Annotated in this window: 54 protein-coding genes (1 of these 54 only partly in view); 19 read left to right on the forward strand and 35 right to left on the reverse strand. The window is 67.4% G+C overall.

All coding sequences use genetic code 11. The features are described 5' to 3' along the window. The 5 genes from ACPXB3_RS15630 to ACPXB3_RS15650 all read right to left on the reverse strand — a co-directional run. Positions 1 to 172: the 5' portion of a HAMP domain-containing sensor histidine kinase gene (locus ACPXB3_RS15630; protein ID WP_425728323.1), read on the reverse strand. 1268 nt of this gene lie to the left of the window's left edge; only the first 172 of its 1440 coding nucleotides appear in the window; it begins with the start codon at positions 170 to 172; the stop codon falls past the left edge of the window. A gap of 55 nt (positions 173 to 227) precedes the next feature. Beyond that, complete coding sequence (locus tag ACPXB3_RS15635) at positions 228 to 932, reverse strand: response regulator transcription factor (protein ID WP_425705934.1); 705 nt, start codon at positions 930 to 932, stop codon at positions 228 to 230. Positions 933 to 1015: 83 nt separating this feature from the next. After that, positions 1016 to 1729: a DUF899 family protein gene (locus ACPXB3_RS15640; protein ID WP_425705933.1), complete on the reverse strand. Its 714-nt coding sequence runs from the start codon at positions 1727 to 1729 to the stop codon at positions 1016 to 1018. Between the two features lie 66 nt (positions 1730 to 1795). Beyond that, entirely contained in the window at positions 1796 to 3013 is a 1218-nt protein-coding gene (locus ACPXB3_RS15645; protein WP_425705932.1) for a winged helix DNA-binding domain-containing protein, read from the reverse strand. A gap of 4 nt (positions 3014 to 3017) precedes the next feature. Beyond that, positions 3018 to 4214, reverse strand: coding sequence for a benzoate/H(+) symporter BenE family transporter (locus ACPXB3_RS15650; RefSeq protein WP_425705931.1), 1197 nt, complete (start codon positions 4212 to 4214; stop codon positions 3018 to 3020). Positions 4215 to 4277: 63 nt separating this feature from the next. Here ACPXB3_RS15650 and ACPXB3_RS15655 point away from each other — a divergent pair, with 63 nt between their 5' ends. Continuing rightward, the gene (locus ACPXB3_RS15655; RefSeq protein WP_425705930.1) at positions 4278 to 4880 is read left to right on the forward strand and encodes a helix-turn-helix domain-containing protein; all 603 of its coding nucleotides are present in this window, start codon (positions 4278 to 4280) and stop codon (positions 4878 to 4880) included. Positions 4881 to 4910: 30 nt separating this feature from the next. Here ACPXB3_RS15655 and ACPXB3_RS15660 read toward each other — a convergent pair whose 3' ends face one another. The 4 genes from ACPXB3_RS15660 to ACPXB3_RS15675 all read right to left on the reverse strand — a co-directional run bounded on the left by ACPXB3_RS15660 (position 4911) and on the right by ACPXB3_RS15675 (position 9409). Further along, positions 4911 to 5672: a heparin-binding hemagglutinin gene (locus ACPXB3_RS15660; RefSeq protein ID WP_425705929.1), complete on the reverse strand. Its 762-nt coding sequence runs from the start codon at positions 5670 to 5672 to the stop codon at positions 4911 to 4913. 172 nt (positions 5673 to 5844) lie between these two features. Next, a complete protein-coding gene (locus ACPXB3_RS15665; RefSeq protein WP_425705928.1) occupies positions 5845 to 6729 on the reverse strand; it encodes a 3-hydroxybutyryl-CoA dehydrogenase in 885 nt (294 codons plus the stop codon). Between the two features lie 124 nt (positions 6730 to 6853). After that, on the reverse strand, positions 6854 to 8140 hold the full coding sequence (aceA, locus tag ACPXB3_RS15670) for an isocitrate lyase (protein WP_425705927.1): 1287 nt from the start codon (positions 8138 to 8140) through the stop codon (positions 6854 to 6856). Between the two features lie 453 nt (positions 8141 to 8593). Further along, the gene (locus ACPXB3_RS15675) at positions 8594 to 9409 is read right to left on the reverse strand and encodes a hypothetical protein (RefSeq protein ID WP_425728324.1); all 816 of its coding nucleotides are present in this window, start codon (positions 9407 to 9409) and stop codon (positions 8594 to 8596) included. Between the two features lie 101 nt (positions 9410 to 9510). Here ACPXB3_RS15675 and ramB point away from each other — a divergent pair, with 101 nt between their 5' ends. Beyond that, positions 9511 to 10947: an acetate metabolism transcriptional regulator RamB gene (ramB, locus tag ACPXB3_RS15680; RefSeq protein WP_425705925.1), complete on the forward strand. Its 1437-nt coding sequence runs from the start codon at positions 9511 to 9513 to the stop codon at positions 10945 to 10947. A 57-nt stretch (positions 10948 to 11004) separates the two neighbouring features. Beyond that, a complete protein-coding gene (locus ACPXB3_RS15685; RefSeq protein WP_425728326.1) occupies positions 11005 to 12399 on the forward strand; it encodes a lipase family protein in 1395 nt (464 codons plus the stop codon). A 79-nt stretch (positions 12400 to 12478) separates the two neighbouring features. On the opposite strand, the gene ACPXB3_RS15690 is transcribed toward ACPXB3_RS15685, so the two are convergent. Next, positions 12479 to 12946, reverse strand: a complete 468-nt coding sequence (locus tag ACPXB3_RS15690; protein ID WP_425728328.1) for a MaoC family dehydratase — start codon at positions 12944 to 12946, stop codon at positions 12479 to 12481. A gap of 25 nt (positions 12947 to 12971) precedes the next feature. On the opposite strand from ACPXB3_RS15690, the gene ACPXB3_RS15695 reads away from it, so the two are divergent. Together ACPXB3_RS15695 and ACPXB3_RS15700 are read left to right on the forward strand one after the other, a co-directional pair. Continuing rightward, positions 12972 to 13508: a carboxymuconolactone decarboxylase family protein gene (locus ACPXB3_RS15695; RefSeq protein WP_425705922.1), complete on the forward strand. Its 537-nt coding sequence runs from the start codon at positions 12972 to 12974 to the stop codon at positions 13506 to 13508. Between the two features lie 7 nt (positions 13509 to 13515). Continuing rightward, on the forward strand, positions 13516 to 14154 hold the full coding sequence (locus ACPXB3_RS15700; RefSeq protein ID WP_425705921.1) for a class I SAM-dependent methyltransferase: 639 nt from the start codon (positions 13516 to 13518) through the stop codon (positions 14152 to 14154). On the opposite strand, the gene ACPXB3_RS15705 is transcribed toward ACPXB3_RS15700, so the two are convergent. Then, complete coding sequence (locus tag ACPXB3_RS15705) at positions 14151 to 15032, reverse strand: DNA-3-methyladenine glycosylase family protein (RefSeq protein WP_425728330.1); 882 nt, start codon at positions 15030 to 15032, stop codon at positions 14151 to 14153. The genes ACPXB3_RS15700 and ACPXB3_RS15705 overlap by 4 nt on opposite strands. A gap of 216 nt (positions 15033 to 15248) precedes the next feature. Between ACPXB3_RS15705 and ACPXB3_RS15710 the strand changes: the two genes are divergently transcribed. Beyond that, on the forward strand, positions 15249 to 16007 hold the full coding sequence (locus tag ACPXB3_RS15710) for a DUF5642 family protein (RefSeq protein ID WP_425728332.1): 759 nt from the start codon (positions 15249 to 15251) through the stop codon (positions 16005 to 16007). Between the two features lie 15 nt (positions 16008 to 16022). Here the strand turns inward: ACPXB3_RS15710 and lpdA are convergent, their stop codons facing one another. After that, the gene (gene lpdA, locus ACPXB3_RS15715; protein WP_425728334.1) at positions 16023 to 17423 is read right to left on the reverse strand and encodes a dihydrolipoyl dehydrogenase; all 1401 of its coding nucleotides are present in this window, start codon (positions 17421 to 17423) and stop codon (positions 16023 to 16025) included. A 120-nt stretch (positions 17424 to 17543) separates the two neighbouring features. Between lpdA and ACPXB3_RS15720 the strand changes: the two genes are divergently transcribed. Both ACPXB3_RS15720 and ACPXB3_RS15725 read left to right on the forward strand, forming a co-directional pair. After that, the gene (locus ACPXB3_RS15720) at positions 17544 to 18125 is read left to right on the forward strand and encodes a TetR/AcrR family transcriptional regulator (protein WP_425728336.1); all 582 of its coding nucleotides are present in this window, start codon (positions 17544 to 17546) and stop codon (positions 18123 to 18125) included. Beyond that, on the forward strand, positions 18122 to 19384 hold the full coding sequence (locus ACPXB3_RS15725; RefSeq protein ID WP_425728338.1) for an NADH:flavin oxidoreductase: 1263 nt from the start codon (positions 18122 to 18124) through the stop codon (positions 19382 to 19384). Before ACPXB3_RS15720 ends, ACPXB3_RS15725 begins: the two co-directional genes overlap by 4 nt. Positions 19385 to 19418: 34 nt before the next feature. Here ACPXB3_RS15725 and ACPXB3_RS15730 read toward each other — a convergent pair whose 3' ends face one another. After that, entirely contained in the window at positions 19419 to 19772 is a 354-nt protein-coding gene (locus ACPXB3_RS15730; RefSeq protein ID WP_425728340.1) for a winged helix-turn-helix transcriptional regulator, read from the reverse strand. 104 nt (positions 19773 to 19876) lie between these two features. Between ACPXB3_RS15730 and ACPXB3_RS15735 the strand changes: the two genes are divergently transcribed. After that, positions 19877 to 20854 (forward strand): zinc-dependent alcohol dehydrogenase family protein, encoded by a 978-nt coding sequence (locus ACPXB3_RS15735; RefSeq protein WP_425705914.1) that lies wholly within the window; start codon positions 19877 to 19879, stop codon positions 20852 to 20854. A gap of 10 nt (positions 20855 to 20864) precedes the next feature. Here ACPXB3_RS15735 and ACPXB3_RS15740 read toward each other — a convergent pair whose 3' ends face one another. Further along, entirely contained in the window at positions 20865 to 23384 is a 2520-nt protein-coding gene (locus tag ACPXB3_RS15740; protein ID WP_425728342.1) for an excinuclease ABC subunit UvrA, read from the reverse strand. A gap of 69 nt (positions 23385 to 23453) precedes the next feature. On the opposite strand from ACPXB3_RS15740, the gene ACPXB3_RS15745 reads away from it, so the two are divergent. After that, positions 23454 to 25535 carry a prolyl oligopeptidase family serine peptidase gene (locus tag ACPXB3_RS15745; protein ID WP_425705912.1) on the forward strand — a complete coding sequence of 694 codons (2082 nt, stop codon included), beginning with the start codon at positions 23454 to 23456 and terminating at the stop codon, positions 25533 to 25535. Here the strand turns inward: ACPXB3_RS15745 and grpE are convergent. Beyond that, on the reverse strand, positions 25526 to 25993 hold the full coding sequence (gene grpE / locus ACPXB3_RS15750) for a nucleotide exchange factor GrpE (RefSeq protein ID WP_425728343.1): 468 nt from the start codon (positions 25991 to 25993) through the stop codon (positions 25526 to 25528). The two genes, ACPXB3_RS15745 and grpE, sit on opposite strands and share 10 nt — an antisense overlap. 77 nt (positions 25994 to 26070) lie before the next feature. Between grpE and ACPXB3_RS15755 the strand changes: the two genes are divergently transcribed. The 3 genes from ACPXB3_RS15755 (at position 26071) to ACPXB3_RS15765 (ending at position 30471) form a co-directional block, all read left to right on the forward strand. Further along, positions 26071 to 27747 (forward strand): Hsp70 family protein, encoded by a 1677-nt coding sequence (locus ACPXB3_RS15755; protein ID WP_425728345.1) that lies wholly within the window; start codon positions 26071 to 26073, stop codon positions 27745 to 27747. 6 nt (positions 27748 to 27753) lie between these two features. Next, positions 27754 to 29619 carry a hypothetical protein gene (locus tag ACPXB3_RS15760; RefSeq protein WP_425728347.1) on the forward strand — a complete coding sequence of 622 codons (1866 nt, stop codon included), beginning with the start codon at positions 27754 to 27756 and terminating at the stop codon, positions 29617 to 29619. 123 nt (positions 29620 to 29742) lie between these two features. Further along, entirely contained in the window at positions 29743 to 30471 is a 729-nt protein-coding gene (locus tag ACPXB3_RS15765; protein ID WP_425705908.1) for a TerD family protein, read from the forward strand. A gap of 33 nt (positions 30472 to 30504) precedes the next feature. On the opposite strand, the gene ACPXB3_RS15770 is transcribed toward ACPXB3_RS15765, so the two are convergent. From ACPXB3_RS15770 to ACPXB3_RS15800, 7 genes are all read right to left on the reverse strand, one after another. After that, complete coding sequence (locus ACPXB3_RS15770; RefSeq protein ID WP_425728349.1) at positions 30505 to 31176, reverse strand: rhomboid-like protein; 672 nt, start codon at positions 31174 to 31176, stop codon at positions 30505 to 30507. Positions 31177 to 31224: 48 nt separating this feature from the next. Further along, positions 31225 to 32034 carry a hypothetical protein gene (locus ACPXB3_RS15775; protein ID WP_425705906.1) on the reverse strand — a complete coding sequence of 270 codons (810 nt, stop codon included), beginning with the start codon at positions 32032 to 32034 and terminating at the stop codon, positions 31225 to 31227. A gap of 60 nt (positions 32035 to 32094) precedes the next feature. Continuing rightward, complete coding sequence (gene ppk2 / locus ACPXB3_RS15780; protein WP_425705905.1) at positions 32095 to 33042, reverse strand: polyphosphate kinase 2; 948 nt, start codon at positions 33040 to 33042, stop codon at positions 32095 to 32097. 64 nt (positions 33043 to 33106) lie between these two features. Then, positions 33107 to 33619, reverse strand: coding sequence for a DUF6764 family protein (locus tag ACPXB3_RS15785; RefSeq protein WP_425705904.1), 513 nt, complete (start codon positions 33617 to 33619; stop codon positions 33107 to 33109). Positions 33620 to 33704: 85 nt separating this feature from the next. Beyond that, positions 33705 to 34145 (reverse strand): SRPBCC family protein, encoded by a 441-nt coding sequence (locus ACPXB3_RS15790; protein ID WP_425705903.1) that lies wholly within the window; start codon positions 34143 to 34145, stop codon positions 33705 to 33707. 76 nt (positions 34146 to 34221) lie between these two features. Beyond that, positions 34222 to 34899, reverse strand: coding sequence for a DUF4166 domain-containing protein (locus ACPXB3_RS15795; protein ID WP_425705902.1), 678 nt, complete (start codon positions 34897 to 34899; stop codon positions 34222 to 34224). A gap of 145 nt (positions 34900 to 35044) precedes the next feature. After that, a complete protein-coding gene (locus ACPXB3_RS15800) occupies positions 35045 to 35650 on the reverse strand; it encodes a TetR/AcrR family transcriptional regulator (protein ID WP_425705901.1) in 606 nt (201 codons plus the stop codon). A 58-nt stretch (positions 35651 to 35708) separates the two neighbouring features. Between ACPXB3_RS15800 and ACPXB3_RS15805 the strand changes: the two genes are divergently transcribed. Beyond that, positions 35709 to 36194 (forward strand): PaaI family thioesterase, encoded by a 486-nt coding sequence (locus ACPXB3_RS15805; RefSeq protein WP_425705900.1) that lies wholly within the window; start codon positions 35709 to 35711, stop codon positions 36192 to 36194. A 9-nt stretch (positions 36195 to 36203) separates the two neighbouring features. Here the strand turns inward: ACPXB3_RS15805 and ACPXB3_RS15810 are convergent, their stop codons facing one another. From ACPXB3_RS15810 to ACPXB3_RS15850, 9 genes are all read right to left on the reverse strand, one after another. Then, positions 36204 to 37682, reverse strand: a complete 1479-nt coding sequence (locus ACPXB3_RS15810) for a DUF1266 domain-containing protein (protein WP_425705899.1) — start codon at positions 37680 to 37682, stop codon at positions 36204 to 36206. Further along, positions 37679 to 38485, reverse strand: a complete 807-nt coding sequence (locus ACPXB3_RS15815) for a tyrosine-protein phosphatase (RefSeq protein ID WP_425728351.1) — start codon at positions 38483 to 38485, stop codon at positions 37679 to 37681. The genes ACPXB3_RS15810 and ACPXB3_RS15815 overlap by 4 nt, the downstream gene beginning before the upstream one ends. 57 nt (positions 38486 to 38542) lie before the next feature. Further along, positions 38543 to 39199 carry a DsbA family oxidoreductase gene (locus ACPXB3_RS15820; RefSeq protein ID WP_425705897.1) on the reverse strand — a complete coding sequence of 219 codons (657 nt, stop codon included), beginning with the start codon at positions 39197 to 39199 and terminating at the stop codon, positions 38543 to 38545. 122 nt (positions 39200 to 39321) lie between these two features. Then, positions 39322 to 40947 carry a chaperonin GroEL gene (gene groL, locus ACPXB3_RS15825; RefSeq protein WP_425705896.1) on the reverse strand — a complete coding sequence of 542 codons (1626 nt, stop codon included), beginning with the start codon at positions 40945 to 40947 and terminating at the stop codon, positions 39322 to 39324. Between the two features lie 241 nt (positions 40948 to 41188). Then, positions 41189 to 42679, reverse strand: coding sequence for an NCS1 family nucleobase:cation symporter-1 (locus ACPXB3_RS15830; RefSeq protein ID WP_425728353.1), 1491 nt, complete (start codon positions 42677 to 42679; stop codon positions 41189 to 41191). Beyond that, positions 42679 to 44007, reverse strand: coding sequence for an aspartate aminotransferase family protein (locus ACPXB3_RS15835; protein WP_425728355.1), 1329 nt, complete (start codon positions 44005 to 44007; stop codon positions 42679 to 42681). Before ACPXB3_RS15835 ends, ACPXB3_RS15830 begins: the two co-directional genes overlap by 1 nt. A gap of 4 nt (positions 44008 to 44011) precedes the next feature. After that, positions 44012 to 45034: a TIGR03842 family LLM class F420-dependent oxidoreductase gene (locus ACPXB3_RS15840; RefSeq protein WP_425728356.1), complete on the reverse strand. Its 1023-nt coding sequence runs from the start codon at positions 45032 to 45034 to the stop codon at positions 44012 to 44014. A gap of 7 nt (positions 45035 to 45041) precedes the next feature. Then, on the reverse strand, positions 45042 to 46463 hold the full coding sequence (gene hydA, locus ACPXB3_RS15845; protein ID WP_425705892.1) for a dihydropyrimidinase: 1422 nt from the start codon (positions 46461 to 46463) through the stop codon (positions 45042 to 45044). Between the two features lie 24 nt (positions 46464 to 46487). Further along, positions 46488 to 47336, reverse strand: coding sequence for a nitrilase-related carbon-nitrogen hydrolase (locus ACPXB3_RS15850; protein WP_425705891.1), 849 nt, complete (start codon positions 47334 to 47336; stop codon positions 46488 to 46490). Between the two features lie 122 nt (positions 47337 to 47458). Here ACPXB3_RS15850 and ACPXB3_RS15855 point away from each other — a divergent pair, with 122 nt between their 5' ends. Then, on the forward strand, positions 47459 to 48838 hold the full coding sequence (locus ACPXB3_RS15855) for a PLP-dependent aminotransferase family protein (protein WP_425728358.1): 1380 nt from the start codon (positions 47459 to 47461) through the stop codon (positions 48836 to 48838). 25 nt (positions 48839 to 48863) lie between these two features. Here the strand turns inward: ACPXB3_RS15855 and ACPXB3_RS15860 are convergent, their stop codons facing one another. Continuing rightward, positions 48864 to 50594: an AMP-binding protein gene (locus tag ACPXB3_RS15860; RefSeq protein ID WP_425728360.1), complete on the reverse strand. Its 1731-nt coding sequence runs from the start codon at positions 50592 to 50594 to the stop codon at positions 48864 to 48866. Between the two features lie 64 nt (positions 50595 to 50658). Continuing rightward, entirely contained in the window at positions 50659 to 51576 is a 918-nt protein-coding gene (locus tag ACPXB3_RS15865; protein ID WP_425728362.1) for an SDR family NAD(P)-dependent oxidoreductase, read from the reverse strand. 91 nt (positions 51577 to 51667) lie between these two features. Here ACPXB3_RS15865 and ACPXB3_RS15870 point away from each other — a divergent pair, with 91 nt between their 5' ends. From ACPXB3_RS15870 to ACPXB3_RS15885, 4 genes are all read left to right on the forward strand, one after another. Then, positions 51668 to 52234 (forward strand): TetR/AcrR family transcriptional regulator, encoded by a 567-nt coding sequence (locus tag ACPXB3_RS15870; RefSeq protein ID WP_425705887.1) that lies wholly within the window; start codon positions 51668 to 51670, stop codon positions 52232 to 52234. 66 nt (positions 52235 to 52300) lie between these two features. After that, entirely contained in the window at positions 52301 to 53140 is an 840-nt protein-coding gene (locus tag ACPXB3_RS15875) for a TetR family transcriptional regulator (protein ID WP_425705886.1), read from the forward strand. A gap of 152 nt (positions 53141 to 53292) precedes the next feature. Further along, positions 53293 to 54258, forward strand: coding sequence for a cyclase family protein (locus tag ACPXB3_RS15880; protein WP_425705885.1), 966 nt, complete (start codon positions 53293 to 53295; stop codon positions 54256 to 54258). Next, positions 54255 to 55919: a class I adenylate-forming enzyme family protein gene (locus ACPXB3_RS15885; RefSeq protein WP_425705884.1), complete on the forward strand. Its 1665-nt coding sequence runs from the start codon at positions 54255 to 54257 to the stop codon at positions 55917 to 55919. The genes ACPXB3_RS15880 and ACPXB3_RS15885 overlap by 4 nt, the downstream gene beginning before the upstream one ends. A gap of 95 nt (positions 55920 to 56014) precedes the next feature. Here the strand turns inward: ACPXB3_RS15885 and lppU are convergent, their stop codons facing one another. Both lppU and ACPXB3_RS15895 read right to left on the reverse strand, forming a co-directional pair. Beyond that, positions 56015 to 56572, reverse strand: a complete 558-nt coding sequence (gene lppU, locus ACPXB3_RS15890; protein WP_425705883.1) for an LppU family putative lipoprotein — start codon at positions 56570 to 56572, stop codon at positions 56015 to 56017. Between the two features lie 127 nt (positions 56573 to 56699). Continuing rightward, positions 56700 to 56957 (reverse strand): HNH endonuclease signature motif containing protein (locus ACPXB3_RS15895; RefSeq protein WP_425728364.1); only part of this gene is annotated, 258 nt, incomplete at its 5' end.

The following is a 56957-nucleotide window of genomic DNA, read 5'->3' on the forward strand; positions in this document are numbered from 1 at the left end:
CCGAGTCCAGCCCTTGGTCGGTACGCGAGAGCAGATCGGAACGCATCGCCGAGGTCACCGAGATCCCGGAGACCAAAAGCCCGACCCCGACCAGTCCCATCGTCAGTACTACCAGCGAAATACGCAGCGGAACACCACGTTTGGCGATGGCAGTGCGGCCACGCAGAGTCATCGGCCGTGTCCGGTGGAGATACATCGTCCGGACCTCGCGCCGGCGTCGACTGGGCTCACCGCGGCTCCCGCATGACGTATCCGACGCCACGCAGCGTGTGGATCAGCGGGGCGACCCCATAGTCGAGCTTGCGCCGCAGGTAGGAGACGTAGGACTCGACGACGTTGACCTCACCACCGAAGTCGTAATTCCAGACGTGATCGAGGATGCGCGGTTTGGACAGCACCGTGCCCGCGTTGACCATGAAGTAGCGCAGCAATGTGAACTCGGTGGGCGAGAGCGAGATCGACTTGCCTGCCTTGCTCACCTCGTGCGACTCGTCGTCGAGTTCGAGGTCGGCGAAGGTGATACGCGTGTTCTCCTTGACCCGCTCACCGAACCCACCGCGCCGCAACAGAACCTGCAGTCGGGCGACCACCTCTTCGAGGCTGAACGGTTTGGTGACGTAGTCGTCGCCGCCCACGGTCAGACCGTTCACCTTGTCGGCAACCGAGTCCTTGGCCGACAGGAACAGTGCCGGCGCGCCGATACCGTCGGCCCGAAGTCGCCGCAGCAGACCGAAACCGTCCATCCCCGGCATCATCACGTCGAGGACGAGCACGTCGGGTTTGAGGTTGCGGCACCGGTCGATGGCCTCGGGTCCGCCGGCGGCCGTCGCGACGTCGTAGCCCTGGAATTTCAACGACACCGACAGCAATTCCCGGATGTTCGCCTCGTCGTCGACGACGAGAACCTTCGCACCATGACCCGCTCCACTCATGGTCTCCACCTCACAGACCCAGTCTGTCACGAACCTGGAATCTGCCTGGGAGGTTCCTGATAGCTCTGACCTGCAGAGATCCGTCAGACCTCGTCCGGTTCGCCGTAGCGGCGGGCGATGTCGGGTGACCCGGCCCACCCCGAATAGGTGGGATGCTGCGGCCACCCGGCCGGCGAGTCCTGCCATTGTTCCTGTCGTCCCCACGGCAGGAGGTCGACGAGACCCATGGTGTGCCCGAGTTGTTCGGTACCCCGACCGGTGGTGTGCCAGGTCCGGAACACGCGGTCACCGTCGCGCAGGAAGACGTTGACGGCGAATCCGGCGCCGGGCGCCGCGTCCATCTCGGTCCCGAAGGTGCTCTGCGACGCCGAATACCACTCCATCGGGTTGCCCACGCGCCGTTTGTAGGCGAGCGCCTCGTCGATGGGGCCGTTGGTGACGATGACGAACCGTGCGTCGTAGTCGTCGAGGAATTCCAGCCGGGTGAACTGTGAGGTGAAGCCGGTGCAACCGGGGCACTGGAATTGCGCGCCGTCGGTCCACATGTGGTGATAGGTGATCAGCTGGGACCGGCCGGCGAAGACGTCGGCGAGTCGGATCGGCCCGTCGGCGCCGATCAGGGTGGTCTCGTCGACCTCCACCATCGGCAGCCGTCGGCGGTCCGCGGCGATCGCATCGAGCTCGCGGGTCGCGGCCTTCTCACGTCGACGCAGGTCGGCGAGGGCGGTGCGCCAGGTCGCCTCGTCGACCACGGGCGGCAAGGCCGATGCGGTATCTGTCCGTGTCTGCTGGGTCATCGGGTCTCCTCGGGGGCTGTGGGATCGGAAGCCGGTACGAGGACAGACCGGGGGACGGCCGGGAAATCATCGGCGCGGCGTGAGTTCGCGAAGATACGGCGGCGGATAGCCGGGGCGGAAGGCGACGTCGCCGAGCCACGCGGTGAGCTCGTCGGCGCGCTCGGCGACTGCGCGCCGCGCCGCGCTCGACAGATCCTCGAACAGATGCACGTCGATACTGCGGCCGTCGCTTCCCTCGCCGCCGCGATACCAGCCGCCGACGATGCGCCCGTCCCACCAGACGGTTTGCCCGCCGTTGCCGTTGCGGTCGAAGATCTTGCCGGCATGTGGGCCGAGGTAGAAGTCGCGGGCCTTGTGGCCCATCGTGGTCGGGTCGAGTTCGGGTAGCAGGATCGCCGCAGGCGCCACCGGCTCGTCGTCGGGTCCGCCGGGTAGGTCGTCGGCGAGGACGTAACCCGTCGATCCGTCGTCGAGCTCGACCTCGGCGACGCCGAGCGTTGTGAGCGCCTGGCGCACATCGCGTTTGGTCGAGCCCAACCACCACACGAGATCGGCCTCGGTGCCCGGCCCGAACCGGGCGAGCCATCGGCGGATGAGAGCGGCATGCGCGGCGGCGACGTCGGGCACATCGAGTGGGTGCCGCAGCCATCGATCCATCGCCGACCACGACGGCCTCGACACGTGCCAGCCGCCGTTGTTCGGGCCACGCACCACCTCGCCGGCCGCGCTCATCATGTTGAGGACACGAGGTATCAACGGACTCGGTCCGCCATACGATTTGCCCGGGCTGATGATGACCTGCCGGTCCACCTCGGGCAGCCGGGCCCGCAGCTCGGCGGAGGTCAGTGTCGTCCCGTCGGCGAATTCGGCGCGGATCGCCGCCCGCGCGGTGTCGATCCACCCCTCCGGGTCCACGGCGTCCTCGCTGCGGCGCAGATCGCGGAGCATGTTCGTGCGTTCGGAGCCCGCAACACGCGATCCGATCGCGCCCACGGCCTCTCCGAGTACGGCACCGGAAAAGACGAAAAGCGTTCGGCGCATGGCCAACTGCTTGATCAGGGTGCGGTCGTCGTACAGCGCCGAATCCACGTCGGCGGCGCGGAGATCCTCGGTGCGCGCCCACGCCGACAGGTAGACCGTCGACGGTGTGGTCGCGTGCAGTCCCACCATTGCGTCGGCCACCTCGAGGACCGATGCGCCGCGATGGCCCGGTGCCAGACAATGCCTGCGCAGCAACCGATTACGTCGCTGCACATCAGTGATCCGCGGCCGATACGCACTCATGAACCTACCTCCGAACAATCGACCCCGAGCGTAGGACGCCGTGCGAGACGAGCCCGACGACGATGGCCCAGAAGGCGCCACTGATCCCCCAGAATGTCACACCCGCGGCCGCGGTGACGAAGGTCAGGGCAGAGGCGATGCGGAACTCGTCGTGGGTGAAGGCGCCGAGCAGCGCATTGCCCAGCGTCGCGAGCAATGCGAGACCGGCCACCGACTCGAGCAGCCCGGCCGGTGCAATCGCGGTGATGGTGACGAGTGCACCCGAGGCCACGGCCAGCACCAGATAGCTGATGCCGGCGGAGACGCCGGCGACCCAGCGCCGGGAGCGGTCGGCGCCGGCCTCGTCCCCGGCGGCCAGCGCGGCCGACAGAGCCGCCAGGTTGATCGCATGTCCGCCGAATGCGGCGCCGACGACGGTGCCCGCGCCGGTCACGAACATCGCCGGCCGCCACGGCGTCTCGTACCCGAAGGACTTCAGCACGGCGACGCCGGGGACGTTCTGTGAGGCCATTGTCACCACGTAGAGCGGAACGGCCAGACCGATGACGGCCGCGATGTCGAACGTCGGGGTGGTCCAGGTGATCTGCGGCCACCACTGCGTCGAGGTATGCGCATCGATGCCGTGCACGCCGACGTAGATCCCGATGACGACCAGCGCGGTCACCAGCGTCAGCGGCAAAGCCCACCGGGTCAGCCAGCGTGTCGTCAGCAGCCACACCGCCAGGATCGGCAATGTCAGCAACGGCTGCGCGGCAAGGGATTTCATCGGAGCAAGGCAGAGAGTCAGCAACACACCGGCAAGCATCGCCTGGGCGATGGGCGTCGGTATCCGGCCGATCAGGTCGCCGAGGGCGGGGACGAGTCCGGTGGCGAGAATCAGGATGCCCACCACGAGGAAGGCCCCGACGGCCGACGGCCACCCGGCGTGGTAGTTCGCCCCGGCGGCGACCAGCATCGCCGCACCGGGAGTCGACCACGCCAGCGTGACCGGGATACGTGTCGCCACACACAGGATGAGGATCCCGATCGCAAAGGTCACGGTGAGCGCGAGCAGTCCGGATGCGGCCTGCTCGGCATCGGCGCCGACCGCCCGCAGCCCGGCGACCACCACCACGAACGACGAGGTGAAGCCGACCAGTGCGGTGATGATCCCCGCGATGATCGGCTCATAGAGCGACGATGGGGCCCTCGAGGTGGTCACCCGGCCACCATAACGCTAGTGTTCTGTTTACGGAACACCGAATCCGGGATGAAGGGTCTGGCGATGAACGATACGGATCGACGGCGGGCGGCGGTCGGCGCCCGCATCTCCGAGATCCGGGCCCGGCGCGGAATCAGCCTGTCCGGCCTTGCGCGCGCCGCGGGCGTCGGTAAGGGCTCACTGTCGGAACTCGAGTCGGGTCAACGCAATCCGACGCTCGACACCCTCTACGCCATCGCCGGGCCACTCGGCGTGCCACTGACCGCCCTGCTCGGCGAGGAGGCCGGCACCGAGGGCTCGGGCCCGTATCTCGCGGCGCGGCTGCTGCACGTCGAACACCATCCCGACGGCGGCACGACCGAGGTGTTCTGGTTGCACGTGTCCCCCGGCGGCACGCGGGTCTCCCCGGCGCACGGCGCCGGCGTCGTCGAACACATCCGCGTGGTGCGCGGTCGCGTGTTCGCCGGACCCGTCGGCGGCGAGAAGTCTGCCGGACCGGGCGAATCCCTGCACTGGACCTCCGACACCGAACACACCTACCGCAGCGACGACGGTGCGCTGGCGGTGCTCACCATCGATTCACCGGCCGATGATCCGGCGCCGAAAACGCCACAGCGCGAACGCCAACCGCGTGAACAACAACGGCCCCCACCGCCGAAGCGGTAGGGGCCGTTGGGGTTTCGCAGAGAGACCGGCTCAGTTGGTGGTCTTGCCCGGGGACTTGCGAACCGGGGCGCGCTTGGCCGGCGCCTTCTTCGCGGCGGCGATCTTCTTGGCGGGCGACGACGACGCGGTACGGGCGCGGCCCTCCACGGTGCCGGCGGCGCCGTCGATCTTCGACGCGGCGGTCCCGGTCCGCGACTTCAGGGTCTCGCCGGCCTCGGTCACGGCTTCGCTTGCGTCGTCGAGCTTTTCGTTGACCTCGAGCGCAGCCTCGTCGACCCGGTCACCGATCGCATCGGCGGCGTCGTCGATGGCATCCCCGGCCTCGCCCACCCGGGCGCCGACCAGTCCGGCGATCTTGGCGGCCTGCTCGCCGACCGAACGTGTCTGCGACGACACGACACCGAGGGCGTCCTCGGTCAGATCGACGGCGTCGTTGTAGGTCTTCTCGGCGCGGGTCAGGCCTTCCTGGACCAGCGGCTGCCTGCGGAGGCGCTCGACGGTCTCCTCGCCACGCTCGGCGAGCGAGTTGTACAGGGTGGTGGCGAGCTCGACGTACGGCTCGGCGACCTTGCGCAGCTCTTCCGGGGTCAGCTTCGAGCGGAGCTCATCGATGCTGGGAACCTCTTCGGGAAGGCTGTTGAGCCGGGACTTGGTCTCCCCGAAGCGGGTGGATGCGGTCTCGGTGCGCTCACGCAGCTGCGCGAGCGTCTCGGTGACCTGGGTAACGGCCAGATCGCCGGCGCCGACGACGGCGTAGAAGGGGTTTGCCAGGGTTCGTTCGACGGTGCTCATAGCGGCCTCCTAGTGGGTGTGGAGAAGATTCAGCAGCGCTGATGATCTCGAACATGGCCGAAATCGGATGTCTTGCGCGCTTCCACCTACCAGTATCCACGCTTCGCTAGCAATTGCAAGCGCTCTGCTAGCGCAGTCTTCGGATCACCGGTCACACAGCGTGCCCGAGCACTCAGGCGTCGGCACCGGCCTCGGAATACGAGTAGAACCCGCGGCCGCTCTTCTTACCGGTGCGGCCGGCCTCGACCATCCGCAGCAGCAGCGGCGGCGGCGCGTACAGCGGCTCCTTGAACTCGAGATACATCGAATCCGCGATCGCCTTGATGGTGTCGAGGCCGACGAGGTCGGCCAGGCGCATGGGACCCATGGGGTGCGCGCAGCCGAGAACCATTCCCTTGTCGATGTCTTCGACAGTGGCAAAACCCCGCTCCACCATGCGAATTGCCGACAGCAGATACGGCACCAGCAAGGCATTGATGACGAAGCCGGAGCGGTCCGCCGAATGGATCACCTGCTTTCCCAGCACATCGTGGGCGAACGCCTGCGCGCGGGCGCAGACCGCCGGCGCGGTCTCCAGAGTCGTCACCAACTCGACCAGCGGCAGTACCGGAACCGGATTGAAGAAGTGCATACCGACCACCCGGCCGGTGTTCTGGGTCGCCATACCCAGCTTCATGATCGGAATCGACGAGGTGTTGGAGGCGAGCACCGCGTCGGCATCGGTGACGACCTTGTCGAGTTCGGCGAAGATCTGCGTCTTGACCAATTCGTCCTCGACGATGGCCTCGCACACGATCTGCCGATCGGCGAGGTCGCCGAGATCGGAGGTGAAATGCAGTCGCGCGGAAGCCTGTTCGCGTTCCCGCTCGGTCAGCTTGCCGCTGGACACGCCGCGGTCGAGCGAGCGCAGGATGCGGGCACGCCCGGCGCCGGTCAGCTCCCGCGTCGCCTCGTACACCAGCACGTCGGTGTCGACCCGGGCACATACCTCCGCGATCCCGGCACCCATCTGACCGGCACCGACCACACCTACGCGGGACACCTTCTCGGTTGCCACGAACCACTCCTTCACCAAAAAAATGAACCCCGGCACCAAAAGCGAAACCCGGGGCGAGCGGGAGTGATCCCACTCGCCCCGGGTTCTCGTCACATCGGGCTGTCGACTCTCGCCGGCCTGGTTCTCAGTGGAACTGGCCTTCCTCGGTCGAACCCTTCAGGGCTGCGGTCGAGGTGTTCGGGTCGACGGTGGTGGCGATGCGGTCGAAGTAACCGGCACCGACCTCACGCTGGTGCTTGGTGGCGGTGTAACCGCGCTCCTCGGCGGCGAACTCGCGCTCCTGCAGCTCGACGTAGGCGCTCATCTGGTTGCGGGCGTAGCCGTAGGCCAGATCGAACATCGAGTAGTTGAGGGCGTGGAAGCCGGCCAGGGTGATGAACTGGAACTTGAAGCCCATCGCGCCGAGCTCGTTCTGGAACTTCGCGATGGTCGCGTCGTCCAGGTGCTGCTTCCAGTTGAACGACGGCGAGCAGTTGTAGGCCAGCAGCTGGTCGGGGAACTCGCTCTTGACGGCCTCGGCGAACTTGCGGGCCAGCTCGAGATCGGGCTTGCCGGTCTCCATCCAGATCAGGTCGGAGTACGGGGCGTAGGCCTTGGCACGGGCGATGCAGGGCTCGATGCCCTTCTGCACGTGGTAGAAGCCCTCGGCGGTGCGCTCACCGGTGACGAACGGCTTGTCGCGGTCGTCGACATCGGCGGTGATCAGGGTGGCGGCCTCGGCGTCGGTGCGGGCCACGACGACGGTCGGGGTGTTCGCCACGTCGGCCGCGAGGCGCGCCGAGGACAGGGTGCGGATGTGCTGCTGGGTGGGGATGAGCACCTTGCCACCGAGGTGGCCGCACTTCTTCTCCGAGGCGAGCTGGTCCTCCCAGTGGGTACCCGCGGCGCCGGCCTTGATCATGGCCTTCTGCAGCTCGTACACGTTGAGGGCGCCACCGAATCCGGCCTCGCCGTCGGCGACGATCGGCACGACCCAGTTGTCGACCGACTTGTCGTCCTCGACGCGGGCGATCTCGTCGGCGCGAAGGAGTGCGTTGTTGATGCGCTGCACGACGGCCGGGACCGAGTTGGCCGGGTAGAGCGACTGGTCGGGGTAGGTGTGACCCGACAGGTTCGCGTCACCGGCGACCTGCCAGCCCGACAGGTAGATGGCCTTGAGGCCGGCACGGACCTGCTGCACGGCCTGGTTGCCGGTGAGGGCGCCGAGCGCGTTGATGTAGTTGTCGCCGTTCACACCCTCCCAGAGGATCTCCGCGCCACGGCGGGCCAGGGTGTGCTCCTCGATGACACTGCCCTGCAGTTCGGCGACCTGCTCGGCGGTGTACTCGCGCTTGATGCCCTTCCATCGCGGGTTGGTGTCCCAGTCCTGCTGGATCTCCGCGGCGGTGCGGGGCTTTCCGACGTTGCTCATTAGCCACTTCGCTTTCGTTGTGCTGCTCGGCCCGATGTGACCGATCGTGGTTTCGGACCGGCCGTGGAATCTGGCGGTCGAACCCTTGCTGGCAGACAGCCGTCGGACCGGGAGAGACGCTTTGCCAACTCTCCGGGACTGCCCGGTGGTGTCTGTCTTCAAGAGTGCCACATGACAAACCTGCAGGTCCAGTGAGGTTTGGGGTGTGAAGAGTGGCCACGATTCGCCAGCGCCCGGCAAACTTTGCAAATCCGCGCGTGTGAAGTCCTGGCGTCGACCGGCAAAAAAGTACGCGCGTACTGGGATTTTTGCGTCGAGTACTCCGCCGCGCCACTCCCCGGCCCGCCTGGCGGGGGTCGACCAACGGCCCGACAAGTCGGCAGCCACGTGTGACCACCTTCACAACAAGGCGCCGGTAAATCCGGCAGCCGCCCGGCACCGACGGCGGACGGGCTAGCTCTTGCGGCCCTGCACGGCGGTGGTGAGCGCGCTGCCGAACAGCGATACGAAGTCCTGTTCGGGCATTGCCGGACGGGCCATCGGGGCCGGCGCGGGGGGCGCCACCGCCTCGGTCGGGTCGCCGGAGACCGTCAGCCCGACGGTCACCGGTGTGGCGCGCGCAGAGTCCGCAGAGGCGTGGGAGCCGGCCACAACGGCGTAGCCGACGTAGTCGATCCTCGTCCGCACCGAATGATCGGCGAGGGTGGTGGTGGTCGCCGATTTGATCAGGAGCATCTGCTCGACCTGATCGGCAGCGTGGCCGAGATCGGGCTGGGCCATCTCGGTGTGCTGGGTGACGACCCGCGTTCCGGCGAGGTTGCCGTTGCTGATGGTCGTCTCCGTGCGCGCGCAGTCACCGGTCATGGTCGCGATGTCGGCGCCGATGTCACGCGACTGCGTGGTCACCAACTCGACGAGCCCGCCGAACGAGGCCTGCGCCCCGAGTACCGCCGAGTTCGCCTCGTTCAGGGTGGGATCGAGTCGTGCATCGGCGGTGGGCCGGCACTGCGGCGGGGAGACCTCAGTGGCGTCGGAGGCCTTGAGCTGCGACGCGTTGGCCTCGACGAGCTGCGCGACCGACAATTCGGTGGCGGTGAATCCGACCGGCAGCGCCGACGGGTCGAGCAGCAGATCGGCAGGTGCGAGCGCGGACTGCGCGACACCCGTCGGGCCGCCGCCACACGCCATCATCACCGCCGCGCACAAGGCCAGCACCACCGCCGGCCCCGCCGCTCTCCCCCTGCGCCCATGAGCGCGAAGCACACGCACGCGGGTCACCGTACCCTGAAGTGCGCTCTGCCCACGATCGCCGGTGATCTCCGGTCCGCGTCGGGGCGGCGCGGCCATCGGGAACGGCGGAGGTGTGTGCGGTGACCAAAAGTTATGCCGGAGCTCGGACATATGTCGGCTCACGGCTGCGTCAGCTGCGTTCGGAACGTGGTCTGTCTCAGGTGACACTGGCGCACACCCTGGAGATCTCGCCGTCCTACCTCAACCAGATCGAACATGATGCGCGGCCGCTGACCGCCACGGTGCTCGCCCGGATCACCGAGACCTTCGGAGTCGACGCCGGGTTCTTCGATTCCCAGGACGATGTGCGCCTCGTGGCGGAATTGCGGGAGGTGCTGCTCGACGACGACGTGGCGGCCGCGTCCACCTCGCTCGATCCCCAGGAGATCAGTGCGATGGTCGCCGTGCATCCCGAGATCGCCACCGCGATGGTCAATCTGTACCGGCGATACCGCAACTCCACCGATCAGCTCGCGGCGGCCACCGACGAACGTGGTGACCGGTCGATGCGCGGCGCGATCACCGCACCGCATGAAGAGGTGCGTGACTACTTCTATCAGCGCCGCAACTACATTCACGAACTCGACGTCGCCGCCGAAGAGATGACCACGCGTATGCGCATGCACACCGGAGACGTGCGCCGCGAGATCATCGACCGGCTGGAGAAACGCCACGGCGTCACCGTCGTCCGCCGCGTCGATCTCGGCGACTACGTCCTGCACCGCTTCGATACCGAGACCGGGCGCCTGGAGGTGTCGGCGGCGCTGTCCTCAGGGCAGCGGGCCTTCAAACTCGCCACCGAACTGGCGCTGCTCGAATTCGGCGATCTCATCGGCGAACTCGTCGAAGCCGGCACGTTCACCAGCGACGAGGCGCGCTCGCTGGCGCGGTACGGCCTGGCCAACTACTTCGCTGCGGCCGCCCTACTGCCCTACCGTCAATTCCATGGCGCCGCAGAGGATTTCCGCTACGACATCGAGCGACTGTCGGCGTTCTACGCGGTCTCCTACGAGACGATCTGTCATCGTCTCTCGACGCTGCAGCGACCCAACCTGCGCGGCATCCCATGGTCGTTCGTCCGTGTCGACCGGGCCGGAAACATGTCAAAACGGCAGTCGGCGACCGGGTTTCACTTCTCGTCGTCCGGCGGCACCTGCCCGTTGTGGAATGTGTACGAGACCTTCGGCTCGCCGGGCAAGATCCTGACCCAGATCGCCGAGATGCCCGACGGCCGCGAATACTTCTGGGTGGCGCGCACCGTCGAACGCCGCGCCGCGCGCTTCGGTCAGCCGGGCAAGACGTTTGCGATCGGGCTGGGTTGCGAACTGCGCCATGCGGCCCGCGTCATCTACTCCGATGGCCTCGAGATCGGGCCGCAGGCCCGCATCACCCCGATCGGCGCCGGCTGCCGCGTCTGCGAACGCCAGAATTGCGCGCAGCGCGCGTTCCCGTCGCTCGGCACCCCACTCCGATTCAACGAACACGGCAGCAGCATCTCGCCCTATATGGCACTCTGAGTTCGCCGAGCGGGTCTTTCCGAACCCGCATTCGGACAACGGCGTCGGGAGCCAGCCATGCGAACGGGAGTCAACCGTGCAAGCGGCGTGATCGTGGCGGTCACCGTCATGGCGCAACTCGCCGCCGGGATACTCGTGTGGTCCTCGGCGGGCGCCGAGCCGCCCGAGATGACGGCCGTCCCACCGCAGGTCCCGCAGGCGATCGATGGCGCGGTCCCGCCGCCGCCATTCCCGCATCTGACCCGGATTCCGCCGCGTGCGGTGGCCCCCGGACTTCCGCACCGGCTTCAGGAATTGCGTGCCGCCGCACTGCCCGATCCCACCGGTGACCCCTTCTTCGACCACTGGCCGGCCGATCTCGATCACCGCGCACCGGGAACGATCATCGCCACCCGCGACGTCACCGACCCCGCGGCGCTCCTGGTCACCGCACCCATCCGCTCGGCCCGACAGGTCAAGTTCGCCACCCGCGACGCCGTGGGACGGCCGGCGTTCGGCACGGCGACCATCCTTGTGCCGCGCCAGGACTGGCACGGCCGTGGTGCCCGCCCGATCCTGGTCAACAACCTCCCCATCGACGCGCTCGGTGCTGCATGCACGCCGGGAATGACACTGGCACACGGACTTTCCATCGCCACGGGGTTCACCGACTTCTTTCCGCCGAGCACCCAGCTCGCACTGGCTCGTGGCTACTCGGTGATCGTGCCCGATCATCAGGGTCCGCGCATGGCGTATGCCGAGCCGACCACGGCGGGACACATCATCCTCGATTCGGTGCGGGCCGCCGACGCGCTCGACCACCGGGCATTCGGGTCGAGCCGAATTGCGATGACCGGCTATTCCGGCGGCTCGATCGCCACCAACGGGGCCGCCAAACTGCTCGGCGAGTATGCGCCGGAACTGTCACCGCGATTCGTCGGCGCCGCCATGGGCGGCGTTCCCGCCGATTTCCAGATGCTCGTCGGCAGCATGAACGCCAACCTCGCCACCGGACTCTTCCACGCCGCGACCTTCGGTATCGCCCGGGAACGCCCGGAGGTCCTCGCCCTGGCCAACCATGCGGCACAGTGGATTGCGACGTCGCCGCTGAAGAACGTGTGCGTCGTCCCCGAGGCCGTCGCAGGTGCGACGTTCATGCCGATGCAGTTGATGTCCTCGGTCCCCGATCCGTTCCATTCGCCGGTGGCACAAGAGATCTACCGCGTCACCAAGATGGCCGATCGGCGTGCCGACGTGCCGCTCTACATCTACAACGGCACCCAGGAATGGTGGATCCCCGCGGCCGGCGCGCGCAACCTGTACCGCGAGCAATGCCGGTTGGGCGCGAACGCGACCTACCGGGAGGTGTTCGGTGAACACCTCAGCGCCGCGGTGCTCGGCTATCCCGACGCGCTCAGCTGGCTCGACCAACGGCTACAGGGGATCCCGGCCCACAACGACTGCCCGCGGTGACCGTACGCGCTCCCGCTCAACCATTTGCTTCCCGCTCGACGAGATCGTCGAGCGGGAAGCAAATGAGTGAGCGGGAAGGTCAGTAGACGAGTACGCGCACGTTCTCCGCCACACATGCCGGCTTGTCGACGCCCTCGATCTCGACGGTGTTGCGGACCACCATCGTCACGCCTTTCGGGCCTTCCTCGACGGAGGTGATCACCGCATTGGATCGGATCCGGGAGCCGACGGGCACCGGGTGCGGGAAGCGGACCTTGTTCAGGCCGTAGTTGATCACGAGTTTCGGCCCTTCGACGGTGAAGATCGAGCCCGCCAGCCCGGGCAGCAGCGACAGGGTCAGGAAGCCGTGTGCGATCGGGGCGCCGAACGGGCCGGCGGCCGCGCGTTCGGGGTCGACGTGAATCCACTGATGGTCGCGCGTGGCGTCGGCGAACTGGTTGACGCGTTCCTGGGTGATCTCCAGCCATTCCCCCGACCCGAGGTCCTCGCCGATCGCGGCCTTGATTTCCTCCAGAGAACCGAACGAGCGTGGTGTGATGGTCGCCATAGTTCCCGTAGTCTACCGTGAGGGCATGAGCAGCCCTCGGATCGCTCCCGGTGGACTCCGCGACCTCGGCCCCGTCAATTGGGCTTTCGCCCGGATCGCCGGGCGCGTCATGGGAGTCGCCGACCCCCACATCTTCTCCACCCTGGGCCGCAGCCGCGGACAGTTTCGGGCCTGGCTGCACTTCGGGGCGCGGCTGATGCCCTTCGGGGCACTGTCGCGCAAGGACTCCGAGATGGTGATCATCCGGGTCGCCCATCTGCGCGGATCGCAGTACGAGCTCGATCACCACCGACGTATCGGCAAGCGCGCCGGTCTCACCGACGACGACCTGTCCCGGATCATCGAGGGCCCCGACGCCGGGTGGGGCGATCGGGAACGGGCCATCCTGCGGGCCGCCGACGAATTGGTGACCACGTCCGACATCAGCGATATCGCCTGGACCGCATTGCGCCGTCATCTCGACGAGCGGCGCACCATCGGCTTTCTGCTCCTCGTCGGCCAATACGACATGCTCGCCACCACCCTGCACACGTTGCGGGTTCAGCCCGACGTGCGCGCCTGACCGCACGATGCCGTCGTTCGCCGCGCACCTGATGCGCAATCCGTGGTTCTCGCGCATCTACGAACGGGCGTGGCGCCCGGTGTTCACCCGCGGGTTCAGCCTCGGCAGTACCGAGACCACCGACTACGACACCGCACTTCGGGCCTACCTGTGCCGGCCCGGAGAGCGGATGGTCCTCGACATCGCCTGCGGGCCCGGCAATTACACGCGTCGCATCGCCGACGGACTCACCGGCACCGGACGGGCCGTCGGCGTCGACTCCGCACCGTCGATGCTGCACACCGCGGTGGCCACCAACGCCGCCTGCCCCGCGACCTACCTCCGCGTCGACGCACACGCGATCCCCTTCGCCGACAACACCTTCGACGAAACCCTTTGCCTGGCTGCGCTCTACCTCATCGACAACCCGCTGCCCGTGCTCGACGAGATGCTGCGGGTGACGCAGCCCGGCGGGCTGATCGTGGTGTTCACCTCGGCGCCGGGACCGGTGGCGGCATTACCCGGCGTATCCACCCTCGCGACCCTCGGCGGGTTCCGGATCTTCGGCCGGGACGAGATCACCGGTGCGCTACGCCGCTTCGGCGCCGAGCACATCGAGCAGATCGTCATCGGCGAAGGCCAGTACGTGCTCGCACGTAAGCCCTAGATCGCGCGATAGTCGCGTATGCTCATCCGGTGCCCGCGGCGCTGCGGCCACACCCCGTGGAGTCCGATCATCCGGATGACCCGATAGCGGTGTCCCGCATAGGGTTCGAGTAATTCGAGCATGCGCGCATCGTCGACACGCTCGCCGATGAGGGTCTGCCCGACCAGCGACGGGATGTGAAAGTCGCCGACGGGTACGGCATCGGCGTCGCCGACGGCCCGCCCCCGCGTCTCGGCGACCGTCCACGGGCCGACCCCACGCAGCACGTCGAGCCGGTCGGCATGCCGCTCGACGTCGATGGAGCCGGCGCCCCGGATGGTACGCATCCGCACGGGTTCGGCACCGCTTCGGTGCCACTCCCACACCGGGATCGAGGCCCACAGCGGTTGCGGCGGCGGCACCCGCATGTCGTGCGGAACGGGCCCGGGCGCACGAGAACCGAAGCGCTGCAAGAGATACCGCCACGCCCGAAAGGCCTCGGCGCCGACCACCTTCTGCTCGAGGATCGCCGGCACGAGCGCTTCCCAGACGCGTCCGCTCGAACCGATCCGCAGGCCGGACGACCGCGCGGCCAGTCCGGCGACGACATCGTCATGGATCGGCATGTCCTCGGGCGTGTCGTCGGCGCCGAGCATCGCGGGCAGCGCGTCGAGCAGCCAGTCGGCCCCGTCGCCCCATGCACGGCCCACCACATGATCGAACTCGACGCGCACGGTCAGCGTGCCCGGTCCATCGGGAGTGTGGATCGCCCGCCACACCGACCCGTCGCGGCCGTAACGGAAGGCAGGATCACCGCTGCCCCGCCGATGCAGCCCCAGGGTCGCCCGCAGATCGATGGCTGCCGGCGGAGTCCACGCCCGGGTGCGCTCGCTGGTCATCGCCTGCGAGTCTAGCCGCGCCACCTGGCGCGACCGGCCCCGCCGCAGACCCGCCGCGACTGGGGTTGGCCGAGCCCACACCCTCGCCGGGATCATTCACGACGCCTGAGTGCTTCGGCCCCTCGAATGACCGACCGTCACCGTCGGTCGGCGGGGCAGATAAGGTCTCTCGACGACCGGGTTTTCCCCGGTCCGGGCAGAGGGGGAACGAATCCGATGCGCACCACACTCGTCCGCGGTTGCGCCGCCGCCGCGTCCACGGTTGTCTCGGTGATGCTGATCACCGGGTGCACGACGACGGGCACACCCGTGGCCGTCGACGGGGCCGGTGCCACGTCGACCGGGGCATCATCGACGGCGACGCCTACCGGTGACGTGGCCAAGGTGAAGAGTCTCGCGCTCACCGCCGCCGATCTACCTCCCGGGTTCACGTTCACGCCACTGCCCGAAGATCAGTTCCGGAAGGCGGTGACCCAGTCCGGCAGTTTTCTCCGCGACGCGACGATCACCCCGCCGGCGTGCGCCAATCTGCAGAAGCTGCCCGACGTGGACCCCGCCCAGCTCGGTGGCGCGGTGGCCACCGCGCCCGGCGGCGACGGCCTCGTCGAGGGTCTCGCCGCGCGACCTGCCGACATCGCCGCCGCCCGGACCGCGGCGACCGGGCCATGCAAGAACTTCACGATCCGCCTCAACTCCGGCCCCACGGCGGGCAGTGCGACCGCCGCGACGAGCACGCTGCTCCCGGCCCCCGCGACCCGGGCCGACCCGCAGGACGTGCTGATGCTGCGACAGGATCTGAAGGTCTCGACCGACGGGCAGACCGTCAACGTCGTCTCCTACTCCGGTGTCGCATCGGTGAAGGGTTACAACGTCTCGGTCGTGGCCGGCCCGGGAAGACCCGGCGCCACCCCCGACGACGCCGCATTCCGCCAGTTCTTCACCGCGGCGGTCAACAAGGTGGCCGCCCAGGGGTGACCGGGCACCCGCTCGTCAGAGATTGATCATGTGCCCGATCGCGCCGTGGAAGGTTTCCTGCAGCGCCTCACTCAGCGTCGGGTGGGTGTGGACGTTGCGGGCGAGTTCACGCGCGGTCAGATCCCACTTGTGTGCGAGGGTCAGCTCCGGCAGCATCTCGGAAACGTTGTCGCCCACCAGATGTCCGCCGAGCAGTTCCTCGGTCTCGGAGTTGGTGAGGAGCTTGACGAAGCCGGCGGTCTCACCGAGCCCCTGCGCCTTGCCGTTGGCGCTGAACGGGAACGTCGAGACGGTGACGTCGTAGCCCTCGTCCTTGGCCTGCTGTTCGGTGAGCCCGAACGAGGCCACCTGCGGCTGGCAGAACGTGGCGCGCGGCATGAAGCGGTAGTCGCCGAGCGTCATCGTCTCCGCGCCCGCGATGGTCTCGGCGGCCACCACGCCCTGCGCCTCGGCCACGTGCGCGAGCTGCAGCTTGGCCGTCACATCGCCGATGGCGTAGATGCCGTCGACGTTGGTGCGCATGTGGTCGTCGATCGCGATCGCGCCACGATCGGTCAGTTCGACGCCGGCCTTGTCGAGACCGAAGCCCTCGACGCGCGGAGCGAAGCCGACCGACATCAGGACCTTGTCGACGGTGAGCTCGCCGTCGGCGTCCTTGGCATCCTTGTAGCTGACGGTCACGCTGTTTCCGTTGTCGGTGACGGTCTGCACCTTCGTGGAGGTCAGGACCTTCACGCCGAGCTTCTTGTACTCCTTGGCGATGGCCTTGGAGACGTCGATGTCCTCGTTGGGCAGCACGCGGTCGAGGAACTCGACGATGGTGACATCGACGCCGTAATTGGCGAGCACGTAACCGAATTCCATGCCGATGGCGCCGGCCCCGACGATGACGATCGACTCGGGCAGTTCACGGGTGAGGATCTGGGTCTCGTAGGTGACGACGTTATCGCTCAGTTCGACGCCGGGCAGCAGCTTGACCGTCGAACCGGTGTCGATGATGACGTTGTCGAAGGTGATCTCGCGGTCGTCGCCGTCGGCGCCCTTGACCCGGATCGTCTTGGCGTCGAGGAACACGCCATAGCCGTCGATCTCGGTGATCTTGTTCTTCTTCATCAGGAAGTGGACACCCTTGACGATGCCATCACTGACCTTGCGGCTGCGGTCGAAGGCAGAGCCGAAGTCGAAGCTCACCTCGCCCGTCATCCCGAAGGTCTTGGCCTGATGGTTGAAGATGTGCGCGAGCTCGGCATTGCGAAGAAGTGCCTTCGACGGGATGCAGCCGACGTTCAGACACACACCGCCCCAGTACTTCTCTTCGATGACGGCGGTTTTCATGCCCAGCTGGGCGGACCGGATCGCGGCCACATACCCACCTGGACCAGCACCCAGGACAACTGTTTGGAAGTGTTCAGCCACGGTCACCACCCTACGACCACGCGGCACACCGGCGCAGAGCGTCCCCGCTACTGGCCGGTAACCCCGACCGTTTCACACAGTGATTGAATCGGTGATGGAGCTGTGCTTTGATCGGTACCCATGGCACCGACGCGCCCGCAGATCACCCGGGAGCACCTGCTCGCCACCGCCGAGCGGCTGTTCCTCACCGAAGGGTTCGACACCGTATCGGTGCGGGCGATCTGCTCGGCCGCGGCAGTCAACCCGGCCGCCGTGCACTATCACTTCGGGTCCAAGGAAGATCTGATCGCCGCGCTGCTGGAGGAACGGCTGGCACCGCTGTGGGCCGATCAGCTCGATGCCGCGGAGTCCGTGCGCCGCGATGTTGCCGGCCTCGTCGCCGTCGTCGTCGCCCCCTTGATCCGACTGCAGAACGATCCGGTCGGGCATCTGCATCTGCAGTTGCTGGCACGCTTCGTCGACGCACATCCCGACGCCGCGTGGTCGCGTCCGTGGTTTCGTCTCGAGGACTGGGCGGACCTACTGACCGAGCTGGTGCCGGACCTCGACCGGCGCACCGCACGCAGACGCTGGGGGCTGGCATTCACCCTCGTCCTCACGCGTTTCGGCGCGCAGCGGCGGCTGTCGGAGGATGCGATCGCGGCACTGAGATCCTTCGTCATCGCCGGACTCGGCGCACCGGTCGCCGGGGATGATCGATGAACACCCCCATTCGGTCCGGTACCCCCGATCCGTTTGCGCCTGCACGGTTGGGGCCGTTGCACCTGCGCAACCGGCTCATCAAGAGCGCCACCTTCGAAGGCCGCACCCCCGATGCCCTCGTCACCGACGACCTGATCGACTTCCATCGCGAGGTCGCCGCGGGTGGGGTGGCGATGAGTACCGTTGCCTACTCTGCGATCTCGCCCGAAGGTCGCACCGACCGCCGTCAGATGTGGTTGCGACCCGAGGCCGCGGGAGGGCTGACGCGACTCACCGACGCCATCCACGACGAGGGCGCCCGCGCCGCCGCACAACTCGGACACGCCGGGCCGGTCGCGAACTCGGCGTCCAATCGCGCGAAAGCGCTGGGACCATCGAGGATTCCGGCGCCGATGGGGATGTCGATGACCCACGCACTCGACGTCGACGACATCGCCGGACTACGCGCCGCATTCCGGCGTGCCGCCCGGATAGCTGTCGACTCCGGGTTCGATGCACTCGAAATCCATTGTGGCCACAACTATCTGATCAGCTGCTTTCTCTCCCCGCTGCTCAATCGGCGCCGTGACGCCTACGGCGGCTCGCTGATCAATCGCGCCCGGCTGGCCCGCGAGGTGTGCGAATCGGTGCGCGCCGAGGTCGGCGATTCGGTCGCGGTCTGGGCCAAGCTCAACATGTTCGACGGGGTCGGTGCCGTAGGTGCACCACCGGGAAGGTATCGGGGATTCAACGTCGACGAGGCGTGCGCGGTGGCGCAACTGCTCGAGTCCGACGGTGTCCTCGACGCGATCGAACCCACTGCGGGCAGTTCACTGCTCAACCCGATGTACCTATTTCACGGGACGGCTCCCCGCCGGGCGTTCGCCGACGCCTTCACCGGTCCGATGCGCTGGGGACTCAAGGCCGCGGGCCCGGTCTTCTTGAAGCACTACGCATATCGCCCCGGCTACCTGCTCCCGCTGGCGCGGCGACTCCGCGAGGCGGTCGATCTGCCGATCATCCTGCTGGGCGGGATCACCGACCGCGCCGGCATGGACTCCGCACTGGCGGACGGCTTCGACTTCCTCGCCATGGGGCGTGCGCTGCTGCGCGAACCCGATCTGCCACAACGGATTCGTGCGGACCCGTCGACGGCGTCGGCGTGCATCCACTGCAATCTGTGCATGCCGACGATCTACACCCGCACTACATGTCCGCTCCGGGAAGACGCGTCGACGTCGACGGATCGGTACGACATCGATCGCGGTTTCCGAGAGTAATGTCTACCGATTGGCGAGCCCGCGGAAGACCCGTTCACACCGACCCGTGGGACTCCTGGAAATCGACGACCGCTTCGCCATGGTCGCGCGCCCACCGGTTCAGCATCTCGATGGGCTCGACGAGGGTGCCACCGAGTTCGGTCAACGCGTAGCGGGCATGCTCGGACTCCTGCGTCCGGGACACCAATCCGTAGCCCTGCAGCTTCCGCAAGGTCTGTGTGAGCACCTTGCGGGAGATGCCCCCGACCATCTCGACGAGTTCACCGTGGCGGTGCGGCTCCTCGCGCAGCGCGAAGATCACCAGAAACGACCACTTGTCGGCGATGATCTCGACGGCCAGACGAGCCGGGCAGTCGGTGAGCAGTGCATTCGGGGCCGATGTTTCCACAAGATCGAAGGTACCGACAGGTAACAGGGCGATTCGTAGCGTTGCATGCGTGCGGTCGTTCACCGACCGCACTGCCACCACAGATCACACCGATCGGAGCTGTCATGCCACGAGTTGTCGTATTCGACGAAACCGGGAATCCGGATGTCCTGCACATCGTCGACGAGCCCGCTCCCGACCCCGCACCCGGCGAGGTGCGCATCAGGATCGAGGCCATCGGGCTCAACCGACTCGATCAGATGATGCGCACCGGCACGTATCCACGTCCGTTCCACCTGCCCGCCCGCCTCGGGTGCGAGGGCACCGGCGTCATCGACGCCGTCGGCGACGGGGTCGAGGGCTGGGACGTCGGCGACCCGGTCATCGTCGCGGCGCTGGCGACCATGGAGGTCAACGGTACGTATGCCGAGTACGTCACGTTGCCGGCAAGTGCGATCGTCGCCCGCCCGGACGGCCTCGATCCCGTACACGCGGCCGCACTGTGGGTGGCGGGATCCACCGCGTACGGCGCCCTTGTCGAGAAGGCCCGGATGCGTCCGGCCGACCGCGTCCTGATCACCGCTGCATCCAGCGGCGTCGGGCTCGCCGCGATCCAGGTGGCCAATCAGATCGGCGCGGTCCCCATCGCCGTCACCCGCCACGGCGCGAAGCGCGAGGCACTCCGGGCGGCCGGGGCCGCGGCGGTCATCGCCACCGACGAGGAGGATCTGCACGAATCCGTCGAACGCCTCACCGGCGGGGCGGGCGTCGACATCATCCTCGACTCCGTGATGGGTCCGGGACTGTCGGATCTCTCGCAAGCGGCGCGCCCGGGCGGCACGTTCGTCGCGGTCGGCTGGCTCGATCCGCGGCCCGCGTCCTTCCCCGCCAACGGTCCGCTGACCATCTATCGCTACGTGGGTTTCGAGCTCCTCCTCGACCCCGCGGCGGTGGCGCGTATCGCGGCCTTCCTCGGCGCCGGACTGCGCAGCGGCGCAATCACTCCCGTGATCGATTCGGTCTACACCCTCGACGACGTCGCCGAAGCACATCGCCGCCTCGACGCCGCCGACGGGATCGGGAAGATCGTCGTCACCGTGTGAACGCCCGCGATCACTGCCGGAGATGTTGCGCCAGAAAGCGTCCGGTCACCGAATCGGGATCGTCGGCCACCTCATCGGGCGTGCCGGTGGCGACGATCCGACCACCGTCGTCGCCGCCGCCGGGACCCATGTCGATGACGTGGTCGGCGTTGGCGATCATGTCGAGATCGTGTTCGATCACCAGCACCGTCGCGCCGCGGTCGGTCAGCCGGGTGAGAACGTCGAGCAGGGTGCGCACGTCGAGCGGATGCAGACCCACACTCGGCTCGTCGAGAACGAAGAGCGCGTCGTCCTGCTTGCGGTGCAACTGATTGACGAGTTTGAGTCGTTGGGCCTCACCGCCGGAAAGGGCCGGCGTCGCCTCGTTGAGGGTGAGGTAGCCCAGGCCCAGTTCGTCGAAGGCGCGCAGCCGCCGCCGCACCCGCGACAGGCCGGACACCATCTCGAGCGCGTCGCGCACGGTGTGGCACAGCAATTCCGGCAGCGAGGCACCATAGCGGCGGAAGTCGTTGGCGCGCGGTGCATATCGGGTGCCGTCGCAGTCGGGGCAGACGATGTCGACGTCGGGCAGGAACTGCACGTCGAGGGACACCTCACCGGTTCCGTCGCATCGCGGGCAGGCGAGGGACCCGGTGTTGTAGGAGAAGTCCGATGCGGTCAGCCCGGCCGCGCGGGCAGCCTCGGTGCCGGCGTACGCGTCGCGCAGATCGTCCATCACCTTCGAGTACGTGGCGACGGTGGAACGGACGTTGATCCCGATCGGCGTCGCATCGACGACATGTACGCGAATACCCTTGTCCGACAGGCCTTCCGGCATGCCGATCGCTCGTACGTGAGCGGGCATCCGGCCGCCGGCGGTGGAGCGGGCACCCACGGCGGGCACCAGGGAGTCGAGGACCAGGGTCGTCTTGCCCGAGCCCGACACGCCGGTCACCGCCACGAGCCGGCCACGCGGGATGTCGACCGACAACGGGTGCACGGTGTGGATGGCATCGGTCTCGAGATGGATGCGGCCGAGATCGAAGGTGTCGGCGGCACTGACCCGGTCGCGGACGACGACGGGCTCGGTGCCCGAGAGGAATCCGGCCAGCCGGGAGTCCGGCGCCGCTGCCAGATCGTCGGTGGTTCCGGCGGCGATGACGGTGCCGCCGTCGGTGCCCGACCCGGGCCCGATCTCGACGAGCCATTGGGCACGCCGCAGGATCTGCACGTCATGGTCGACGAAGACCACCGAATTGCCGTCGACGAGAAGGTCGTCCATCACCCCGAGCAGGCCCTCGATGTTGGCGGGATGCAGCCCGATCGACGGTTCGTCGAGCACGTAGAGCACTCCGGTGGTGCGGTTGCGCACCGCGCGCGCGAGTTGGACTCGTTGCCGTTCCCCGGTGGACAGGGTGGCCCCGGCCCGATCGAGGGTGAGATAGCCCAATCCCAGCTCGACCAGCCGCTGCGCCATGCCGAGCAGCGTGTCGACCAATCCCGTGGCCATTCTCTGCATTTCGTCGGGCAGGGTCGGTGGTACCCCCGGCGCCCACGCGAGCACATCGTCGAGCGACAGAGCGGTCACGTCGGCGAGGTTGCGGTCCCCGATCCGCGGAGCGCGGGCGGCAGCGCTGAGCCGGGTGCCGTGACAATCCGGACACGTTCCCTCGGTGAGGAAGCGGCTGACGCGCGACAGCCGCTTCTCGGTGTCGGCTCGTCGGAGTTCCTCGGTGACGGTCAAACGTGCGTTGCGGAACGTGAAGTCCAGGTCGTGGACACCCTTGCGGGAGGCAAAGGTGATGTGCTTTTTCTCCGCCGGCCCGCCGAGCACGATCTGCCGCTCGTCATCGGTGAGATCCCGCCACGGCACGTCGGTCCGTACGCCGAACTCGCGGGCGATCGTCGGCTGCACGTTGAACCCGAACATGTTCCACGGCACCACCGCCCCTCCGTCGAGGGTCTTGGAGTCGTCGGGTACGAGCGCGGCATCGTCGACGGTGCGTACGACGCCGGTACCCGAACACCTCGGGCAGGCGCCGGCGGAGTTGAAGGCGAGCGCCTCCGCGCCGGGCGCGTCGACCTGCGCGCCGCATGTCGGACAGAAGAACGGTACTTCGGCCGCAACATCGATGGTCGGCGGCACCCGGTGACCGTTCGGGCACACATGTGAAGCCAACCGCGAGAACATCAGCCGTAGTACGTTCAGCAGTTCGGTGGACGTACCGAACGTCGAACGCACCCCCGGGACACCGGGCCGCTGCCGGAGGGCGAGCGCCGCCGGAACGTGTTCGACCGAATCGACCGCAGCGCGCGGCGCCTGCGCCATCCGGCGGCGGGTGTAGGTCGACAATGCCTCGATGTAGCGGCGCGATCCCTCCGCGTACAGCACACCGAGCGCAAGCGAGGACTTTCCCGATCCCGACACCCCGGCGACGCCGACCATCATCCGCAAGGGGATGTCGACGTCGACATCGCGCAGGTTGTTGACGCGGGCGCCGCGTACCGCGATCCGGTCGGGGGCCGGTGGCCGGTCAGCAGATCTGCTCACCCGATCCAGGGTATCGGTGCGCCGCCACTCATATCGGGATCGAACGGCACGCGCGGGTAGGTTGACGGGGTGACCGACAGCGCAATCTCGTCCGGCGATCCCTCAGTCGACCCCTACCTGTGGCTCGAGGATGTCACCGGCGATGAGTCGCTCGCCTGGGTGCGCACCCACAACGAGCCGACGATCGATGAGCTCACCGATTCCGACCGGTTCGCCGAACTGCAGGCACAGTCCCTCGAGATCCTCGACACCGACGACCGCATCCCGTACGTGCGCCGCCGCGGCGAATTCCTGTACAACTTCTGGCGCGATGCCACACATCCGCGCGGACTCTGGCGCCGCACCACCCTCGAGCAGTACCGGACCGACACCCCGGACTGGGATGTGCTCGTCGACGTCGACGCGCTCGCGGGCGCCGAGGACGAGAACTGGGTGTGGAAGTCGGCGAGTATGAACTGGCCCGACTTCGACCGCGCACTCGTCTCGATGTCACGCGGTGGCGCCGACGCGGCGGTCGTCCGCGAATTCGACGTGCCCACCCGCGCCTGGGTCGACGGCGGCTTCGAGCTGCCCGAGGCGAAGTCGTCGATCTCCTGGATCGACCGTGACACCGTCTATGTGGGAACCGATTTCGGTGTACAGCCAGATGGTGCGGGGTCACTCACCACATCGGGATATCCGCGGGTGATCAAGCGCTGGACCCGCGGCACCCCGCTCGCCTCGGCGCCGACGGTGTTCGCGGGAACTGTCGACGATGTCGCGGTCAGTGCCGGCTACGACCACACCGTCGGCCACGAACGGCATTTCGTGGCGCGCGCGACCGACTTCTTCAACGAACTCGCCTACGAGTTGCGGGACACCGAAACAGTACTGATCGACGTGCCGACCGATGCCGACTTCAACGTCCATCACGACGCGATGTTCGTGCGGCCGCGCTCGGCGTGGGAGGTCGGTGGCGTCGAGTACCCCGCAGGCACGCTCCTCGTCTTCGACTACCCGTCCTACCTCGACGGCGCACGCGAGCACACCGTGCTCTTCACGCCCGACGAACACACCAGCCTGCAGTCGTTCGCGTTCACCCGCTCCCATCTGATCGTGGCGACCCTGCACGACGTGCACACCGAGATCACGGTCCGCACCCTCGGCGACTGGGCGACGGTCGAGCAGCCCGGGCTGCCCGCGCTCGCGACGGTGTCGGTCCTCGACACCGACCCCGACGAGAGCGACGAGGTGTTCTGGTCGGCGACCTCCTTCACCGACCCACCGAGCCTGCTGCACGGCGACAGCGGCGCACCGGCCACCGTCATCAAGCAGGCCCCCGCGTTCTTCGACTCCGATTCGGTTGTCGCCGAACAGTTCTTCACGTCCTCCGACGACGGCACCGCGATCCCCTACTTCGTCGTCCGGCGTGCCGATGTCTCCACCGGCCCCACCCTCCTCTACGGCTACGGCGGCTTCGAGAACTCGTTGACCCCCGGCTATCTCGCCTTGTCCGGACGTAACTGGATCGAGCGCGGTGGCATCTATGTGATCGCGAACATCCGCGGGGGCGGCGAGTACGGCCCGAGCTGGCATACCCAGACCCAGAAGGCCGGCCGCCACCTGGTGTACGAGGATTTCGCCGGTGTGGCAAGGGATCTGGTACGTCGAGGGCTCACCACGCCGGCGCAGCTCGGTGCGCAGGGCGGGTCGAACGGCGGACTGTTGATGGGCGTGATGCTCACCCGGTATCCGGAGTTGTTCGGCGCGTTGGTGTGTCAGGTCCCGTTGATCGACATGCGCCGCTATCACCTGTTGCTGGCGGGTGCGTCGTGGATGGCCGAGTACGGCGACCCGGACGACCCCGACGAGTGGGCGTTCATCAAGGAGTACTCGCCGTATCAGAACGTCTCTCGCACGGCGAGCTACCCACCGATCCTGGTGACGACCTCCACCCGCGACGACCGCGTCCACCCCGGCCATGCCCGCAAACTCGTTGCGCGCCTGGAGGAGTACGGCCACGACGTGCGTTACTACGAGAACATCGAGGGTGGCCACGGCGGCGCCGCCGACAACAAGCAGGCAGCGTTCAAATCGGCGCTGGCCTACGAATTCCTGTGGCGCACCCTCGGTGCCGATCAGCCGACAGACGCGAATCCGGGTCAGCGGTAGACGATCACCGCGGCCGCGCGCACCGACCGCTGCCCGACGCGCAGCCCGGGACGAACCAGGTCGGCGACGGTGCGCCGCGCGGACTCGCCGGGCGCGTCGCGGATGTCGACGGCGTCCATGACGGCCGCATCGAAACCGTCTCCGGCGACCGGCACGACGAGCGTCCCGCCGCGCCCGGTGATCAGCCGGTCGAGCCCGTCGGCCAATGCCTCGAACGCCGCGCGGTCGGCCTCCTCGGCCGCCGATACCGCACACGTCCGGGCGTCGGCGTACAGGGCCAGCAGGTCGACGAGCAACGGAAGATCCGCACCGGCCTTCGCTTGCGCCGCCCGTGCCCGGTCCGCGTCGACCAGACGATCCAATGAGGTCGCCTGGCGTGCGAGCACCCGTCCGAGGTCGGTGATCTGTTCTTCGAGCCGGCCGAACTGCTCGGCGATATCGTTGCCTTCCGCGGTCATCCGGGTAGCGTAATCGACCCGCCGAGGCGCGGGCGATGCCTGCTCGCGGGACATCCGGCGCTGTTACGATCCCCGCCGTGGGCGTATACGGAATCGACCTGGGCACGACCAATTCGGCGATCGCGGCGATCGACCGGGACGGCCGGCCGGAGATCATCGGCGACTGGAACGGCGCGCCGACGACCCCGTCGGTGGTGCTGCTGCCCTCGGCACACGATCACCTCGTCGGCGAAGGCGCCCGCAGGCAAGCCCGACTCGACCCGGACAACGTGTGCGCACTGGTCAAGCGACGCATGGGCGAGGCCGATTGGCGCTTCGTGGCGCACGGGCAGAGCTGGTCGGCACCGGCGATCTCCGCGCTCATCCTGAAGGCACTGGCGTCGAACGCCGAATTCGCCGGCGGCAAGGTCGAACGGGTGGTCATCACCGTCCCCGCCCACTTCGGCGACGAGGAACGCCGCGCCACCATCGCGGCCGGCTCCTACGCTGGACTCGACGTCGCCGGGGTGCTCTCGGAGCCGATCGCGGCCGCACTGTCCTACGGCTTCACCCGCCTCACCGATGCGTTCGCGAAGACGATCCCCGACGAGACGGTCCTGGTCTATGACCTCGGCGGCGGCACTTTTGACGCGACGGTCATCGAGTTGGCCGACCGCCGTATCTCGGTGCTCGCCGTCGACGGCGACCATCAGCTCGGCGGCGCCGACTGGGACGAGCGACTGGCGCTGCACCTGTCGCGCCGGTTCTGCACCGAGCACCCCGACGCCGAGGATCCACTCGACGACTCGGCCGGATCACAATCGCTCATCCTGGCGGCCGAACGCGCCAAACATGAACTCAGCGAAGCGGAATCGACGTCGGTGATCATCTCGCACGACGGTGCACGTTCGGTGATCACGGTGACGCGCAGCGAGCTCGAGGACCTCACCGCGGGCCTGTTGACGCGCACGCTGGAGTTGACCGAGTCGTGTCTGGCCGGCGCCCGCACGCGCGGCGTGGGCCGCGTCGACCGGGTCTTGCTGGTCGGCGGATCGTCGCGGATGCCCGCGGTGGCACGCGAACTCGGCGCTCGGCTGCAGATCGTCCCGGAACTATCGGATCCCGACCTCGCGGTCGCCCGCGGCGCCGCCGTCTACGGGGAGAAACTCGAGATCGAACGTCTCGTCACCGCCGACCTACAGACCCGCGGCCGATTGGCTTCGCGCGGATCGCTGTTCGACGCCGACCCCACCGACGTCGACGCCGCCGCCACACGTGTGGCGGCCGCTTTCGGAATGCCGGTCGCCGGGGTACGCCGCATGCTGGAGATCAGCGTCGACACCGTCGTCTCGCGCGGCTTCGGAGTGCTGGCCGTCAGCAGCCGGACGGGCGATCTCGAGGCCAGTTGGCTGGTGCATCGCAATCAGCCGTTGCCGATTCGCGTGCAACGCTCGTTCGGCACCGTGCGCGCCGATCAGCGCCGCATCGAACTGACGGTCGTCGAACAGCTCGGCCAAGAGGCCTCGCCACTGCCACGCGATGCGAAGATGCTGATCGAGGGTGCCATCGAAGACATCCCGCCCGGCTACGGCGAGAACAGCGAGGTGCGAGTCACCTTCGAGATGGGATTCGACGGTGTGCTGCACGTCCGGATTCATCATGTCGAGGCGGATATGCCGTTGACCCTGACTACCAGAACCGGTGCGACGCTGTCGCAGGCGGAGGTCCGGCGTGAGCTCGACCAGGTCCACCGCAGCCGGCGACGGGACGGGTGAATCGCGGTGGAGCCCTTCGTACCCGACGACTATCGCAAACGGGTCCTCGCCCCGGTGCTTCGCCGCGGCGTCGAGTCCTCGGATTCGTTTGAGCTGTACGACATCCCGATCGAGGAGGCCGACGCACTCGCTGATGTCGAGGTGGCTTCGCGACTCGATGAGGTGTGGGCATTCTGGCAGAAGCAGCGCGATCACCCCAAATACCGGATTCTCGTCGAGCAACTCGTCGCCGAACATCCGGAGCGCAGCGCTCCGTTGCGCATCGGCTCGTCCCGGATTGCGTATGCGCGCGAGATTGCGGCTCGGCGTGGTGAACACGATGCGCAGCGATACCAGTTGCTCGACAACGCCATCGAGCGTCTCGTCGCTCGCCATGGCGGCATCCCGGAGAGCAAACGCGCCGGCCTCGACGAGATCGGGACGATGGGCGGCCTGAGCGCCGACGAGGTGGCCACCCGCCTACGCAGGCACCGTCTCATCCCGGACGTGCCCACCACCGCCGACCTCCCGGTGCCACCGGTCCCGGCTGCCCTTTCCGAACACAAACTCGCCCAGATCACCGAACTGCTGGCCGAATTCAGCCTGCGCCGTTCCGGGCCGCCGAGGCACACGCTGCTCGCGGTCCTCGACCTGAGCACCGATGACGCCGACGATCGCGCCGAGATCCGGGCACGCGCCGACGGATTTCGGCGCCGGGCACGCGAACTCCCGGCCGGACGGATGCGCGCGATCGTCGACGAACTGCTGATCGACGTCGACGAGATCCTCCTCGGGCCGGGCGACATCACCACCGCATACCTACGCTCGGTCACCGACCGGGCGGCCGATCACCTGCGCCCGCGCATCCGGGCGGCCATCCTCGTCGAAGATCGGCTCCACCCCGACGACCATCAGTTCATGCTGGACGAGGCGCGCGAACTGGGCCTCGGCACCCACAGCGCCCGTCGCCTGATCGCCGACATCGCCGCCGAGTACGGCGGTGCGGTCGATGACAGCCGCGCGGCCGCGAACACCGGGCCGCCGCCCCGCCCGGCACCGCCGACGACCGGGGACTGGCAACGCGAGCTTCGCTCGGCCCGGCAGGCGCTCAGAAAAGGACGCCTCGACGAGGCACGCCGCCGCTGTGAGCAGGCCCGCGCGTTCGCCGGCGACGACGCGGCGGCGCGCCGGCAGATCGATGCCGTCGCCGACGAGGCGCAGCGGTCCCAGACCGTTCCCGCATCTGCACCGGCACCCGCACCCGCACCCGCCACCATTGTGCCCCCGGCGAAGGTGCGCGTCGGCGTCGTCGACGGCACGGTGCGGGTGAGCTGGGACCCGTCGCCGACTGCGGGGGTGAGTTACCGGGTCACCCGCATCGAGCCGAACGGCCGGCGACAGGTCGTCGGCCGCACCCCGGTTCCCGAACTCGACGACGGCGGGGTCGGCGGGGCGCCCCCACCACCGGTGTACGAGGTCACCGCCACACGCGACGGCGTCCACTCCGAGCCGGTGATCTCCGGTATCACGCCACCGGCAACCGCCCGGGCGCCGGTCCCGACGTCGCAGGTCACCGGTGCGGCGCCGGCCGACGATCTGCCCGCGATCACCGACGTCGTGGTGACCGGTGGGCGGATACGGTTCACGTGGCCCGACGGGATCACCGAGGCCGTGATCGTCATTCGGTCGGATGCACCTCCGGAGCATCCGGCCGATCCGGCCGCATTCGCCAAGAAGATCACCAACACCCGCTACGACATCGACGGCGGTTTCCCGGTTCCCGGTACCGTCGCACGTCCCGGACACGTCGCCGTCGCGGCATGCCGGCGCGATGGGACCGGCACGCTGCGGGTGGCCACCACATTCGGACCGCACGCCCGCGCCGGCCTATGAATGTGCACCGGCGCGGCCGCGTCGCACTTCGCTAGGCTGGGCGCACCCGAACCGGACATCAGCGACATCCGACGATCCACCCCGAAGGCAAGATCCAACGGAAGCAAGAGGAGAACGAACTCCATGGGCATCGACTACACCAAACGACCGAAGACACCGGCGCCGCAACCGGCACCGCAGCCCACCCCGCAGCCGACTCCGCCTGCAGCGCAAGGTTATCCGGCCGGCCAGTCCTACCAGCAGCCGCCGGTGTCGCTGTCGAAGGTGACGTTGACCAAGTCGGCGCCGAGCGTGTCGCTGAGCAAGCAGGGCTCGGCGACCGGTCAGGTGCGCGTGAACCTCAACTGGACCGCGGGGTCGAAGGGCGGTCTGTTCAAACGCTCCGGCGGCATCGACCTCGACCTGGCATGCCTGTGGGAGTTCACCGACGGCAGCAAAGGCATCGTGCAGGCCCTCGGCAACTCCTTCCAGGCGCCGTATCAGGGTCGCCCGATCATCTGGCTCGACGGCGACGACCGCTCCGGATCGAATACCGGTGGCGAGAACATGTACATCGACCTGTCGGCGTCGAATCAGATCCGTCGCGTCCTGATCTTCGCCTACATCTACGAGGGCGCCCCCAACTGGGCGGCCGCCAACGGTGTGGTCACCCTGTTCCCGGCAAGTGGACCCCAGATCGAGGTGCGCCTCGATGAGGCCGACCAGGGCGCCATCTCCTGCGCGATCGCGCAGCTGGAGAATCGTGGCGGCGAGCTGGTCGTCAACCGCGAGGTGCGTTACATCCGCGGTTCACAGTCAAAGGTCGACGAGGCCTACGGCTGGGGCCTGAACTGGAAGGCCGGCCGCAAGTAGTCGCGCCCACACCCCGGCCCGGGCGGGGACGCGTCAGGCGGTGAACCGGGCGCGGACGGCACGCGCCGGGACCATCGGGTCCCACGGTTTGCCTACCCGGCCCCGGGTGATCGGGTACCAGGCCAGACCGATCAGCGCCGAACATGCGTGCCCGATGGCGGTGAACGTGAGATCGGTGACGAGCGGCAGCAGATAGAACGCCAGCGTGCCGACCAGGTACACCCACCGCCACGGACGCACGAAGTGATACGCGAGGACCGCCGCGACGGCGGCGAGGAAGTAACTGACCCCGACGTCATGGGTGTCGGTCAGCAGCGGACTTCGGAGCCCGTTGTCGATGGCCCACCGCAGGATGCCCTCGCTGACGTAGGTGGCGATGACGTGCGCGCTGAATCCGACCACGATGAACCGGGGGCTGCCCAGCCATCGTTCGGTGGGGATCACGAAGATGCAGAAGGAGATCAGGTAGGGCAGCCAGTAGGCGCCGTCGAGCCAGAAGAGACTGCTGACGAGGACCTGGAACGGGTCGTTGCCCAGGTTGGTGATGTTGGTCGAATGATGCCCCAGTACCCGGTCCAGATGCTGCGGCGACATCGAGTGCTGCAGGACCGTCGTGATGAACAGGATCACCAGCCACACACACGACACCGGCGCGGCGGCCAGGTGCGTTCCGATCCATCTGCACGAGCGGGTCAACCGACTCATCTCGATCCGCCCCCGTCCGTCGATCCGCCCAGTCCGTCCAGCCGCGTCTCAGCGAGCCGCGATCCGCACGATGACGCCCACCACGACGACGATCGCGCCGGCGACGGCGGCGATGATGGCCCACCAGGTCAAGTCGTTGGCCAGCGCGTCGGTCGCCGCCCGGGTCAGTGCGTTGCCGCTGCTGTGATCGGTGAACTGGTGGTTGATGATGGTGGGTGCGGCGAGTGCTGCCACCCAGGCGGCCAACGCGGCCAGCAGCGCACCGACGCCCAGCCAGGCGAGCACCGTGCCGCGTCGACGCGCCACCACGAGCGCCAGCAGCCCGGCGATCACCGCGAGCGCCGTGGCGCCGTAAGCGATCCACGTGATCTGTTGTCCCACTTTGTGATAGCGTCCCGCGGCGAGTCCGCTGCCCTGCGCCATCGGCACCTCGATGTGGGTGGTGCCGAGCGACGGCGTGAACGGTAGGTCCGCGTTCGTCAGCGCCCGTTTCACCATGTCGGTGATGTCGAGTTGCATCTCCTGCTCTGCGCCGGCCGGCGCCGGATCGAACAACCAGCCATGTTCCTGACGGACCAGGTCGGTGAAGTCGCCGGGGAAGTCGGGGCCCTGGGTGTAACGCTTGGCGACGGGCTTGATCAGCGTCGCCGCGCCGGGGAAGCTCACCCGCGAGGAGACCTGCTCGGTGATCTCGTCGGAGATGAAGGACTGGACGTCGGCGTCGTGGGCCAGCGGGGCGACGACGTCGACGAAGCCGTCCTCGTCGACCACCCGTTCCGACACCCACATCGACGACAGGGCGACGACGATGGCCGCCATCGCGATCAGCGTCGCAACCGCACTGAGAAACGTTCGCACCGGCACGAGGTTACCTGCACCCGGTGACCGCCGAGCGGCGCCGACACGGGTGTTGCGCCGTCACTCGTCGGCGATAGCGCGGGCGCGACCGACGATCAGCGGGTCGGGGCGGCCCACGAGTTCTTGGTTCTTGCCCTTGTAGTCGAACAGGCTCAGCACATGTCGCATCGCGTTGATGCGGGCGCGCTTCTTGTCATTGCTCTTGACCACCGTCCATGGCGCGGTGTCGGTGTCGGTGTTGGCGAACATCGCCTCCTTGGCGGCGCCGTAGGCGTCCCACTTGTCGAGGGAGGCGAGATCCATCGGCGAGAGTTTCCACTGCCGGACCGGATCGATCTGACGAATCGCGAACCGGGTGCGCTGTTCGAGCGGGCTCACCGAGAACCAGAACTTCACCAGGTTGATGCCGTCGTCGACGAGCATCTTCTCGAATGCCGGGACCTGTTCCATGAACTGCACGTACTGCTCGGAGGTGCAGAACCCCATCACCCGCTCCACTCCGGCACGGTTGTACCAGGAGCGATCGAAGAAGACCATCTCCCCGCCGGCGGGCAGATGCGTCACGTAGCGCTGGAAATACCACTCGGTGGACTCACGCTCCGAGGGCTTCTCCAGAGCGACGACGCGCGCGCCACGCGGGTTGAGATGTTCGTTGAAGCGCTTGATGGTGCCGCCCTTGCCTGCCGCGTCACGTCCTTCGAAGACGAGCAGATGGCGCTGTCCGGTCTGTTTGGACCATCTCTGCAGTTTGAGCAACTCGATCTGCAGCCGGCGTTTGGTCACCTCGTACTCGCGGCGGCTCATCCGCTCCTCGTACGGGTAGTCCTCACGCCAGGTGTCGACGACGTTGCGCTCGGGCAGAGTCAGCAGGACGGGGTCGTCGTCGTCATCGTCGTTCACCTCGAACTGCGTGGTGTCGTGCAAGTCGACGAGCGACTGCAGCGCCTCACGTCCGTTCAGCTTGCTGAAGTCGGGTCCCAGGGTTTCCAGATCGCGCAACTCGGTCACGGATCTACGATATGCCGCGCCCACCACCGTCGGGTGTCGAAGGGGTGAACAGCACCGTCCCGCCTCAGTTGTGCAGGTCGATCGCGCCGGACTTCACGCACACCTTTCCGGTGGTGGAATCCGCGGCGGCCGCGAAGCCGCCGGTGCACTGGACCCCGGGTTGGCCGGAGAAGGCCTGTCCGCCCCAGCCGCCGACGGCGACCGAATACCCACCGGCGCGGGCCTGTGCGATCGAGAGGGCCTTGGGGCCGGTCGTGATCGAGTACGAGGTGCCGTTGGTGGTGGCCCCGGCCAGTGCCGACGATCCGGGTTGCTGATTGATCGCATTGGCGTTGCCGCCGCGATCGGACACGGCCACCGCCGTGCCGCCACCGCTCTCCTGCGCACTCGCCCGACTGCCGGCGCCGGCCCGTGCGCCGCATCCGCTGGTGCCCTGGATTTGTTGTGTCTCATGGCCGTTCGCAGTATTACAGGTGACCGCGTGGGCATGACCACCGCCGAAGCCGAGACCCAAGATCGCGCCTGCACCACCTACCGTCACAACCAGTGCACGTACCGCAAACCTGTGGATCCGCAACGTAACTCGGCCTCCTCGCCGTATCGATTTCGGTGACCAGATGGTCAGACTGACCACAGCGTACCCCTTCACACGCGTTCGTAGGTCACGATCCGGCGCGTCGTTCGACCTCCGCGGTCAGTCCCTTCTTCGCGGTTTCGACGGCCGTCTTCTGGCCACGCTTGACGAGCATTCCCGGCAGCTTGACCTTGAGATCGATCTCCAGCTCGAATTGCACATGCGAGCCGTCACCCGAGGGTGTGACGGTGTACTTCCCGCGTTGTTCGGCGAGCATTTTCGACTCGACGAGTTCCCACGTGCACGAGTTGTCGGTCCAGGTATAGGCGACGGTCTGATCGTCGTTCACGCCGACCGCCGAGACGGTGATCGAGACCTGATCGGGAGTGCCGTCGTCGTGTTCGGAGATGATCGTGGCCGAGCGGTGCGGGCCGGACCATTCGGGCAGGGATTCCACGTCCAGGAGCACCTCCATCACCACCGATGGTGGTACGGCGACGTCGAATTCGGTTTTCGCAGAGACAGCCATGCCCAGAATCTACCGTGCTCGGGTTCGGCCCCGACAAAGAACCGCGCGGTTGGCGAGCGCGCCGGACGACGGCCGGTCAGCCCTCGCGATCGACCAGCGTCAGCGGCCACGCCTCATCGGGGATATCGCGGAGTCCGCACGCGATGTCGGTGGCGGTGAACCATCCGCGGAAGTGCAGGATCTCCCCGATCAGCGGGTTGCGCACGGTCGCATCGCAGCGGAACCGTTGATGTTGTTCATCCCAGCCCTCGATGTATTTCATCTGCGCCCCGAGCAGGCCCTTCATGCCCACCTTGGGTCCGCGGCCCAGCCACCGCATCGGACCGCTCTCGAGGAGGAGTTCGCCGGCCCGGGTCACCGACGGTTCGATCGGGTACAGCAGTTCCGGGCCGTCGCCGAAGTAGTCGACCAGTCCGGTATTGCCCGCCACGAGCAGTGAGTTGAGTTTTCGCGACCCCGAGGTGTAGTCGAAGCTGCGCAGCACGGCCAGACACTCACGTCCGAGCTCGTCGGTGTAGCAGTAGTGGCCCTGGGTGAACGGCACCATCCGGCTGGTCTTGGACGGCAGCGCGTTGCGTTTGCCGTAGTACCAGAAAAATGGTGGCGGCAGCGCCGAGGTGATGTAGACCGACTCGAGGATTCCGCTGCCGATCTGGGCCACGTTGGACGTCGAGTCGATGCTGTAGCGCCATGCGACGTTCGGATGCAGACGGTCGAACTCGGAGCCGAGGATATCCCGGTACACCGGCGTCATCGCCCCATCACCTCCCGCGTGTCTCCCCACGACGTGTTTGGCCAAAACCTACTATGTTCGGCTTCACAACGGCAGTCCGAGGTGTGCCCCACGCCATCGCCGGGGATATTCGCCCAGGATTCACGCAGCGTTCCCGGAAGATCGATCAGTGCGCTGCGGCGTCGTCGCAGAGTCGCGCGAGCTCGCCGATGACCTGGTCGAGGGGCTCGACGCTGCGCTGTGTCTGACACAGTCCCACGGCCCCCTCGATCCCGGCGACGACCAGGTTGGCCAGCGAATCCGCCCGGTCGGGGCTCACCCCTTCGGAGATCAGCCGCGCCGCGATCAGGTGCAGCCAGTTGCCGAAGATCGCGTCGGCCTCGTCTGCGACAGCGGGCTCGGATCGCCGGGCCAGTCCACCGGCAAGGATCGGACAACCGAACTGATAGTCGGTGGCCACCAGCATCCGGCGCCACACGTCGCCGATCCCGATGATCGTCGCCGCCGGCGAACCGGGATCCTGGCGACCGATACGGGTGGCGATGTAGTCACCCGCATATCGCACGGCCTCGGTCATCAGTTGGGTCTTGCCACCGGGAAAGTGGTGGTAGATGGAGCCACGCGGTGCGGAACTGGCGGCGATCACGTCGCCGATCGATGTCGCCGCGACGCCGTCGCGGCCGATGAGATCGGCTGCATGCATCACCATCCGCTCGCGCGGCCCCCCGTCGCGGGCCTGCGGTGTGACGATGTCGGACGCCTCGTCGCCCATCGGGCATCAGCTCCTATGTTGGCTTTGATGATCGGCAGGTTCACAATGCTGGGGTTCTATGCAACCATACATAATCATGACGACGTCAACGAGCTCCGCGGGGCCGGCCGATCCCACCGAGATGTCGGGCCTGGAACTACTTCGCGCCTGGCAGGCCGACCCCGACGACGACCGGCCGAGCATCGGGCGGCTCCTCGGTATGCGTCCGGTACGGATCGACGAGGGCGAGGTGCACTTCGCCGTGACCCCGAAGCCCGATTTCGCCAATCCCCTCGGCACCGTGCACGGCGGCATCTGCGCCACCCTGCTCGACTCGGTGATGGGCTGTGCCGTTCATACGACCCTGCCGGCCGGGGCCGGCTACACGACGCTGGAACTGAAGGTGAACTACATCCGGGCCGTCGCCCTCGACGCCGACGAACTCACCGGCGTCGGCACCGTCATCCACGTCGGCGGACGGACCGCCACCGCCGAGGGCAAGGTGTTCTCGGCCGATGGCAAACTCGTCGCGCACGGCACGACGACGTGCATCGTGTTCCGGTGACCGCCAGCGTCAGTTGAGCGGTATGCGCAACCAGGGGCTCGCCGGATCGCCGAGCAGCCGGCTCAGCACCGGTCGGGTGTGCGCGCACGATTCGTCGGCCGCGGCCGCCGGGTCGCGGCCCGCTTCGGCCGACGCCAGCGCACGCCCCCATTCGAACCCGGCCGCGAACGCCGACCAGTCGGCATAGGCCTGCTGGGCGCGGCGCCCCACCTCGGCCACGGCATTCCACGCCCAGGCCTCGGTGACGAAACCGGCACGGTGGCACATACGTACCAGATCGACGGCCTGAGCCAGCTCCCATGCCGACGTGCTCACCGGGAACCCCGGTGGCAGCGAGCGTGATCCGACGGCGACGCGGACGACGGAGTGGGCGCGAATCGGGTCGATGCCACCCGCCGCGGCCGTCACCGACTGCACAAGGCTCGCCTGGTTCGGCAGTCCGGTGCGGGGACCGCCCGCAGTGGCCTGCGCCAGTTTCGCCAGAATCAGGTCGTAGTCGGGGGTGATCATCCCGAGCGCCAGCAGTTCGACAGTGTCGACCGCCGACGCCGCATCGGTGACCGCCCACGCGCGTCGGATGACCTTGCGCAGGTGCCGGTCACCGTCATTCATCAGCAGATGATCAACCGGGTCGGCCGTCGACTCGAGAGAAAAGTATGCGCCACATGCCAATCCGCGCAATTGCTCGACGGTGCCCGGGTATCCCCACCATCGGATCGGGCTGGGCGGCGCGAGCGGTGGCGGCGGCGGTGGCGGCGGTGGCGGCGCCAGAGGTGGCGGCGGCGGTGGCGGCGCCAGAGGTGGCGCGGGCACCGGCACCTGCTGGTTCTGCAGCGCCGCAGCCAACTCGTCAACGAACTCGCGGCAGCACCGATACTGCTGGGCCGGGTCGGTCGAACCGGCGCGCGCGATCACCGCACCGGAACCGAAAGATGCAGCGTCGCCGAGCATTCGGGCGACGGTGACGGCCAGGCCGCGCTGGTCGGGTGCGCCGCGGTCGGTCGGCTCGGCGGCACCGGCCCCGAGTCCGGTGAGGAAGACCTGCCGCGACCCGGTCGTGAGGATCTTCGCCGGTGTGACGCGGAGATGCATCAGCCCGCTCTCGCGGACCGCATCGAGCGCGTCGGCGACAGGCCCGACGATCTCGGTGACCGACTCGACCGGCGCCATGGCGCCACCCGCCAGCAACGAACCGACATCCGTGCCGTCGACAAAAGCTGCCGAAACCCACAGGCGCCCTTCGCTTTCACCGGCGTCGTGCAGTGCGACGAGGTGCGGGTGCACCAGCGCCGAGGCCATGTCGGTCTCGCGTCGGAACCGGTCTCGCGCATCGGCGTCGTCGCAACGATCTCGATTCAGGATGCGGATGACGTCGCGGCGCGGCAGCCGCGGGTGATCGGCCAGGTACACCTCGCTCGTGTTGCCGGCGCCGAGCACACGGATGATCCGATAGCCGGCGATCTCCTCCCCTGCGGACAACAACGTCACACCAGGTAGAGCTCGCGTAGCTGCTGCTGCGCGGCGTCGTCGATGCCGAGTCCGTCGGCGAAGTATCCCGGGATCCCGCCGAAGCGTTTGTCGACCTCACCGAAGGCTGCGTCGAGGTAGTGTGCGTCCACGCCGAGCACGGGGATCAGGAGGCCGGGGTCGCCGCCGGCAGACGCGAAGTCGTCGAAGATCGGTTGCAGGGCCGGCACGAGTCGGTCGTTGGTGAGCAGATAGTCGTGGTACACATCGTCTTTCACTACACCCATCAGCGTCAGGAACGACGCGGCCGCCCACCCGGTGCGGTCCTTGCCGGTCGTGCAGTGGAACAGGGACGGCCGCGGATGTTCGCCGAGCAGCCCTCGGTAGAAATCCCGATAGGACTCCACAGCGCTCGGCATCGAGACGAACTTGACGTAGGTGTCGGCGATCAGGTCGCGGGCCTTGCCGCCCGAGAGTTCCTGGCTCGCCATCGCCACCGTCTTGGGATCGGAGAGGAATTTGCCGATGTTGCCGGGGATCGTCATTCCCGCGCCCTCGAGCACGTCGAGGTGGATGTCGGTGACCTCGGGCAGCGCCGGATCGGGAAGTGCCGTGCGTTCGGCCGCCGAGCGGAGGTCATAGATGGTGCGGACGCCGAGGTTCTCGAGATGTTCGAGATCGGCGGTGGCCATCGCGGAGAAGTCCGTCGACCGGAACAGCACACCGTCGCGGACCACTCGGCCATCGGTCGTCGGCCAGGCACCGAGGTCACGGAGATTGGGCAGACTGGGGACCGGACTGGGAGCGCCGGGCGAGGGGGTCATGCGTCGAGTATTACAAACGACGCGGCCCGGCCGGCGGCCTCACTGCCGGTGCGGTGATCAGTCGTCGGTGCCGTCCGCCGCGACCTGCGCCAGCGCCTGCGCGAACACCTCGGGTGGCTGCGCACCGGACACGCCGTACCGCCCGCCGAGGACGTAGAACGGTACGCCGCCGATGCCGTAGGCGGTTGCCTGGTCGAGGTCGGCGGCGACGGCATCCGCCTCGGTACCGTCGGTCAGCGCCGTCAGTGCCGCAGCGCGGTCGAGTCCGATCTCGGCGGCGAGATCGGCCAGATCGTCGGCCCGGCCGATGTGGCGGCCTTCCGAGAAGTACGCCGCGAACAGCCGCTCGACCATGTCGAGTTGGCGCCCTTGCGCTTGTGCGAAGTGCACGAGCTCGTGGGCCTTGCCGGTGTTGGTGTGCGCCACGATGCCGAAGTCGTAGTGCAGTCCGGCCTCCGCGGCGATCGCGGTCACCTGGTCGAGCATCGGTGTCACCTGCTCGGCCGGCATGCCCTTGTGACCGACGAGGAAGTCGATCTCGCTGCCGTCGAAGTCGATCGGGGTGTCGGGGGCCAGCTCGAAACTGTGATAGGTGACGTCGACGCGGTCGGCCAGGCCGGATTGCGCCAGTCCCGCCTCGAAGTTCCGCTTGCCGATGTAGCACCACGGGCAGGCGATGTCGGACCAGATGTCGACGGATATCGGCGAGTTCATGTGGGTCTCAACCGGTGCCGGTGCCATGGCATTCCGGCACCCGCACACGCCGTAGGCCGGCCACCCGTGCGGGTGACCGGCCTGCGGTCGGAAACGCTGTGAGCGTTGGGTTCTGAACTATCTCAGAAACCCATGCCGCCCATCTCGTCGCCACCCGGCATGGCCGGGGCCGGGTTCTTCTCCGGCTTGTCGGCGACGACGGCCTCGGTGGTGAGGAACAGGGCCGCGATCGACGCAGCGTTCTGCAGCGCCGAGCGGGTGACCTTCACCGGGTCGTTGATGCCGGCGGCGAGCAGGTCCTCGTAGGTGCCGGTGGCGGCGTTGAGGCCGGTGCCCTTCGGCGAGTTGAGAACCTTGTCGGCGACGACGCCGGGCTCGAGGCCCGCGTTGATGGCGATCTGCTTGGCCGGGGCCGACAGCGCAACCTTGACGATGTTGGCGCCGGTGGCCTCGTCACCGTCGAGCGAGAGTGCGTCGATGGCCGGCTCGGACTGCAGCAGGGCCACGCCACCGCCGGCGACGATGCCCTCTTCGACGGCAGCCTTCGCGTTGCGGACGGCGTCCTCGATGCGGTGCTTGCGCTCCTTGAGCTCGACCTCGGTGGCCGCGCCCGCCTTGATGACCGCAACTCCGCCGGCCAGCTTGGCCAGGCGCTCCTGCAGCTTCTCACGGTCGTAGTCGGAGTCGCTGTTCTCGATCTCGGAACGGATCTGCGCCACGCGACCGGCGATCGCGTCGGCATCGCCTGCGCCGTCGACGATGGTGGTCTCGTCCTTGGTCACGACGACCTTGCGGGCGGTACCGAGCAGCTCGACGCCTGCACCCTCGAGGGACAGACCGACCTCTTCGCTGATGACCTCGCCACCGCTGAGGATGGCGATGTCGGCCAGCATGGCCTTGCGACGGTCACCGAAGCCCGGAGCCTTGACGGCGACGGACTTGAAGGTCCCGCGGATCTTGTTGACGACCAGGGTCGAGAGGGCTTCGCCCTCGACGTCCTCGGCGATGATCAACAGCGGCTTGCCGGCCTGGATGACCTTCTCCAGCAGCGGCAACAGGTCCTTGACGGTCGAGACCTTGCCCGATACGAGCAGGATGTACGGGTCCTCGAGGACGGCTTCCTGACGGTCGGCGTCGGTCACGAAGTAGCCCGAGACGTAGCCCTTGTCGAAGCGCATACCCTCGGTGAGCTCCAGCTGGAGCCCGAAGGTCTGAGCCTCTTCGACGGTGATGACGCCTTCCTTGCCGACCTTGTCCATCGCCTCGGCGATGAGCTCACCGATCGACGGGTCACCAGCGGAGATGCCGGCCGTCTGAGCGATCTGCTCCTTGGTCTCGACCTCCTTGGCGCTCTTGAGCAGCGACTCGGTGACGGCCTCGACGGCCTTCTCGATGCCGCGCTTGAGGCCGAGCGGGTTGGCGCCGGCGGCGACGTTGCGCAGACCCTCACGCACGAGAGCCTGGGCGAGCACGGTGGCGGTGGTGGTGCCGTCGCCCGCGACGTCGTCGGTCTTCTTGGCAACTTCCTTGACGAGTTCCGCGCCGATCTTCTCGTACGGGTCCTCGAGCTCGATTTCCTTGGCGATGGAGACACCATCGTTGGTGATGGTGGGGGCGCCCCACTTCTTCTCCAGAACGACGTTGCGGCCCTTGGGGCCCAACGTCACCTTGACTGCGTCGGCGAGGCTGTTCAGGCCCCGCTCGAGGCCGCGGCGGGCCTCTTCGTCGAACGCGATTTGCTTGGCCATGGGTAAGTGATCCTCCGATGGGGGGTGACACCAGGTATCTATGGCCGGACTCGGTGCCCGCGACGGACGACCGGTGTGTCATTCGGTACCGATCTCACCGTCCCGACCTGGCACTCACAGTCCGCGAGTGCCAACGTCCGTTTTAGCACTCGACCAGGGTGAGTGCAAGGTGTCGGCGCGACTCCTGCCGAGAAGATCGGTCAGACATCGGTCGCGGTTTCCGAGAGAGATGTCTACCGATTCAGACAACACTCGCCTCCGACGCCACCGGCACGTCGGTGGTCGAGTGGGTGAAGCCCTGGTCGGCGCCGATGAAGCGGCCCAGCACCAGCATCAGCACCGCCCCGAGCAACGCACCCACCGGCCAGCTGAGTGCGGTGATGTTCTGCGACTCCGGGACGAGCGCGACGACGGCCGCGACCGAGCCGGATACCAGCAGTGCCACGATCGCGGCCGGATTGAATCCCCGGCGGAAATGGTAGGTGCCGCTCGGGTCGACCGTGTACAGGTCGGAGATCTTCGTCCGCTGCCGACGCAGCATGTAGTAGTCGACGATGAGGATGCCGAACACCGGGCCCATCAGCGATCCGACGCCGCCGAGGAAGTACACGATCGCGACCTCGCTGCCCCAGACCTTCCACGGCAGCACCAGGATCGAGAGCACCGCGGTGATGATTCCGCCGGTCCGGAACGAGATGTACTTGGGCGCGACGTTACTGATGTCGTACGAGGGTGAGACGAAGTTCAGCACGACGTTGATACCGACGGTCGCGATCGCGAACAGCGCGGCCGCGATCACCACGACGACGTCCGAATCCACCTTGGACACCAGGGCGACGGGATCCATCGTGCCGTCGCCGAACACCTTGAGCGCACACAGCGAGATGACGATCGACAACACCACGAAAGCCGTTTCGTTCAACGGGATACCCAACGCGTTACCGCGCTTGATCGCCTTCTTCGACGGTGCGAACCGCGCGAAGTCGCTGTAGTTCACCAGCGGTCCCGCCATGTAGGCGATCATCAGGAACGCCACCGCGACGAATGCGGCGATCGTGGCCGGGGCCGACAAGACGTTGCCGATCCGCGCATTCCAGTCGATGCTCCAATGCGCCTGGTCGAGCATCCAGATGGCCAGCGCGATCATGCCGATCCACACCACCGGCCCGGCGAAGTCGGAGACCTTGCGGACGATCTCCATTCCGTAGCTGAGCACCAGCAGCTGAGCCGTCCACAGGGCCATGAAGGTGATCCACCCGAGCGGACTCTGCCCGAGGAAGCCACCGTGGGTCCACGACGCCATACCCGGCCAGATGCGCACGATCAAAGCGATCACCGCGAGGGAGGCGAGATAGGTCTGGATGCCGTACCAGAACACCGCAACCAAGCCACGGAACAGTGCGGGGATGTTGGAACCGAAGATGCCGAAGGTGGCGCGGGCGAAGACCGGGAACGGCACCCCGACCTTCTGCCCGGCGACACCGATCAGGTTGGAGCCCAACCACAGTCCGAGTACACCGGCGAAGAGCGCCAGCATCGTCTGCCACCCCGTCAGGCCCAGCGCGAGCATACCGATGGCGAAGGTGTAACTACCCAGGCTGTGCGCCGAGGTCATCCAGAGACAGAACAGGTCCCAGGACCGCCAGGTGGCCTTGCCCTCGGCGGTCGGCGCCAGATCGGCGTTGAACAGGACGGACTTCTCGGGCATCTGCTGAACTGTTGTGTCGGCCATCACCGCACCACCCCTTCGCTGTTGTCGCGCAAGACTTCTCGATATATATCCATTGCCTCGCCGACCTCGTCGTCGGTGACCACGCACGGCGGTACCACATGAATCCGGTTGTCGACGGTGAACGCCAGCAACCCGCGTGCCGCGAGCTCCGATCTCATCGCCGCCACCCGCGCCGCGGGTAGCGGTTCACGCGACGCGCGGTCGGTGACGAGTTCGAGGGCCCAGAACACCCCGGCCCCGCGGACCTCGCCGATGATCGGGAACTCCTCTGCGAGCGTGGCCAATTCGGGACCGATCACCTCGGCGCCGACCCGGGCCGCATTCTCGACGATGCCCTCGTCGGCCATCGCGTCGAGCGTCGCCACCACCGATGCCGCGGCGAGCGGATGACCGCTGTAGGTCAGTCCGCCGGGAAAGACCCGGTGCGCAAAGGTCTCGGCGATGTGATCGGCGATCACCACCCCGCCGATCGGGACGTAGCCGGAGTTCACACCCTTGGCGAAGGTGATCAGATCGGGCACCACGTCATGGGCCTCGAACGCGAACCACCGTCCGGTGCGGCCGAATCCGGCCATCACCTCGTCGAGGATCAGCACGATGCCATGCCGGTCGGCGATCTCACGCACCCCGGCGAGATAGCCGGGCGGCGGCACCAGGATGCCCGCGGTGCCGGGCACCGATTCGATGAGGATCGCCGCGATACTCGAGGCACCCTCGACGGCGACGAGCCGTTCCAGATGTGCGAGCGCGCGTTCGGTCTCCTGCTCGGGACTGTCCGAGAAGAACTCCGAGCGGTAGAGGAACGGGCCGTGGAAATGGACGTGCCCGCGCGCGAATTCGTTGGGGATGCGCCGCCAGTCGCCGGTGGCGACGACCGCGGCACCGGTGTTGCCGTGGTAGGAGCGGTAGGTGCTGAGCACCTTGTCGCGGCCGGTGTGCAGGCGCGCCATCCGGATCGCATTCTCCACCGCGTCGGCGCCGCCGTTGGTGAAGAACACCTTGTTCAGGCCGTCGGGGGCGCGCTCGGCGATCCGGCGGGCGGCCTCGCCGCGCGCGAGATTCGCCGTGGACGGCGCGATGGTGCACAACGTCTGTGCCTGTTCGGTGATCGCGGCGACCACCCGCGGGTGCTGATGGCCGATGTTGGTGTTGACCATCTGGCTGGAGAAGTCCAGATATCGGTGACCGGAGTCGTCCCAGACCCGACATCCGCGGCCACCGGTGATGACGATCGGGTCGAGATCTGCTTGCGCCGACCAGGAATGGAACACATATTGCCGGTCCAGTTGCCGGGCCCGCTCGTCGGCGGTGGTCTCGAGAGTGCTCACGTCCCTATCCCTTTCGCACCGCGCCGGCGGTTCTGGTGAGGGTGGGGATGATCCGCTCGCCGTAGACGCGCATCGTCTCCTCCTTGTTGTCGTGCTGCAGATAACCCGCGAACTGGTCGACGCCGAGCTTTTCGAGGGCTTCGAGTTTGGTGAGGTGGTCCTCGGCGCTGCCGAGTACGCAGAAGCGGTCCACTATCTCGTCGGAGACGAAGTCGGTGTGGCTGTTGCCGACCTGTCCGTGCTGGTTGTAGTCGTAACCCTCGCGACTGGTGATGTAGTCGGTGAGCGCGGCGGGCACCGATCCGTCGTTGCCGTAGCGCGCAACGATGTCGGCGACGTGGTTGCCGACCATGCCACCGAACCAGCGCGACTGGTCGCGTTGATGGGCGAGGTCGTCGCCGACGTACATCGGCGCCGCCACACAGAATTTCACGTCATAGGGGTCGCGACCGGCGTCGGAGGCGGCCGAGCGGACGGTGTCGATCATCCACGAGGCGATGTCGAGGTCGGCGAGCTGCAGGATGAAGCCGTCGGCCACCTCGCCGGTCAGCGCGAGCGCCCGGGGACCGTAGGCAGCCACCCACACCGGCAGTTGCGATCCCGAGCTCCACGGGAAAACTATTGTGGTGCCGTTGATCTCGACCTCGCGAGAATTGCCGAGTTCCCGGATGACGTGCACGGCCTTCCGCAGATCCCGCAACGTGGTCGGCGCGCCGCCGGTGACCCGGACCGCCGAGTCGCCGCGGCCGATGCCGCAGATGGTGCGGTTGCCGTACATCTCGTTGAGTGTCGCGTACAGCGATGCGGTGACCGTCCAATCACGCGTCGCCGGATTGGTGACCATCGGCCCGACCGTGATACGTCGCGTCTCGGCCAGCATCTGCGCGAACAGCACATAGGGCTCCTGCCAGAGGACGTGCGAGTCGAACGTCCAGACATGGTTGAAGCCATGGGATTCCGCCAGCCGGGTCAACGCGATGGTGCGGGCCGCCGGCGGATGGCATTGCAGGACAACTCCGAAATCCATGATGCTCCTAGATGAGGTACTGGCTCAGTTCACGGCGGACGAACCGGCCGTGCCCCTTGGTGCCGACGTAATCACGGTCACCGACCACCACGGTGCCGCGGGAGAGCACGGTGTCGACGGCACCGTCGATCTCGTAGCCCTCCCAGGCCGAGTAGTCCATGTTCATGTGGTGGGTCTTGCCCATGCCGATGGAGGTGTGTCCGTTCGGGTCGTAGATGACGATGTCGGCGTCGGCGCCCGGCGCGATGACACCCTTGCGGCCGTAGAGCCCGAACATCCGGGCCGGCGTGGTGGCGGTGATCTCGACCCACCGCTCCAGACTGATCTTGCCGTCGACGACGCCCTGATAGAGCAGGTCCATCCGGTGCTCCACCGACCCGATCCCGTTGGGGATCTTGGTGAAGTCGCCGATGCCCATCTCCTTCTGGTCCTTCATGCAGAAGGGGCAGTGATCGGTGGACACCAGTTGTACGTCGTTGGTGCGCAGTGCCTGCCACACCTCGTCCTGATGATGTTCGTGCTTCGACCGCAGCGGCGTGGAGCACACCCACTTGGCACCCTCGAATCCCGGTGCGCCCAACTGGTCTTCGAGCGAGAGATACAGGTACTGCGGGCAGGTCTCGCCGTAGACGTTGCGTCCGGCATCGCGGGCGGCGGCCAATTGGGTGACGGCCTGTTTGGCCGATACGTGCACGATGTAGAGCGGCGCCCCGGTGAGGTCGGCAAGCATGATCGCCCGGTGGGTGGCCTCCTCCTCGAGCTGCCAGGCCCGGGCGATGCCGTGATAGTACGGGTCGGTCTTGCCTGCGGCGACGAGTTGTTCGGCGAGCACGTCGATGGCGGGCCCGTTCTCGGCGTGCATCATCGTCAGCAGCCCGGTGTCGGCGGAGACCTGCATGGCCCGCACGATCTGGGCGTCGTCGCTGTAGAAGACACCGGGGTAGGCCATGAACAGTTTGAAACTGGTGATGCCCTCGTCGGCGAGGCCCCGCATCGCGGACAGCGACTCGGCGTCGACGTCACCGACGATCTGGTGGAACGAGTAGTCGATCGCACATTCACCCGCGGCCATATCGTGCCAGGTGGCGAGTGAATCCTGAAGTCGCTCACCGTATTTCTGCACGGCGAAGTCGATGATCGTGGTCGTTCCGCCCCACGCCGCCGCGCGGGTGCCGGTCTCGAAGGTGTCGCTGGCCTGCGTACCACCGAACGGCATCGACATGTGGGTGTGCGCGTCGATCCCGCCGGGGATCACGTATTTGCCGGTCGCGTCGATGACGGTGCCGGCAGTGGTGGCCAGGTCGGCGCCGAGCACCGTCGATCCCGGCTCGAGCAGTGCGACGATCCGCTCGCCGTCGACCAGCACGTCGGCGGCACCGGTGCCGGTGGCCGAGACGACGCTGCCGCCGTGGATGAACGTGGTTGCCATGGTTGTCCTCTCGGGATCGGGTCGTCAGCGCTGCGGGATCGCGTCGTAGCTGTCGGGCCGCCGATCGCGGTAGAACTGCCAGTCGTTGCGCACCGCGCGCACCAGATCCAGGTCGATTTCGCGCACCACGACCTCCTCGGCGTCGGTGGAGGCGACCTCGCCCACGTAGTTGCCGCGCGGATCGGCGAAGTAGGAGCTGCCGTAGAAGGTGACCGCCTTGTCACCGAATTCGCCTGTCTCGGTGCCAATTCGGTTATTTGCGGCGACGAAGTACTGGTTGGCGGCCGCGGCGGCGGGCTGTTCGAGTTCCCACAGCCGGTTGGACAGCCCGGGTTTGGTGGCCGACGGATTGAAGACGATCTCGGCGCCGCCGAGACCCAGTTCGCGCCAGCCCTCCGGGAAGTGACGGTCGTAGCAGATGTACACACCGACCTTGCCGACGGCGGTGTCGAAGACCGGGTATCCGAGATTGCCGGGCCGGAAGTAGAACTTCTCCCAGAACCGGTCGAGATTCGGGATGTGACTCTTCCGGTATTTGCCGAGGTAACTGCCGTCGGCGTCGATCACCGCGGCGGTGTTGTAGTAGAGGCCCGGCATCTCTTCTTCGTAGACGGGCAAGACGATCACGATGCCGAGTTCGGCGGCGAGCGCGGCGAAGCGCTCGGTGAGCGGCCCCGGCACCGACTGGGCGTACTCGTAGTATTTGGCGTCCTCGACGATCCCGAAGTACGGGCCGTGGAACAGCTCCTGGAAGCAGACGATGTGCGCTCCTTCCGCAGCGGCCTGCCGGGCCAGCCCTTCGTGTTTGACGACCATCGACTCCTCGTCACCGGTCCATGCCGCCTGAGTGATCGCCGCTCTGATCACGGTCATTGCTCGCTACCTCCGTTGCCGGTGAGACACCTCGCCGTGTGCTTGAATTGAATGACACTGTGGCCAGTAAACATTTCGAGAATATTTCTCCCCGTAGAGCAATTGTTACAACGGAGCAGCCGATGTCCATAGACGATCCCACCGCCGACGCCGCGCCGCAGCGCATCGTGATCGACGACCCCTCCCCCGCCGGGATCGCCGGGGCCATCGGACGGATGATCCGGGCCGGTGAACTCGTTCCCGGCGACCGGCTGCCCACGGTGCGCCACCTCGCGGCCCAGCTGGGTGTCTCCCCGGCCACCGTCAGCCATGGCTGGAAGGCGCTGGCCCGCTCGGGTCTGGTCATCTCGCGGGGACGCAGTGGGACCTTCGTCGCCGCGAGGGCCGGCGTCGATGTCGCGCGGGCGTCGCGGACGGCGACGATGGCGCGCACCCACGGCAGCATCGGACTCGATCTCTCCAAGGGCTCCCCCGATCCGGAACTGCTCCCGGAACTCGCTGCGGCACTGGCGAATGTCGCCAAGCGGGCCGCCACCACCAGCTATCACGATCACCCCGTCGTACCCGAGCTCGGTGAGCTGTTGCGCACCCGGTGGCCGTCGAAGGCGCAGGCACTGACCGTGGTCGACGGCGCCCTCGACGCGGTGGCCCGGTCCTTGCAGGCCGTCACCACCTACGGCGACCGGGTGATCGTGGAGGACCCGACATTTCCGCAGTTCCTCGACCTGCTCGAGGGTCTCGGACTCCAGCATGTCGCGGTGCCGATCGATCCGCACGGACCCGATCCGGCTGCTTTCGCACAGGCGGTCTCGCAGTCACCGACCGCGGCGATTCTGCAACCGCGTGCGCACAATCCAACCGGCGTGAGCATGACGGCGGCGCGGGCCCGCGAGCTCGCACGCCTGCTGCGAGGCGCGCGCTGCGTCGTCATCGAGGACGACCACAGCGGCGCCGCCGTGAGCGCCCCGGACGTCAGCCTGTCGCGCTGGCTGCCCGAGCAGGTGATCCACGTGCGCAGCTTCTCCAAGTCGCACGGACCTGATCTGCGGATCGCCGCGATGACCGGGCCCCGCGAGGTGATCGACCGGATCGCCTCGACGCGACGGCTCGGGCCCGGATGGACTCCGCGGCTGCTGCAACGGGTGCTCTACGAATTACTCACCGACGAGGCCGCCATCGCCGCCGTCGACCATGCCCGGACCGTGTATCACACCCGCCGCACCGCACTGGTCGACACCTTGCGCGGCAACGGGATCGAGGTGATCGGAACCGACGGCTTCAATGTGTGGGTCCCCGTCGCCGACGAGCGCAGCGCACTGATTCATCTGGCCGCCAACGGCATCCAGGTGGCGCCTGGCGAACCGTTCGTCGCGGGACCGGCGCGCGGCGGCGACCACGTGCGCGTCACGATCGCCACGCTGCGCGCGGATTTCGAGCGGGTCGCCGCCACCATCGCAACCGCTGCGTCCGGCGGCGAAGCGGGTTTCTTCGCCTTGCGGTGACCGATGGGCACCGGGCATCCCGGACTCATCTCAGCCTGCGCCGCAGCAGCTTTCCGGTGGCGGTATGCGGCAACTCGCCGACGAGCTCGATCTCGCGTGGGTATTTGTACGCCGCGAGCCGCTCGCGGCAGTATTCGATCAGATCGTATTCGGTGGCGCCATCGGGCTGCCGGAGAACGACGAACGCCTTGACCGACTCGCCGCGGTATTCGTCGGGGATGCCGACGACGGCCGCGTCGACGACGTCGGGATGCGCACGCAGTACCCGCTCGACCTCGTTGGGCCACACCTTGTAGCCGGAGGCGTTGATCAGTTCGCTCTTGCGGTCGATGACATAGAACCAGCCGTCGGCATCCATGAAACCGATGTCGCCGGTGAGTAGTTCGCCACCGAGAAATGCCTCGGCGTCCGCGCGCGGGTTGCGCCAATAGCCGCCGATCACCTGCGGGCCGGACACCACCAGCTCGCCGATCTGACCGGCCGGGAGCTGCGTGCCGTCGTCGTCGACGACGCGCGCGACGGAGTCGAAGACCGGGAGCCCGACCGAGAGCACCCCGGTCTCCGGGTCGACGGGGGCCGGCGTGCCGATGGGCACCATGTGGGTTGGGGATGACGTCTCGGTGAGGCCGTAGACGTTGTGGATGTAGCCGCCCAGGCGCGCCTCGAGACGTTCGGCGGTGGCCGGATCGATCGGCGCACCACCGGACAGCCGCACGCGCAACGACTCGAGATCTGTTGCGGTGAGGGACGGTTCATCAGCCAACGCAATGTAGGCGGTGATCACCGCGACCATGAAGAACGGTCGCGCACGCCGGATGGCGTCGAGGACGACGTCGGCGCGGAACCGGTGCGTCAGTACCAGGGGCGCGCCGGTCAGCATGGAGAGCGCGACGGCCCCGACCAATCCGGTGACATGGAAGAACGGCGATACCGCCAGGATCGGTTCGCGCTCCAGCGCGCACCAGCGGCGGTAGACGTGTGCGTTGAACACCAGATTGGAATGCGACAGGCAGGCGCCCTTGGGCGGGCCGGTGGTTCCGGAGGTGGCCATCAGTACGGCGGTGTCGGCGGGACCGACGGACCGGGCGACTGTGTCGAATCCCGTTGCGGGAGTGGCACTGCGCAGCAGCGTGTGCAGGTCGATGGTGTCGACGGGCCGATGCCGTCCTGCTGCGGTACGTCCGGCGTCGGCGAACAGGCGTGGTTCGTCGACCACCCCCTGCGGGCCGTCGAGGGGTGAGATGGTCAGCACGACGCGCACACTGCGGGTGCCGTCGGCGAGCAGTGGTGCGACGATCCCGGTGTAGAGGTCGTCGAGTACGACGATCGCGGTCGGGGTGTGATCGTGGAGCCGCTGCCGGAGTTCGTCGGCGGTGACCATCGGGCTGATGAGGGCGGCGATTCCGCCGGCTCGCCAGGTGGCGACGAGGCAGATGATGAAGGCCGGGTTGTTCTGCAACATCAGTGCGCACCGGTCGCCGCGCGCGAAGCCGCGGGCCACCAGCAGCCCGGCCACCGCGTCGGCGGCGGCGCCGACCTCACGCCAGGTCATCGTCTGGCCGAAGTAGTCCAGGGCGATGGCATCGGGTCGGGTGGCGACGGTGGCATCGAACATCTGCAGCGCGGTTGCGGCCCCGACCCGCAGGTGCGCCCCCAGTCCCGGACGGTAGTGGGCCAGCCAGGGTCGCCGGTCGTAGTCGCCGGGTTCGGCGTCGCGGTTCGGCGGATCGGGATCGAGATCGTCAGGTGTGCGCATCGCGTGCGTGAGTGTACGAACACTCGGCAACCGGTGTTGCCGAAATGGGGGTAACCGGCCCGCGTCATCGATTGTCGGGACCGGCCGGGACGCGTCTTCGGAGTTCTTCGAGGAAGTCCCACAGTTCGCGCTCGCGTTGTGGGTCATACGACTCCGGCGACGATGGGACGACCCGCGTGCGGTCGATGTACTCGCCGCTGCCTGCGGCGGTCCGGGCGAGGATGGCGTCGGCGAGTTTTACTCCGGCAGTGGGAATCCGGTCCACGAGCGGCGTGATCGAGAGTGCCGGCAACACCCACCGGCCGGCGAACCGGTCGAGCGCGCGGGCGTCGCGCGTGAGCCCCGTACCGGGCACCAAGGAAGGGTTGTACGAGACGATGTCGAGTCCTGCCGGCAGGTGACGTGCCCATTCGTGGACCAGATGGACCGCGGCCAATTTACTCGTCGAATACGCAGTCCGGCCGGCCGCGGTGCTCGCCGGGTCCGCGAACGCGCCGGGGGCGGCCAGCGTCCGCGGAGCTGACCAGCGGGGCGCCGGAACCAGCCCGCCGGTGTGCCGGAAGTCACCGAAGTGCGTGTCGCTCACCGTGATCGTGATCCGCGCGGGAATGCGCAGGTGCTCGCGTAGACCCATGATCAGCAGGTGGTTGGCGACCACGTTCACCGCGAAGGTCGTCTCCAGCCCGGCGCCGGTGGCGTGCAGCGCGTCGACGAACTGGATTCCCGCGTTGAGGCCGAGGGCACTCAGCGGCGGCAGTGTCGCGGCGTCGAGCGCACCGACGAGGGTTGCGATGGCGCCGTCGATACTCGTGGCGTCGGTGAGGTCGGCGGGGAGCATCGTGATCCGGTCCGCGTACGCCGCCAGCCCGGTGGGAAGTTCATCCATCCGGCCTCGAGAGAGCAGCGCGAGATGGACGTCGCCGGTCGTGGACAGAATGTGACGGGCGGCGGCGAGGCCGATCCCCCGAGTCGCGCCGGTCATGACCACCGTATGCATGGGAAAACCCTTCAGTTGACGCTGTCAACTCACCTAACCATTTCCAGTTGACGGCGTCAACCCGTAGTCTCGCCTGGTGCGCACCCGAACGGAGAACGCAGCCAGGACCCGACGCGCGCTACTCGACGCCGCGATCACACTCGTCGACTCCGGTGGCCCCGAAGCCGTGACCCTCCGTGCGGTCGGCGACGGAGCCGGTGTCTCGCGCGGCGCCGCCTACCGCCACTTCGCGGACAAGGACGCATTGCTGACCGCGATCGCCGTCGAGGCCTGGGGCGAGGTCGCCCACGGTCTCGAAGCCATCGTCGAGGACGATTCGCAGACTCCCGCCGACGCATTGCGCAGTGCGTTGATCGCCATCTCCGATCTCGGGCGCGCACGGCCGCACCTGTATCGGTTGATGTTCTCGGTCCCGGCCGACGGCGACATGTCGGCGACCGCGGCGGGCGAACGCGCGCAGGACGGCTTCTTGGCCCTGGTCGAGCGCGTCACCGGCCGCGCCGACGCGTTGCCGATCGCCGGCCTGCTCTTCGCGGTGACACACGGACTCACCGACCTGGACCTCAGTGGACACCTGCCACGGGACAAGTGGGCCGCCGGCCGCCACGAACTTCTGGAACTCGCGGTTGCCCGCCTCACCTAGCCTGCGGGCCTTCCCGACGGCGCCGAACCGCAGACAGGCCCGGCTCATTCGCCTACATTGTTCAGTGTGGCTGAACAGGCGGTAGGCGCCGCGGTGCGTCGTGCGCGCGAACGGGCGGGTATGACCCTGCGCGACCTCGCCGGCCACCTCGGCGTCAGCGCCGGCACGATGAGCGCCATCGAGAACAACAAGGTGGCCGTCACCGTCGAGCGGCTCAACGCCGTCGCGGCCGCTCTCGGGGTGACCGCGACCGCACTGCTCGCCAGGGACACCGCGATGGCACCGCCGACTCCCGCGCGTGGCGACGACGACTGGCGACACTTCGCCGACCTCGACCTCGACCCGGTGCTGGCCGCCGCCGTGGAGGTCTTCACCGAGACCGGGTATCACGGCGCCACCATGCGCGTGGTCGCCGGCGCTGCCGGGATCAGCGTGGCCGGCATCTATCACCACTACCGCAGCAAACAGCAACTGCTCGTCGCACTCTTCGACGTGATGATGAACGAAGTGCACTGGCGAATGACCGCCGCCGCGAGCGAAACCCCGGACCCGGTAACGACTTTCGCCTTGATGGTGGAAGCGCTGACGCTGTGCCACACCCAGCGTCGCGACCTGGCGTTCATCGCGGCCACCGAGATGCGCAGCCTCGTCGAGCCCGACCGTTCACGCGTGGCAGACGAACGCCGCCGAGTGCAGCACCACCTCGACGTCGTCGCCGCGAAGGCCGTGGCCACCGGCGCGTTCACCACACCCAATCCACACAACACCGGCCGCGCCATCGCGACGATGTGCATGGCGTTGCCGTACTGGTTCTCGGTGAGCGGACCGCAGTCGCCGGCCGAGGTGGCCGCCGAATATGCCGATCTGGCCCTGGCCATGATGGGCCGCCGTGTTCAGCCGGACTGAACCGCAACCGCCGCGTCGGTAGCCGGCGAGCGGGCCATGAAACCGGGGGTTGACGCGTTCACGGCGATCTGTGATGCTCATCTCACTGAACGCGAGCCTAACGATCGCTCGGACTGTTCAGAACTTGTCACCACTCTCCCGGAGGATCACCGATGACCACCGCTCATGACGCTCCCGCACTCACCGAACTCCTCGACGACTCGCCCAGCAACTGGGGCAAGTGGGGTCCCGATGACGAGGTCGGCAGCCTCAACTACCTGACCGCCGAGCATGTGCTCGCGGGCGCGTCGCTGATCAAGAAGGGCGAGCTGTTCACCTTGCAGCGCCTGATCGGGGACCCGAAGGGCGATCCGGTCTGGCCGGGCCGCAGCCCCGCCACCCGCGAGATGGTGTGGGACGAGTCCGACTGGGACGACGGCGGCAATGGCCCGGTCTTCCCCGGCGGCCTGCACTATGCCGACGACAAGATCAGCGCCTTCCTCCAGGGTTCGACGCAGTACGACGCGCTGGGACACGTCTGGTACGACGGCAAGATCTGGAACGGCTACGACGCCCGCACCACCATCGGCGGCCTCGACAAGGCCAGCGTCGAGCCGATCGCCGAGCGGGGTATCGCCGGGCGTGCGGTGCTGCTCGACATCGCCCGATTCCGTGGCGTCGACAGCCTCGGACCGCGCGAGACGATCGACCACAACGACCTCGAAAACTGCGCGCGGGCACAGGGAATCGAGATCAAGCCGCGCGACATCCTGATTCTCCGGACCAATCACCTCGAGCTGTTCTTCGCGCAGGGCGACAAGTTCTACGACGACTTCTGCGAGCCGGGTCTGGTGTACTCGCCGGAACTCGTGGAGTGGTTCCAGCGCAACGAGATCCCCAACCTCGTCACCGACACCATCGGCAACGAGGTCACCACCGACCCCAACAACGGGGTCGCGCTGGTCCTGCACAACGCGCTGATGCGCAATCTCGGTGTCGCCTTCACCGAGATCTGCGACCTGGAGAAGCTCGCCGCCGACTGCGCCGCGGACGGGGTGTACGAATTCTTCTATGTCGCAGCGCCGTTGCGGATTCAGAACGCCACCGGCTCGCCGGTCAACCCGGTGGTGATCAAGTGACCGAAAGCCGTTACACCGAGCGGCCATGGTTGTCGCTGTATCCGCCGGGCACCTCGGGCGACATCGCGGTGGAGTACGCCAGTGGCCTGGCGGTCTTCGACGCCGCGGTCGCCGAGAACCCCGACGACGAGTTCCTGGTCTATTTCGATCGGTCGATGTCGTTCGCCGAGGTCGACCGCGCGTCGCGGGCCGTGGCAGTCACCTTGCTGGAGCATGGCTTTCACACTGGTGATCGGCTGGGGTTGTACGTGCAGAACAATCCCGGATTCGTGATCGGTCTGATCGCGGCATGGCGGGCCGGTGGTGCGGCGGTCGCGATCAACCCGATGAACAAGGCTCGCGAGCTGACCTATCTGCTCACCGATTCCGGTGCGGTGGCACTGCTGACGCTCGAGGATCTCTACACCGATGTCGCGAAAGGCGTCATCGACTCGGGTTCGACGGCGGTACACACCGTGATCACATGTTCGCCGCTGGACTTCCAGACCCGCGACGACCCGCGGCTGTTCGCCGAGGTGGAACGCCACCGGCCCGAGGGCACCCTGGATCTGGTGACGATCATCGACGACTTCGCCGGTGGCGATCTACCCGAGGTGTCCCCCGGCCCCGATGATCTGGCGATTCTCGCCTACACGTCGGGCACCACCGGTAACCCCAAGGGCGCCATGAACACCCATGGAAACCTTGCGTTCAACGCGCAGACCTACCGGGAGTGGACCGGCCTCAAACCCGGCGAGGGTGTCCTGGGTATCGCACCGCTGTTCCACATCACCGGCCTCGTCGGGCACGTGATGTTCGCGATGCTGGCCCGATCGCCGTTGGTCCTCGCGCATCGCTTCGACCCGGCCGTCATGCTCGACGCCATTCGTGAACACCGGCCGGTGTTCGCGATCGCCGCGATCACCGCATTCAACGCTCTCGCGTCGGCGCCGGGGGCGACCCGCGACGACTTCGAGAGCCTGCGCATCCTCTTCTCCGGCGGCGCACCGATCGCGCCCGCAGTCGGCGACCGGCTGGAGAAGGTGTTCGGCGCGTACATCCACAACTTCTACGGGCTGACCGAGACCAACTCGCCATCTCACGGTGTGCCCCACGGGGTTCGGGCTCCGGTGGATGCGGCGTCGGGCGCGTTGTCGGTGGGTGTGCCGGTGTTCAACACGGTGGTGCGGGTCGTCGGCGAAGACGGCAACGACGTCGCGGTTGGCGAGATCGGCGAGTTCGTCACCTCGGGCCCGCAGGTGGTGCCCGGGTATTGGAACAAGCCCGAGGCCACCGCGAAGTCGATACCCGGCGGTGCTCTGCACACCGGCGATGTGGGTTTCATGGATGCCGACGGCTGGTTTTATCTGGTCGATCGCAAGAAGGACATGATCAACGCCTCCGGCTACAAGGTGTGGCCGCGTGAGGTCGAGGACGTGCTCTACACCCACCCGGCGGTCCGCGAGGCGGCGGTGGTGGGTGTACCCGACGAGTACCGCGGCGAGACGGTGAAAGCCTATGTGTCGCTTCGTGATGGCCAGCAGGTGGAGCCGGATGAGCTGATCGCGTTCTGCAAGGAACAGATGGCGGCTTACAAGTATCCGCGGTCGGTCGAGGTTGTCGGCGACCTGCCGAAGACCGTCACCGGCAAGATCTTGCGCCGGGAATTGCGCGACGCATAACGCCGCGACCACGCGGAGTCCGCCCGGGATGGTGCCGGAAACGGCACCCACCGGGCGGACTTTCGTTGCGCCCTGATCAGTTCAGCTCGGCAACGTCAGCTCAGCTTCTCGACGCAGACGAGCTTGTGCCGCTCCTTGTAGGTGTAGTAGTTCGTCGTGCCCTCCGGGCACTCGCTGTCATCGGTGGTACCTGGGCGCACGGCCAGAATCCGGCGGGCGTCGTAGTCCGTCGATGAGCAGTCGACGTGCGCCGGGTCGCCGAAGCTCGGCACCGTCATGCACTGTCCGACAGCCCAATCGGTGTCGAGGCACAGGGCACCCTGCTGCTTGCCGCCCTGGGTGACGTAGTAGGTCTGGTCGATATCCGACGGGCAGGCTTCCTTGGTCGGCGCCTTGGCCACCACCACATAGTTCGCGGGTGCCTGCCCGCAGGTTGCGTGCTCGATATCGGCGTGGACCATGTCCCCGGTCAGTTTGACGCAATCTCCTATCGCAGCCTCGAAGTCCACGTCACCACCGGCATCCTGGCTCTCGGTGACCGACGACACCGGGGTGGACTTGCCGAACGGCAATGCCGAACATCCGGTCACCAGTATCGCGATCACCCCGGATACGCCGAGAATCAGCGCAATTCGCATGGACAGACGACGCATCTTCGATTTCCTCCCGTTGGAACCGGACCCCTGCCGGCAACGCGAAGACTTTACGACACTCCAGACAATGCACTGATGTCGGGCCATTCGAACATCCGACAACGCAGCTGCACCATCACCGCACCGGTCAGCGTGGATGGGTGACGATGGTCTGTCCGGTGTCGCGGTGACGCCAGGTGACGGTGCGGTCGATGTTCAACGTGGGCCGCCAGATCCCGAGGTGCTTGCGTTGATGATCGGGGCGGCACAACGGGATCAGATCAGCGGGCAGCGTCCAACCCCCGGCCCGCGGATCGGCATGATCGAATGCCACCACATGGTCGAGTTCACACGCCTCCGCAGGCATGCCGCAGTACGGGAACCGACACCACAGATCGGTACCCAA

The sequence above is a fragment of the Gordonia sp. DT219 genome (assembly GCF_049847065.1).
Lineage (GTDB): Bacteria > Actinomycetota > Actinomycetes > Mycobacteriales > Mycobacteriaceae > Gordonia.

Excerpts from the sequence above, each read along its gene's own strand:
- ACPXB3_RS15800 (WP_425705901.1), bottom strand. The coding sequence starts at position 35,650 with ATGGGCGACGAGGCGTCCGACATCGTCACACCGCAGGCCCGCGACGGG.
- ACPXB3_RS15805 (WP_425705900.1), top strand. The coding sequence starts at position 35,709 with ATGCAACCATACATAATCATGACGACGTCAACGAGCTCCGCGGGGCCG.
- ACPXB3_RS15685 (WP_425728326.1), top strand. The coding sequence starts at position 11,005 with ATGCGAACGGGAGTCAACCGTGCAAGCGGCGTGATCGTGGCGGTCACC.
- ACPXB3_RS15795 (WP_425705902.1), bottom strand. The coding sequence starts at position 34,899 with ATGACGCCGGTGTACCGGGATATCCTCGGCTCCGAGTTCGACCGTCTG.
- ACPXB3_RS15860 (WP_425728360.1), bottom strand. The coding sequence starts at position 50,594 with ATGCGCACACCTGACGATCTCGATCCCGATCCGCCGAACCGCGACGCC.
- ACPXB3_RS15840 (WP_425728356.1), bottom strand. The coding sequence starts at position 45,034 with ATGGATTTCGGAGTTGTCCTGCAATGCCATCCGCCGGCGGCCCGCACC.
- hydA (WP_425705892.1), bottom strand. The coding sequence starts at position 46,463 with ATGGCAACCACGTTCATCCACGGCGGCAGCGTCGTCTCGGCCACCGGC.
- lppU (WP_425705883.1), bottom strand. The coding sequence starts at position 56,572 with ATGCGTCGTCTGTCCATGCGAATTGCGCTGATTCTCGGCGTATCCGGG.
- ACPXB3_RS15880 (WP_425705885.1), top strand. The coding sequence starts at position 53,293 with ATGACCACCGCTCATGACGCTCCCGCACTCACCGAACTCCTCGACGAC.
- ACPXB3_RS15815 (WP_425728351.1), bottom strand. The coding sequence starts at position 38,485 with ATGACCCCCTCGCCCGGCGCTCCCAGTCCGGTCCCCAGTCTGCCCAAT.
- ACPXB3_RS15735 (WP_425705914.1), top strand. The coding sequence starts at position 19,877 with ATGCCACGAGTTGTCGTATTCGACGAAACCGGGAATCCGGATGTCCTG.
- ACPXB3_RS15830 (WP_425728353.1), bottom strand. The coding sequence starts at position 42,679 with ATGGCCGACACAACAGTTCAGCAGATGCCCGAGAAGTCCGTCCTGTTC.
- ACPXB3_RS15765 (WP_425705908.1), top strand. The coding sequence starts at position 29,743 with ATGGGCATCGACTACACCAAACGACCGAAGACACCGGCGCCGCAACCG.
- ACPXB3_RS15850 (WP_425705891.1), bottom strand. The coding sequence starts at position 47,336 with ATGACCGTGATCAGAGCGGCGATCACTCAGGCGGCATGGACCGGTGAC.
- ACPXB3_RS15660 (WP_425705929.1), bottom strand. The coding sequence starts at position 5,672 with ATGAGCACCGTCGAACGAACCCTGGCAAACCCCTTCTACGCCGTCGTC.
- ACPXB3_RS15655 (WP_425705930.1), top strand. The coding sequence starts at position 4,278 with ATGAACGATACGGATCGACGGCGGGCGGCGGTCGGCGCCCGCATCTCC.
- ACPXB3_RS15645 (WP_425705932.1), bottom strand. The coding sequence starts at position 3,013 with ATGAGTGCGTATCGGCCGCGGATCACTGATGTGCAGCGACGTAATCGG.
- aceA (WP_425705927.1), bottom strand. The coding sequence starts at position 8,140 with ATGAGCAACGTCGGAAAGCCCCGCACCGCCGCGGAGATCCAGCAGGAC.
- ACPXB3_RS15865 (WP_425728362.1), bottom strand. The coding sequence starts at position 51,576 with ATGACCGGCGCGACTCGGGGGATCGGCCTCGCCGCCGCCCGTCACATT.
- ACPXB3_RS15725 (WP_425728338.1), top strand. The coding sequence starts at position 18,122 with ATGAACACCCCCATTCGGTCCGGTACCCCCGATCCGTTTGCGCCTGCA.
- ACPXB3_RS15770 (WP_425728349.1), bottom strand. The coding sequence starts at position 31,176 with ATGAGTCGGTTGACCCGCTCGTGCAGATGGATCGGAACGCACCTGGCC.
- ACPXB3_RS15720 (WP_425728336.1), top strand. The coding sequence starts at position 17,544 with ATGGCACCGACGCGCCCGCAGATCACCCGGGAGCACCTGCTCGCCACC.
- groL (WP_425705896.1), bottom strand. The coding sequence starts at position 40,947 with ATGGCCAAGCAAATCGCGTTCGACGAAGAGGCCCGCCGCGGCCTCGAG.
- ACPXB3_RS15635 (WP_425705934.1), bottom strand. The coding sequence starts at position 932 with ATGAGTGGAGCGGGTCATGGTGCGAAGGTTCTCGTCGTCGACGACGAG.
- ACPXB3_RS15640 (WP_425705933.1), bottom strand. The coding sequence starts at position 1,729 with ATGACCCAGCAGACACGGACAGATACCGCATCGGCCTTGCCGCCCGTG.
- ACPXB3_RS15705 (WP_425728330.1), bottom strand. The coding sequence starts at position 15,032 with ATGACCAGCGAGCGCACCCGGGCGTGGACTCCGCCGGCAGCCATCGAT.
- ACPXB3_RS15820 (WP_425705897.1), bottom strand. The coding sequence starts at position 39,199 with ATGAACTCGCCGATATCCGTCGACATCTGGTCCGACATCGCCTGCCCG.
- grpE (WP_425728343.1), bottom strand. The coding sequence starts at position 25,993 with ATGACCGCGGAAGGCAACGATATCGCCGAGCAGTTCGGCCGGCTCGAA.
- ACPXB3_RS15695 (WP_425705922.1), top strand. The coding sequence starts at position 12,972 with ATGAGCAGCCCTCGGATCGCTCCCGGTGGACTCCGCGACCTCGGCCCC.
- ACPXB3_RS15700 (WP_425705921.1), top strand. The coding sequence starts at position 13,516 with ATGCCGTCGTTCGCCGCGCACCTGATGCGCAATCCGTGGTTCTCGCGC.
- ACPXB3_RS15690 (WP_425728328.1), bottom strand. The coding sequence starts at position 12,946 with ATGGCGACCATCACACCACGCTCGTTCGGTTCTCTGGAGGAAATCAAG.
- ACPXB3_RS15855 (WP_425728358.1), top strand. The coding sequence starts at position 47,459 with ATGTCCATAGACGATCCCACCGCCGACGCCGCGCCGCAGCGCATCGTG.
- ACPXB3_RS15790 (WP_425705903.1), bottom strand. The coding sequence starts at position 34,145 with ATGGCTGTCTCTGCGAAAACCGAATTCGACGTCGCCGTACCACCATCG.
- ACPXB3_RS15710 (WP_425728332.1), top strand. The coding sequence starts at position 15,249 with ATGCGCACCACACTCGTCCGCGGTTGCGCCGCCGCCGCGTCCACGGTT.